Raw genomic sequence first — 51013 nt, forward strand, 5'->3', positions numbered from 1 at the left:
GTGCTCTGCCGGCTCACCGCGGCGACGAAGAGCGCCGGTGCGATCCAGCAGGCGAGCGCCAGCAGGCGGATCCGCCACTGCGAGACCCGCTGGTCGGCGCGGTGCAGGAGCTGGAGACCGTACGCGCGGAGGCCGAGTCGGTGCTCGCGGGCATCGAGGGCGCGCCGCCGATCCGGATCGGCACGATGATCGAGGTGCCGCGGGCCGCGCTCACCGCCGGGCAGATCGCCGAGGCGGCCGAGTTCTTCTCCTTCGGCACCAACGACCTGACCCAGATGACCTGGGGATTCTCCCGCGACGACGTCGAGGGTGCGTTCTTCGGCCGCTACCTCGGCCTGGGCATCTTCGCGACGTCACCGTTCGAGACGATCGACGCGGACGGGGTGGGCGAGCTGGTCCGCATCGCCGTCGAGCGCGGCCGGGCCGCCCGGCCCGGCCTGACCGTCGGCGTCTGCGGCGAGCACGGCGGCGACCCGGCCTCGGTGCGCTTCTTCCACGACGCCGGGCTCGACTACGTGTCCTGCTCCCCGTTCCGGGTGCCGATCGCCCGCCTCGAGGCCGGCCGCGCCGCGACCGCCGCCACATCCACCTCCGACAGCCGATAGGAGACCGGCCATGACCACGACGCTCGACGACCGGCGCGACCTCATCCCGGTGCGCGCCGGGGAACGCGAGATCGGGGCATACGCGGTGGGACCGGAGAAGACGGTCTTCGTCCCGGCGGTGGACGTGACCACCCTCGTGCTCGCGTCGATGGTGACCGCCGCCGTGACGGCGACGGCCGTTGCGATCGGCATCGCCGCACGACGCCAGCCCGCCGTCGGTAGGGTGACCATGGGGCCTGGCGGCTGGCTGAGCGTGAAGCGGAGCTCCCCGCCGGCGTTACGGGCGGTCACCACGACCGACCGGCCGTGGTGGGCGCGCGTGTTGCGTGCCCACCGGCTGGTCGTCCAGCACTGAGAACAGCGCCGGCGTGGCGCGTGGCCGCGCGGCAGTCCCGCGCGAGGCGGACCTTCGGCCCTATCTGCGGTCGCCTCCCGAGACGAGTCTCGATGCTGAGGAAAACGCCAAGGAGGAACATCATGCGTGCAGCCGTGGTCACCGGTTTCGACAAGCCGCTGGAGATCAAAGAGTTGCCCATACCCGAGCCGGGCGCGGGTCAGATCCGGGTGCGGATCGAGGCCAGCGGTCTGTGCCACACCGACATCCACGCAGCCCGCGGCGACTGGCCGGTCAAGCCGCAGCCGCCGTTCATTCCCGGTCACGAGGGCGTCGGCATCGTCGAGAAGCTCGGCCCGGGCGCCACCGGGCACAGCGTCGGCGACCGGGTCGCGATCCCGTGGCTCGGATACGCCTGCGGCACCTGTGAATACTGCGTCACCGGCTGGGAGACGCTCTGCGAGGCCCAGCTCAACACCGGCTACGCCATCGACGGTGGCCACGCCGAGTTCGCCGTGGCGGACGCCCGCTACGTGGTCCGGGTGCCTGACGGCATCGACCCCGCCGAGGCCGCCCCGCTGACCTGTGCGGGTGTGACCACGTACAAGGCGGTCAAGGTCGGCGGCGTGACGCCGGGCGACCGGGTCGCGATCTTCGGCATCGGCGGGCTGGGGCACCTCGCCCAGCAATACGCTCAGATCTTCGGCGGCGAGACGATCGCGGTCGACGTGACCGAGGAGAAGCTGGCCCTGGCCAAGCGGCTCGGCGCGGCGCATGTCGTCAATGCGGCCACCACGGACCCGGTCGCGGCCATCGAGGCACTCGGCGGCGCCGACGTCGCGGTGGTGCTCGCCGCAGACCCGCGCGTCATCGAGCAGGCGCACGCCTCGTTGCGGCGCGGCGGCCGGCTCATCCTGGTGTCACTGCCCAAGGACAACTCGATGGCGCTGCCGATCTTCCAGACCGTCCTCAAGGGCATCAGCGTGATCGGTTCGATCGTGGGTACCCGGGCCGACCTCGCCGAGGTGTTCCGGCTGCACTGCGCCGGACGTACCAAGGTCCTCTACGAGCCGCGCTCTCTCGACGAGATCAACACCTCGATCGAGGATGTGCTCGCCAGCCGGGTCCCGGCCCGCCTGGTGCTGATTCCCTGACGGTCTTCTTTCTGGGCCGACGACGTCTTGTCGCGCCCGCACCGTAGGTCCCGGAAGGCCCAGCCTTGCGGGACCTACGGCTCTGATCGGACCGGTGCGCGGCGACGAGGATTGAGAACGACGAAGGAGGGTCCATGACCGGGGAACGCAAGGACGCCTGGCGAGGCTTCACGGGTACGACGTGGCAGCAGGCCATCGACGTCGGCGCCTTCATCCACGACAACGTCGAGCCCTACCTCGGCGGCGCCGGGTTTCTGACCGGGCCGACCGACCGCACCACGCGGATCTGGCAGCAACTGACCCGGATGTTTCCGGAGGAGCGCCGGCGCGGGATCTACGACGTGGACGCGCACACGCCCTCGTCGATCACCTCGCACGCGCCCGGCTACATCGACCGCGACCACGAGCTGATCGTCGGGCTGCAGACCAGCGCGCCGCTGCGCCGCGCGATCATGCCCGCCGGCGGCCTGCGGATGGTCCAGGCCGGGCTGGCCGCGTACGGCTACAGCCTCGACCCGACGGTTCGGACGATCTTCAGCCAGTACCGCAAGACCCACAACGACGGGGTGTTCGACGCGTACCCGGCGGACGTGAAGGCCGCCCGGCGCTCGCACATCATCACCGGGCTGCCGGACGCGTACGGCCGCGGGCGGATCATCGGCGACTATCGCCGGGTCGCGCTCTACGGCGTGGACCGGCTCATCGCCGAGCGCCGCGACCGCAAGGCCAGCCTGGACGCCGAGCTGTCGTCCGAGGCCGTCATCCGCGATCGGGAGGAACTCGCCGAGCAGATCCGCGCCCTCGAGGACCTCCGGTTCATGGCCGACCGCTACGGCTACGACATCTCCTCGCCGGCGAGCACCGCGCGCGAGGCGATCCAGTGGCTCTACTTCGCCTACCTCGGCGCGACCAAGGAGCAGAACGGCGCGGCCATGTCGCTCGGCCGCACGTCCTCCTTCGTCGACGTCTACCTGCGGCGCGACCTCGCCGAGGGCACCCTCACCGAGCAGCAGGCCCAGGAGCTGATCGACGACTTCGTCATCAAGCTGCGGATCATCCGGTTCCTGCGCACCCCCGAGTACGACCAGTTGTTCTCCGGCGACCCGACCTGGGTCACCGAGTCGATCGGCGGGATCGGCGCGGACGGACGGCCGCTCGTCACCCGGACCAGCTTCCGGTACCTGCAGACCCTCTACAACCTCGGCCCGGCCCCCGAGCCGAACCTGACCGTGCTCTGGTCCCCGCGGCTGCCCGAGGGCTTCAAGCGGTTCTGCGCCCAGGTCTCGATGGACACCAGCGCCATCCAGTACGAGAACGACGACCTGATCCGGCCCGCGTACAGCGACGACACCGCGATCGCCTGCTGCGTCTCGGCCATGCGGGTCGGCAAGGACATGCAGTTCTTCGGCGCCCGCGCCAACCTGGCCAAGGCCCTGCTGTACGCGATCAACGGCGGCCGCGACGAGCTGACCGGCGAGCAGGTGGCACCGGCCACCGCGCCGGTCGCCGACGACGTGCTGGACTACGACACGGTGTTCGCCGCCTTCGACCGCACCCTGGACTGGCTGGCCGAGACCTACGTCGACGCGCTCAACGTCATCCACTACATGCACGACCGGTACGCCTACGAGCGGCTCGAGATGGCCCTGCACGACTACCCGGTGCACCGCTTCCTCGCCACCGGCGTCGCCGGCCTGTCCGTCGCCGCCGACAGCCTCGCGGCCATCAGGTACGCCCAGGTGAAGGTGCTGCGCGACGCCGAAGGGCTGGCGGTCGACTACACCGTCGACGGCGACTTCCCCGCCTTCGGCAACAACGACGACCGCGCCGACGCCATCGCCGTCGACCTCGTCGAACGGTTCATGGCCAAGATCCGCCGGCAGCCGTCCTACCGGAACGCCGAGCCGAGCCTGTCCGTGCTGACCATCACCTCGAACGTGGTGTACGGCAGGAACACCGGCAACACCCCGGACGGCCGGCGGGCCGGCGAGCCGTTCGCGCCGGGCGCCAACCCGATGAACGGCCGGGACCGGCACGGCCTGGTCGCCGCGGCCCTGTCGGTGGCGAAGCTGCCGTACCGCTGCGCCCGCGACGGCATCTCGCTGACCACCACCGTCACGCCCGACGGGCTCGGGCACTCGCGCGACGAGCGGATCGGCAACCTGGTCGGCGTGCTCGACGGCTACACCGACGCCGGCGGCTTCCACCTCAACGTCAACGTCCTCGACCGGGCGACCCTCGAGGACGCCATGGCCCACCCCGAGAAGTACCCCCAGCTGACCATCCGGGTCTCCGGCTACGCGGTCAACTTCGTCAACCTCACCGCCGAGCAGCAGCGCGACGTCGTCTCGCGGACCTTCCACGGTGCGCTGTGACCACCGGACGCCTGCACTCGTTCGACATCTCCACGGGTGTCGACGGGCCGGGGACGCGCTTCGTGGCGTTCCTGGCCGGCTGCCCGCTGCGCTGCCAGTACTGCCACAGCCCGGACACCTGGTACCGCCGCAGCGGACGGCCCACCACCGTCGACGACCTGATGACCGAGATCCGCCGCTACGAACGGTTCATCAAGGTCGCCGGCGGCGGGGTCACGCTCAGCGGCGGCGAACCCCTGCAACAGCCGGACTTCGTCCGTGAGGTGTTCGCCCGGTGCAGGCAACTGAAGCTGCACACCGCGCTGGACACCAGCGGCTTCCTCGGCGACAGGGCCGACGACGAACTCCTCGACGCGACCGACCTGGTGCTGCTGGACATCAAGTCCGGCGACCCCGCCACCTACCGGCAGGTCACCAGGACGGGGAGGCTGGCACCGACGGTGCGCTTCGCCCGCCGGCTCGCCGAGCGGGGCACGCCGATGTGGATCCGATTCGTCCTCGTCCCCGGCCTGACCGACGACCCGGCGAACGTGGCCGCGGTCGCCGGCATCGTGGCGGAGCTGCCGAGCGTGCAGCGCGTCGAGGTGCTGCCGTTCCACCGCCTCGGCGCCGCGAAGTACGCCGCGATGGGCCTGACGTTCCCGCTCGCCGACACGGCAGCGCCCGGCCCAGGCCTGCTGGACCGGGTCCGCGGTCAGTTCCGCGACCGCGGGCTCGTCGTCTGCTGATTCGCCTCAGCGCGGGTGTTCTCCGAGCAGGCGGGTGGCCAGGACCGCGGCCTGGGTGCGCCGTTCCAGGCCGAGCTTGGCGAGCAGGCTGGAGACGTAGTTCTTGACCGTCTTCTCCGCTAGGAACATCCGGGCCGCGATCTCGCGGTTGGTCAGCCCCTCGGCGACGTACTCGAGGATCTTGCGTTCCTGGTCGGTCAGGCCGGCCAGCTCGCGGGGCTGCTCCACGCCGTTGCGGATGCGTTCCAGCACCCGCTGGGTGACCGCCGGGTCGAGCAGCGACTGTCCGCCCGCGACCCGGCGGACCGCGTCGACCAGGTCGGTGCCGCGGATCTGCTTGAGCACGTAGCCCGAGGCGCCCGCCATGATGGCGGCGAAGAGCGCCTCGTCGTCCTCGTACGAGGTCAGGATCAGGCCCTTGATCGACGAGTCGACGGCGCGCACGTCCCGGCAGACGTCGATGCCGTTGCCGTCCGGAAGCCGGGCGTCGAGGACGGCCACGTCGGGGCGCAGGGCGGGAATCCGGCGGGTCGCCTCCTGCGCCGAGCCGGACTCACCGACGATCTCGATGTCCCCGGCTGCCTGCAACAGGTCGATGAGGCCACGGCGGACGACTTCGTGGTCGTCGAGAAGAAAGACTCGGATCATGCCCTCTTCCTACCTCCCGGCAGGACCACGACCAAGGGCCGAAGGTCCCGCGCTCAGGAATTTGTCAGGATCGGTGGCTGAGCACGCCTCAAGTGGCACAAAAGTCCAAGATCAGAAAATGAAGATCACGCCCGGCTGGCGTTCCGGCCATGCCGACCGCGGTCTAGCCTGACATGATGGCCGAGCCCCCGCTGGACGACACCCGCCCTGAGCCGCCCTCGCTGGGGCTCAGTCCGCTGTCCCGGGTCCGGCTCGACGAGCTGCTGCAGGAGATGCTCGACCGGGTCGGCGAGGTGATGACCAGCCGGGAACGGCTGCGCGCCCTGCTCGACGCGGTCGTCGGCATCGGCACCGATCTCGACCTGCGCAGCACCCTGCAGCGCATCACCGAGGCCGCCTGCACCCTGGCCGGCGCCCGCTACGGCGCGCTCGGCGTCATCGGCGCCGACCGCACCGAGCTGTCCGACTTCATCACCCACGGCATCGACCCCGCCACCCACGCCAGGATCGGCGACCTGCCGCACGGCCAGGGCGTCCTCGGCCTGCTGATCACCGACCCGCGGCCGGTCCGGCTTCCGGACATCCGCAAGCACCCCCGCTCGTACGGCTTCCCGCCGAACCATCCGCCGATGCACAGCTTCCTCGGCGTCCCGGTGCGCACCCGGGACCAGATCTTCGGCAACCTCTACCTCGCCGAGAAGCAGGGCGCCGCCGAGTTCAGCGACGACGACGAGGAGATCGTGGTCGCCCTCGCCGCCGCGGCCGGCGTCGCCATCGACAACGCGCGGCTGTTCGCCCTCGCCCAGCGTCGGGAACGCTGGCTCGCCGCCGCCGCCGAGATCACCACGGTCCTGCTCGGAGAGGTCAAAAGGACCGAGGCCCTGCGGCTGATCGCCCGGCGAGCCCGCGAGGTGTCGGGCGCCGACCTGGTGATGGTGCTGCTCTACGACGAGGAGAACTCCCGCTACACGATCGAGGTCGCCGACGGCGCGGACCCCGCCTGCGACACCCTGGTCGGAAAACTGATCACGGTGGAGAGCGCCGCCGCCACGTTCGGACAGGAGAAGTTCCGCACCGTGGAGAACCTGCGGGCCGCCGCCGACTGGCCGGGCCCGGTGCCGGACGGCCCGGCCCTCGCGGCCCCGCTCGCCGGATCGGACACCCTGCACGGCGTCCTGATCGTGACGCAGCCCGGCGCGCAGGCCGCGAGCGAGGATGACGCCGTGCTGCTCCCCACGTTCGCCGGACAGGCCGCCCTGGCGCTGGAACGGGCCCGCGCCCAGGAGGAACGCGAACAACTCGTGCTGCTCGAGGACCGCGAACGGATCGCCCGGGACCTGCACGACGTGGTCATCCAGCGGCTCTTCGCCACCGGCATGCAACTGCAGGGCGCCGTGCGGCACGCGGTCAAGCCAGAGGCGATCAAGCGGATCAACACCGCCGTCGACGACCTGGACGCCACCATCCGCGACATCCGGCAGTCCATCTTCGAGCTTCGCTCCCCGGCGGGCACGTCACTGCGCACCGAGCTTCGCGAGACGATCGCAGCCGCGACCGAGACCCTCGGCTTCCGGCCGACGCTGGACACCTCCGGGCCTGTCGACAGCGCCGTCCCCGACGACATCGTCCCCGAGCTGCTGGCCGTGCTGCGCGAGGCCCTGTCGAACGTGGCCCGGCACGCGCGGGCCACCGGCGCCCGGGTCTCCGTGCGGGCCGCGGACGGCGACGTCGTGCTGTGTGTCGAGGACGACGGCGTGGGCATCGACCTGAACCGGGTACGCGGCGGCGTCGCCAACATGGGCGAACGGGCACACGACCTGGGCGGCGCCTTCGAGATCGGCAGGAATTCCGACGGGTCCGGCACCGCCCTGACCTGGCGGGTCCCACTGGCGCAATGACCCCTGCAAGACGGGCCTTTCGACCCTGAACGCACGGGGCGCCGAACGGCACTCTGATGGGACACGGGAAACCGGAGGTCCCATCATGATCGCGCTCGAGCAGCCGGCTCGCGCCTCGCTGCACGCACCGCCTGTCTTCAACACCCAGCCGTGGATCTGGCAGATCACGGGCGACACGATGGCTTTCCGCCGGCTGCCCCTGCTCGGTTGTGGCACCGGGCCGCATCATGCACGCCCGTCACCCGTCGCCGTGATTCAACTCGATCAGATGGAGGGAGCACCGCTATGACCGCGTACGGCAGGGAGGATCTGCTCCGGGCAGCCTCCGCCGGCATCCGCGCGCCTTCGCTGCACAACACGCAGCCGTGGCTCTTCCGGCTGCGCGACGGCGGGATCGAGATCCTCGCCGATCCGGCCCGGCGCCTGACGGCCGCCGATCGGGCCGGCTGGGCGGTGCGGATCTCCTGCGGCGCCGCGACCTACAACGCACGTCTCGCCCTGGCCGCCGCGGGAACCCCCGCCGAGGTCGCGCTGCGGCCCGACCGGCAGGAACCCGACCTCATCGCGCGGCTCACCCCTGGAATCACCCGATTTCCCACATACACCGAGGACGAACTGTTCCGGGCGATCCCGCACCGGTACAGCAACCGGGCGCCGTTCTGGCCGAACCCGGTGCCGGCCGAGGATCGGGTCCGGCTGCTCGAGGCGGCCCGGCTCGAGGGCGCCTGGCTGGAGCTGCTGGTCGGGATGACCGCGCTCAGCGGGTTCGCCGAGATCGCGCAGAGCGCCGACCGGGTGCTCCGGCGCGACGTCGGCTACCAGTCCGAGCTGATCGGCTGGACACACGCGGACGCCGCGCCGGACGGCGTACCGGTGACCGCCGGAGCACCCGCCGCGGAATCCCACGACCTGCTACCGCAGCGCTCGTTCTCCGACCGCCGCCGCGCGCCGGGCCACGACTACGAGCCCGAGCCGCTGGTCGGCATCCTCGGCGCCGCCGGCGACACCCAGGTCGACCAGATCGTGGCCGGGCAGGCGCTGCAGAAGGTGCTGCTGACCGCGACCGCCGCGGGCCTCGCCACCTCGATGATCTCCCAGCCGATCGAGGTGCCGACCGCCCGCGACCAACTGCGCCGCTCACTGCGCCAGACGGGAATTCCGCAGATGGCCCTGCGCATCGGGTACGGGAGCCCGGGCCACCCGAGCCGGCGCCGCGCACTCAGCGAGGTCCTGCCCGACGAGCGGTGATCGCCGGTCCGGCGGACAGGGTCATCCGGCCCTGTCCGGCCGGCCCGGACGGCGAGCAGCGTTGAGGGCGGAGCCCGAGGGAAGAGCCGACGCACCGGAGGAGTCGTCATGAAGGCGCTTGTCGTTTACGAGTCGATGTTCGGCAACACCGAGGCCGTCGCCCGGGCCGTGGCCGACGGGCTCAGGGAGACCTTCGAGGTAAACCTCTCCGACGTCCGCGACATGCTCCCGGCCACCGACGTCGACCTGCTCGTGGTGGGTTCCCCGACGCACGCCTTCGGGCTCAGCCGTCCCGCGACGCGCGCGGACGCCATCCGCCAGGGCGCCGTCCGCGACGGTGCCGTGGACGTCGGCCTGCGGGAGTACCTCGGCTGCTCGCCGGTGCTCGACGGAATCGGCGCGGCCGCGTTCGACACCAGGATCAACAAATCGTTCGTGCCGGGCTCCGCGGCGCGCAAGGCGCGTCGCGAACTGCGCCGGCTCGGATGCCGGATGGTATGGCCCGCGCAGAGCTTCCACGTCACCGCGACCGCCGGCCCGCTCGTCGAGGGCGAGCTGAGCCGCGCCCGGATATGGGCCTCGAACCTGTCGTCCGCCGTGCTGTCCGAACGCCACCAGGTCTGACATCCGGCGAACCGCCGCGTCCGGCCGGAGGCCCCGCGGGCCGGCGCCACCGATCCCGGCGAAACGGGACCTTCGGCCCGTGTCCGGACGCAGGCCGCGCCAGAGGATGGACGCGAGACTCACGGGAAGGAAGAGACGATGATGTACTACGGACACGGCATGGGAACCGGTTGGCTGCTGATGATCCTCGCGATCGTCCTGCCCGTCCTGGCGATCGCCGCCGGGCTGATCGCCGTGCCGCTCTGGCGCGGCCCGGCCCAGCCGCCGGCCGCCGGGCGGGCACCCGAGGCCGAACTGCTGCTCGGTGACCGATTCGCCCGCGGCGAGATCGACGCCGAGGAGTACGAGCAGCGCCTGCGCACCCTGCGCGCCACCCGCGGCTGACCCACCGGACACACCGATCACGATCTTGCCCCACCAACGGGACCATCGGCCCTGCCGGCGGTGACGCCGCGGTCAGACCCTGGACATGGACAACCGGGGGAAGGCGGATCGTGGACATCACCGAGGTTGGCACGACACTCGGTCTCAGCACGGCTCAGGCGAACGCGCGGCTGGCCGCCGACGGTCCCAACGTCGTCGCCGGGGCACCGCCGCGACGCCTGACCGGCCGGATCGGGCGCCAGCTCGCCGATCCCCTGGTCGCGCTGCTGCTGGCTGCGCCGCAGACCCCGCTCACCCCAGGAGTCCGTACTCGGCGACGGCCTGCTCGGCAGCGTCCTGATCGGCGGCCTGTGCGTCGCCGGAGTCGTGCTGGCCGCCGGGGTGACCGCCCGCCATTACGACCGGCCGTGGCAGTCGGTAATGTTCATCGTCCTCGGGCTCGCCCAGCTCGGCGTCGCCCTCGCCGTACGCGCCAAGGCCGCACCCGGAACCGCCCGCAACACCGCCCTGCTCGGTGCCGTCGCCCTGTCCGCGATCCTGCAGGTCGCCGGCGTCCTGCTCGCCCCGCTGCAACTGCTGCTCGGCACCCAGCCGCTCACCGCGGCCGAACTCCTGGCCTGCACCGTCGTCGCCGCGATGCCCGGCCTCGGACTGGCGATCGTCCAGCACCGGGCTGAAAAATTCGGGACCTTCGGCCCGCCTCTGAGTGACCTGCCGCGCTGCCCGGAAGGCATCGACACGCCTGACGATTGAGGGAGACCGTGAGGGGAGCAACAATGAGCACCCGGGCAATCGTCGTTGGCACCGACGGCACCACATCGAGCAAGGCAGCCGTCGACTGGGCAGCCCGCGAGGCACAGCGCCGCAGGCTGCCGCTGCACATCGTGCACGCGTTCGACTGGGATTGGCACGACCCCCGGTACGACATCGGCAACGAGTACGTCGACATCAACCGGAAGCTCGCCGAAGCGGTCGTGGCCGCCGCGATCGATCAAGCCTGGAAGACCGCCCCCGCCGCCGACGTCGACGGCGACACCCTCATCGGCCACGCCGCCCCACGGCTGCTGGACATGGCCCGGCACACGGAGCTCCTGGTGCTGGGCAGTCGCGGACGCGGCGGCTTCGGCAGCCTCCTGCTCGGCTCGGTGAGCCAGCGGGTGGCCACGCACGCCACCTGCCCGGTCGTCGTCGTACGCGGCCGCGGCGACGTCGACGAGGGGCCGGTGGCCGCCGGAGTCGACGACTCGTCCAGCGCCGACGTCGTGCTCGCCGCCGCGTTCGAGGCGGCCGCGGGCCGGGGCTGCGCACTCACCGTGGTCCACGCCTGCCTCCCGGTCATTCCGCTGTGGCTGGCCGACGTCAGCGCCGCCGACATCGACACGCGGGCGCAGGACATCGCCGAACGCACGGAGCTGGACCGGCAGCTGGCGCCGTGGCGCGACAAGTACCCCCAGGTGCCGGTCGAGATCGTGCTCACCCATGAAAGCCCGGCCTCCGCACTGGTCCAACAGTCCACCCGCGCCCAACTGGTGATCGTGGGCAGCCGCGGACACGGGGTGGTGGCGGGCAGCCTGCTCGGATCGACCGGACTGCAACTGCTGCACCACGCCGACTGCCCCGTCCACATCGTCCGGCGGGAATCCGAGACGGGAGAGCAGCGATGACCACCACCGGCCAGGCCATCCCCGAGGTCGACGAGGTGGACGCGCTCACCTCGGACGGCGGGATCGTCACGATCCGGCCGGTCCGCCCGGACGACTGGGCGGCGCTCGCCGCGCTGTACGGCGAGGCCTCCCCGGACAGCCTGCGCCTGCGCTTCTTCGGCAGGCCCAGCGCCGGCACCCTCGCGGCGGAGGTGGACCGGCTCTGCCGGCCCGAGACCGACCGGAACCTGGCCGTACTCGCGGTCGAGGGCGACCGCCTGGTCGGCGTCGTGTCGTGCGAGCAGCTGATCGACGAGGGCGACGACGCGGAGTTCGCCGCCTTCGTCGCCGAGACGGCCCGGGGCCGCGGAATCGGCACTCTGCTGCTGGAACATCTCGCCATGCGCGCCCATCGGCACGGCATCGCGGAACTGGTCGGCGAGGTGCTCCCCGACAACATCGGCATGCTCCGGGTCGCTCGCAACCTGACCGTGAACGGCAGGGCACACCTCAACAGCGGCATCGTCGACGTCGAGCTCGGCACCGGCCCGGACGAGGCCGGCGAACCGATCATCGACGCCCGGGACCGGCGGGCGGAGCGGGCCTCGCTGCGGGCCCTGCTCTCCCCCGACTCCGTCGCCGTGGTCGGCGCCGGGCACCGGCCCGGCGGCGTCGGCCGCGAAACGCTGCGGGCCCTGCGGGACTTCGGCTTCACCGGCACCCGGTACGCGGTCAACCGCTCGGGCGCCGCGATGGACGGCGTCGCCGGATACTCCTCGGTCAAGGACCTGCCGGGTCCGGTGGATCTGCTCGTCATCGCCGTGCCTGCCGACCAGGTCGCCGGTGTACTCGCCGAGGGCGCCCAGGTGGGCGTGCACGCCGCGGTCGTGCTCAGCGCCGGCTTCGGTGAGGCCGGACCGGATGGGCGGCGCCGCCAGCACGAGCTGCTCCGGATGGCCCGTTCCCATGGCATCCGGCTGGTCGGCCCGAACTGCCTCGGCCTGATCAACACCGATCCCCGGATCCGGCTCGACGCGAGCTTCGCGACATCGGTGCCCACCGCCGGCGGGCTCGCCATCGCCTCACAGTCCGGGGCGGTAGGCATCGCGCTGCTCGACGAGGCCGTCCGCGCCGGGATCGGCGTCTCCACCTTCGTCTCGCTGGGCAACAAGGCCGACGTCAGCGGCAACGACCTCATCGCCTACTGGTACGAGGACCCGGCGACCACCGCGGTCGCGCTCTACCTCGAGTCGTTCGGCAACCCGCGCAAGTTCGCCCGTACCGTTCGGGCCCTGTCGCGTCGCAAGCCGGTGCTTGCCCTCAAGAGCGGCCGGTCGGACGCGGGCCGGCGGGCCGGCGCCTCGCACACCGCCGCCGCCGCGGCCCCGTCCGCCACCGTGGACACACTCTTCGAGCAGGCCGGCGTCATCCGGCCGAAAGACCTCGGCGAAATGCTGGACGCCGTCCGCATCCTCACCGACCAGCCCCGGCCCACCGGATTCCGGCTCGCCGTCGTCGGCAACGCAGGAGGGCTCAACGTGCTCGCCGCCGACGCGGCGGAGGCCTGCGGCCTGAGCGTGCCCGCACTGAGCCCGATCGCCCGGCACCGCCTGGACCTCGCGGCCCCGGGATCGGCCAGCGCCGACAACCCGGTCGACCTGGGAGCGGGCGCCTCACCCGCCGCCTTCGCGGCAGCGGCCGCCGCCGTCGCGGACAGCGGCGAGGCAGACATGCTGCTGCTGATCGTCATCGGCACCCGGGCCAACGCACCCGAGGAGATCCTGGCCGGCCTCGCCGGCGTCGTCGACGATCACCCCGCCCTCCCGGTCGCGGTCGTCGTCATCGGGTCCGCCGACGCCCCCGAACGCCTCGGCCGGCGCGGGGTACCCGTCTACGACCTGCCGGAGCGCGCGGTGCGGGCACTCGGCCACGCGGCCGCGTACGCGAACTGGCGGCGTGAGCCGCTCGGCCGCCGCCCGGATCTCGCCGGCATCGACACCGCCAAGGCCCGCGCCGCCGCGGCCGGCGCGCAGGCGGCGGGGGACGGCTGGCTGACCTACGACCACACGGCGACGATCCTCGGCGCCTACGGCATCGCCATCCTGCCCGCCACGGCGGCGACCACCGAGGACGCCGCGGTCGCCGCCGCGAACCGGCTCGGCTACCCGGTCGTGCTCAAATCGGCCGACCCCGACCTCGTGCACAAGACCGACGTCGGCGGGGTGCGCACCGGCCTGACCGGACCGGAGGACGTCCGGGCCGCGTTCGGGACGGTCGCCGCGGCGGGCCGTCCCGGCACCGGGGTGCTCGTGCAGAAGCAGATCGCCAAGCCGGTCGAGCTCGTCGCCGGGGTCGTACACGACCCGCTCTTCGGCTCCGTAGTCCTGCTCGGCCTGGGCGGCGTGCAGACCGACCTGCTCGGCGACCGCGCCCTGCGCCTGGTCCCGATGACCGACCTCGACGCCGGGCGGATGTGGCGCGGGCTGCGCGCCGCGCCGCTGCTCACCGGCTACCGCGGAGCGCCTCCGGTCGACACCGACGCTCTCGAGAACCTGCTGCTACGGCTGGGCCGGCTCGCCGAGGATCTACCCGAGATCGCCGAACTCGACCTCAATCCGGTCCTCGTCGGGCCGGACGGGGTCATCGCCGTCGACGCGAAACTTCGGCTCGCGCCGGTCGGCACGGAGCCGGACCCGACGCTGCGCCGCCTGAGCGCGGCACGCTAAGGAGCACCTCATGACCACCAAGAAGATCGTCGTCGGGTACGACCGCTCCGCCGGAGCCAAGGACGCCGCGACCTGGGCCCTCGACGAGGCGACCCGCACCGGCGCACCGGTCGAGTTCCTCTTCGCCTACGAATGGCCGGTCCGGGCACCCGCGACCTCCGTGATCCCGCCCCCGGACGACGAGACGGACCGCGCCGTCGAGGACGGGCTGAAGGAGGCCGTCGCCTCCGCGCAGCGCACCCACCCCACCGTCCGCACCGCGATCTCCATCGTCCGTGACAGCCCGGCGGTGCCCCTGATCGAACGGTCCCGCGAGGCCGGGCTCATCGTGCTCGGCAGCCACGGCCACAGCGCCGTCTCCGGCCTGCTCGGCTCGGTCAGCGTCGCCGTCAGCGCTCACGCCAGGTGCCCCGTGATCGTCGCACGCGGCCGCTTCCCCGCGACCGCGCCGATCGTCGTCGGCGTCGACGACTCGGCGTCGGCTCACGCCGCGCTCGCCTTCGCCGTCGAACAGGCGGCCACCCGCGGCGTCCCACTGCGGGTCATCCGCGCCTGGACGCCCGTGACCAGCCCGTGGGGCGTCACGCCGGGGGCCGTCGCCTTCGATCCCGAGTACGACCGCGGGCAGTTCGACGAGCTGGTCGCCGGCTGGCGGGCGAAGTATCCGCAGGCCGAGATCACCGCCCAGGTCGCGCTGGAGCATCCGGCCGCAGCGCTTACGGCGGCGAGCGCCGGCGCCCAGCTGCTGGTGGTCGGCACCCGCGGCCGCGGCGCCCTGCGCGGCATGCTGCTCGGCTCGGTGGGCCAGCACCTGCTGCGGCACTCCGCCTGCACGGTTGCCGTCGTCCACGACACCACGACCTGACCGTCCGGGCCGACAGCAACGACGGCCCTTCCCATGCACTCACTCCGCGGGGCGGCCGGCGGCCGCAACGGCGGCTGAGCGTCGGCGAGATCACGGCACCTCGACCTCGCTGACTGCCACCGCAGGCTCGGCGATCTCGACCGCGCCCGCCAACATCTGCATCACACCCGGGCCGGTATCGGCGCACTCGCCGACGACGAGTACGGACAGCTGATCGGCAGCGGCCTGACCACGCCGACGCAGCGACTGACCACCCCGTAACCGCCGCGGCGGGAGCCGGCCCGCCCCAGGCGCGAAGCTCGGACGAAGACAAGCCCGTGGCGGGTCGAAGGACCCTACTGTCCGGGCGCCAACGGGTTGATCATGTGGGTATGCCGATGAAACAGGTCGGCTACGGATCCTGAGGAGGCGTCATGACGCTCATCGAACCGGTCATCAGCCCACAGGTGCACACCCACGGGAAGGTGCCTCCAGAGGCGAAGGCCTACGCGGTCGAGAAGCTGGAAGCGGCGTTGCACCACGCACCGGCGCCGGTGATTCACCTGTCGCTGACCCTGAACGCCGACGCTCCCGGCGACCGGGTCGACGCGCACGTCGACGTCAACGGGGCCACCCTGCACGTCCATGCCTTCGGCGCGACTCAGCAGGAGGCGGCGGATCTGATGGAGGAGCGCCTGCGTTCGCGCCTGCGCCGGATCCGCCGCCACCCCGGTGGTTCCCGTGCCTCGCTGGGTCGCATGGCCAGGTAGCCGGTCAGTTGAGGGCCGCGGTCGGAGTCGCTCCGGCCGCGGCCCTTCTCGTACGTTCTCATCGATCCCTCGGGCTGAGAAAGCCCGGCCGGGAGACCGGCCGGGTGATCCTGTCTCCGTATTCAGATGAGCCAGCGGTGCTTCTGGACGAACGGGAGCTTGGCCCACCAGCGGCCGAGTCCCCAGGTGTGTCCGGCGTAGGTCAGGGCGACCGTGACCGCGCTGGCGGCGTAGATGAAGTGGTAGCCGGTGATCGGGTCGGTGGAGCCGCTCGGCTTGCCGGCGCTGGTGTGCTGGGCGAGCGGGTATTCGGCTAGCCACCTCAGGGCCATCATCGCGGTGGCGGCGCCGGCCGAGATCCGCAGGCGACCGCGGGCGGTAGTCTCGGCGCGATGCAACCGCGGACCGTGCTCGCCGTGCTCGCCGAGTTGGCCCCGGCCGCCGCCGAGCGCATCCTGGACGTCACCCGGGGCTCGCAGCCGATGGTGTGGCTGGAGATCGCGGAGAAGGCGCCGCGGGTGAAGACGGTCGAGCGTCTCGCCGCCCTCGACGCGTTGCACCGCGAGGAGCGCATCCTCCACCGGGGCTGGGGCTTCCTGGCCGGCCACGCCGAGATCGAGGGCAGGCCTCGCAAGATCCGGTTGCCGTTGCTCAGCCAGCCGGTGCGCCTGGAGCGCTCACTGCTCGGCTACCGGGTCGTCCCGGCCGGCGACGTCGAGGTGACCCCGCTGGTCGCCGACCGTGAGCTGGCCGCCGCGTTCGAGGCCGCGCCCGGCCTGGCCACACCGGGCTGGCTGGAGGCGACCGGCAGCGGCGCGTGGCTGAGATCGGTCGCGGACGCGACCGGCTTCACCGCCGGCGAGACGATCGGCCCGCAGCGGCGGATCCCGCCGGAGGGCCTGGTCCTGGTCGCGGCTCCGGCTCTTTTCGTGGTCCGGGACGTGTTCGGCGGCGGCCTCGCCGACAGTCTGCGCAGCTGGGCCGGGCGTGACCTCTCGGCGACCGCGCTCGCCGCGGTCTACGGCGATTCCGGCACCGGCGAGTCCAGCAACGGCGGGTCCGGCCTTGCGACCGGAACCGACCACGAACCGGTCCTGTCGCCGCTGCCGCTGACCGGGCCGCAGCGACGAGTGGTGATCCGGGCCCGATCAGAACCGGTCACGGTGGTCTCCGGGCCGCCGGGCAGCGGCAAGAGCCACACGGTGGTCGCGGCCGCGTTGGAGGTGGTCGACCGGGGCGGGTCGGTGCTGGTGGCGACCCAGTCCCCGCACGCCGCCGAGGTCCTCGCCGGCCTGCTGGCCCGCTACCCGGGCTCACCACCGGTCCTCTTCGGCGACGCGGGCGGCCGGGCCGGGCTGGAGGCCGAGCTCGCGGCGGGCGCGGACCAGGGGGTCGAGGCGAGCATCATCCGTTCCGGTCAGGCGCGGGTCAGGGCCGCGCATGCGGCGGTACGCATGAGAAGTTCCGAAATCGTGTCCGCGCTGGACATCGAGCGGGCCGCCGCCACGCTCCCCGATCACCAGCCGCGCCTGCCCGAACTCGCCGCCGACGTGCCCGGCGCCTTCACCGAGGCTCTCGACCGGATCCGGGCGCTGCTGGCCGTCGAGCCGGGTGCCGGGTGGTGGTCCCGGCGCCGCGCCCGTTCGGCCCGGCGCAAGGCGTTCCGGCTGCTCGGCGCGCCCGGGTCCGTACCGGAGGGGATCGTCTCCGAAGCACTCGCCGCGGCCGCCGCGCAGCGTGCCGCCGCCCACCTCGCCGCCACCGGCGGCACCGACCTGACCACCCGCTGGGCCGCCCTGCACGACGCCGAGCGGGAGCTGCGCGACGTGGTCGGCCAGGCGATGCGCGACCGCGGGCGCAGCGCGGAGCGCTGGAGCCGCGACGCGCGCCGCGCGGCCGGCGCCCTGGCCGCGGCGTTGCGGGCCGGCCGTAACCGCCGCCGTGAGCTGCTCGCCCGGATGGAGGCCGCCCCGCTGGTCCGCGCGCTGCCGCTGTGGATCGGCACGGTCGCCGACGTGGAGGATCTGCTGCCGCCCGAGCCCGGCCTCTTCGATCTGGTGGTGATCGACGAGGCGTCGCACGTGGACCAGATCCGGGCCGCGCCGGTGCTGGCCCGCGCCCGCCGCGCGCTGATCGTCGGCGATCCCCGGCAGCTGCGGTTCGTCTCGTTCGTCAGCGACGTCGACGTGACCCAGGTGCTCGAGGCGCACGACTGCGACGAGCGTCTGGACGTCCGCCGGGTCAGCACCTACGACCTGGCCACCGCGGCTGCCCCGGTCATCTGGCTGGCCGAGCACCACCGCAGCGCCCCGCATCTGATCGACTTCCCGGCCCGGCGCTTCTACGCCGGCCGGGTCTCGGTGATGACCCGCACCCCGCTCGCCGACGCGACCGACGCCATCGACGTGCTCCACGTCCCGGACGCGACAGTGGTCAAGGGCGTCAACGAGGCCGAGGTGGCGGCCGCCCTGGCCACCGTGGAGCGGCTGGCGGCGGCCGGTCACCGGAGCATCGGGGTGATCAGCCCATTCCGCGCCCAGGCCGACGCCCTGGAGGCGGCCCTGCTCAAGGCGTTGCCCGTGGAGCGCATCGAGGAGCTGCGGCTGCGGGTCGGCACGGTGCACGCGTTCCAGGGCAGCGAGGCGGACGCGGTGGTGGTCTCCCTCGCCCTGCTCGACGGGGACGCACCGAGCCGTCGCCGCTTCGTCACCGACCCGCCCCTGTTCAACGTCATGGTCACCCGGGCCCGCCGCAAGCTGGTCGTGCTGACGTCCCTGACCGGCCCGCCCGGCCTCCTCGGCGACTATCTGCGGCACGCCGAAGGGCCGCGCGAGGCCGGCCCCGGCGCCGAGCCGTCTGGCTGGGCGGCGGACCTGGCCGCCGAGCTGAAGCGGCTCGACGTCGAGGTGCGACCGGGATATTCGGTCGGCCCGTGGACCATCGACCTCTGCGTGGGAGACGCCGGCGTCCTCTGCGCCGTGCACCCGGACGGGCCCGGCACCCACCTGGAACGCCAGGGCGCGCTGCACCGGGCGGGCTGGCACCTGATCGACGCCTTCCCGAGCCGCTGGCACGGTGACGTCCGCCGCGCCGCACTGGAGATCGCGGTCCTGGCCGCAGGGCGGCGTGGTGCCGGAACCGGACAGCCCGGTTGAACCGCGACCCCGAGCCGGATCGTCGTTGACAAAAATCTTCGCCCGCACGGGGATCGCCCGATGGGGCGCCTCGCAGCCGCGTGCTCCGCGACGGAACCCGCCCGCGGCCACCGCCGCGCAGGAGACGCGTACGCGGTCCAGGGTCCGTGGGGTGGTCATGAGCGCGCACTGCGGCGGTCACGACGCCGGCTGCGCCGCCTCCGGCCCCGGGTGGATGGCCGGTTCGATGTGGGCCTGAGGGCCGGGGAAGATGAGGGTGGTCCTGCCGTCGTCGAGCCACCGGACCTCGTACGGCGGCGACCCGTCGGGGTGGTGCAGTGCGGTGATGACGGCGGTCCGGCGCCCGTTGCCGAGGTGGGTCCCCTCGAGGACGAGCCGGTCACCGATGTGTGCGTTCATGGTGAACCTCCCGCGGGTGATCTGAGTCGGGTACCGGGTGGCGGCGCCCACCGGTGGCCCCGCATCGTGTCGGCCGGTGCCCGTCTTTACGACGGTGGGTCTGATGGCCCGAAGGCCACTTCGTTGTCTTCCGGCCGCTGCGGTGCTCAGGGGCATTCGGTGGGCGTCAAGGCAAGCCTGGCCTCGATCACGGGGAGCCGACAGGGCCATTGGTCCCTGATCACTCGTGCCACCACGTCCGCCTCCCGGAGCGAGCTGCCTCCTTTCGGTTGGGTCCGGGGAGTACGGTGAGCGACAGGTGTGCCGGGAAGTCTGGTCGGCGGTCAATGACCCATGCCGACCGAAGAGGAATTCCATGCCTGCTCCCGCTTTGCGCACCGTCGAGCTGACCAAACGCTACGGACGTCTCACCGCCGTCGATCGCCTGAACCTGGACGTACAGCCGGGTGAGGTCTTCGGGTTCCTCGGCCCCAACGGCGCCGGTAAGTCCACCACCATCCGGTTGCTGCTGGGGCTGGCCCGCCCGTCCGCGGGCCGGGCCGAGGTGTTCGGCGTCGACGCCGCCGACGTCGCCCGGGCCCACCTGTCGCTGGCCTACGTACCGGCCGAGGTGTCGTTGTGGCCGCAGCTGACCGGCGCGGAGATCCTGCACCTGCAGGCGCGGACCGGTCCCGGCACCGACCTGGCGTACCGCGACGAACTCGTCGCACGGTTCGCGCTCGATCTGTCGAAGCCGGCCCGTACCTATTCGACCGGCAACCGGCAGAAGGTCGCGCTGATCGCCGCGTTCGCGACCCGGGCGCCGCTGCTGGTGCTGGACGAGCCGACCAGCGGCCTGGACCCGCTGATGGAACGCGAGTTCCGCGCCGCCGTGCGCCAGGCCCGGGACCGGGGCCAGGCGGTGTTCCTCAGCTCGCACCAGCTCGCCGAGGTCGAGGCGGTCTGCGACCGGGTCGCGATCCTGCGCGCGGGACGCCTCGCCGAGGTCGCCACCCTCGGCCGGCTACGGAATCTGCACCGCTCGGAGGTGACGATCTCCTACACCGGTACGCCACCACAGCTGTCCACGATCCCCGGCGTCGACGCGGTCGAGGCCACCGGCGACGGGCGACTGCGGTTCACGCTGCACGGCTCGCCCGGCGCGGCCCTGCAGGCACTCGCCGGCGCCGACCTCACCGCCCTGACCGTACGTGAACCGAGCCTGGAAGAGGTCTTCCTCGATTACTACGGTACGGACGCCCGGTGAGCGCCGGGATCCTTTCCCCGACCGCCGCTGCCCGGCCGGCCGCCGCGCCCGCTCCGGGCCGGGCGGTCACCGGCCTCGCGGTGCGGCAGGTGCGTCGCGGCGGCCTCATCGTCGTCGTCTTGGCGGCCGGGATGACCGCGCTCGTCACGGCCACCTACGCCCAGGTCATGGCCGACCCGGCCGCGGCCGGCAGCCTGGCGGCCCTCGCAGGGAACCCGGCTATCCGCATCCTGTTCGGCGCACCCGCCGGCCTCGACACCGCGGGCGGGTTCACGGTCTGGCGGGTCGGCACCTTCGTCGCGGTGCTGTCGGCCGCCTGGTCGATCCTGACGACGACCCGCATCACCCGCGGCGAGGAGGACGCCGGCCGCTGGGACATCCTGCTGTCCGGCCGGGTCACCGTCCGCGAGCTGCTGATCCGCCACCTGGCCGCCGTCGGAAGCGTTCCGGTCGCCGCCGGATCCGCCATCACCGGCGTACTGCTGGTCGCCGGCACCGCACCGGCCGGCGCGCTGACGCACGGCGCCGGCACCGCCCTGCTCGGGGTGTTCTTCGTGGCGGTGGCGGCGCTCACCGCGCAGATCTTCCCGGCCCGGTCGGCGGCCACCGGCACCGCGGTCGCCGTGCTCGGCGCCGGCCTGCTGGCCCGCATGATCGGCGACGGCGTCACCTGGCTGCGATGGCTGCACTGGCTGTCGCCATTCGGGCTGCTCACCCGCTCCGGTCCGTACGTCACGAACAACTGGCCGCCGCTGCTGATCCTGCTCGCCGCGGCGACGGTCGTCGCCGTGCTCGCGCTGGCCGCGGCCGGACGGCGTGAGGTGCGCGGCGGGCTGGTCGCGTCCGGATCCGGGCGCCACCCCCGGCTGCGGATGCTCGGCAGCCTCGAGGCGTTCGCGGTGCGCCGGGCGCTGCGGCCGTTCACCGGCTGGGCGCTGGGCATCGTCGCCTACTACCTGCTGATCGGCACGACCGCGGTCTCCATCACCGGCTTCCTGAAGGACAACCCGGCCCTGGCGGGCCAGGCGGCCGCGGCCGGATTCGGCGGACTCGGCAGCATCGCCGGCTTCACCTCGACGCTGTTCGCGATCCTCGCCATCCCCGCCGGTGGTTTCACCGCGGTGCGGATGGTCGCGTTCGTGACCGCGGAGACCGACCGGCGGCTGACCCTGCTCGCCGCCCAGCCGGTCACCCGCATCCGGCTGATCGGCGCGGAGATCGCCGCGACCGCGACCACCGCCGCCGCCCTGGTCACGATGGCCGGGCTGGCGACGTGGGCGGGCATCCTCGCGGTCGGCGGTGACCTCGACCTGATCGCGGCGCTGCGCGGAGTGTGGAATCCGCTGCCGATCGTCGCGCTCAGCCTGGGCGCGGCGGTGTTCGCGATCGGATGGGTGCCCCGCTGGACCGGCGTCATCGGCGCGCTGCCCGCCACCGGCGGCTTCCTGCTGCTGGTCCTGGCCGAAAGCGTCGGCGCACCCGGCTGGGTCCGCGACGCCTCACCCTTCGCGCATCTCGCGCCGGTGCCGCTGACCAATGTGAACTGGGCCGGCTCCGCGGTCATGCTGACCGTATCCGTTCTGCTGGCCGTCGCCGGTGCGGCCGGCTACCGACGACGAGACCTGCGGTCCTGACCGGCTGACAGGTCGGTCTCGGCGGGTATCGGACCGGGACCGGGCACCACCGTGGTGACCGCGCGGCCCCGCTCAGGCGACTTCGCGGCCCCGGTGGTACTCGCGGATCGCCCGCTGGTGCGGCGACCAAGGCCTACTGGCCTGATGGTCCGGCGCCGGTGCCGGCGGGTAGGGTGGGCGGCGGTGTGCCGGGAAGTCTGGTCGGCGGTTCCGTTGCCGACCCCTTCCGGAGGATCCGCTTGCCTACCCGATCGAACAGGCGTTGGCTCTTCGGCCGGGGTAGCTGGGCCGAGACCAGCCGCATCACCGATGTCCTGCGCACGGAGACCGTTGGCGGCCTGCTGCTTCTCGGCGCGGCGGTGGTGGCGCTGGGGTGGGCGAACTCGCCGTGGCGTGAGGCTTACGCCACGCTCGGCGACCTGCGGTTCGGGCCCGCAGCCCTGCACCTCGATCTGAGTCTGGCGACCTGGGCGTCCGACGGCCTGCTGGCGGTCTTCTTCTTCGTCGCCGGCCTCGAGCTGAAACGCGAGTTCGTCGCCGGTGACCTGCGCGATCCGCGGCGGGCGTCGTTGCCTGTCGCCGCGGCGGTCGGCGGCATGGCGGTCCCCGCACTGATCTTCGTCGCGGTGAACGCGACCGCGGACGCCGCCGTGCTGCGCGGCTGGGCGGTGCCCACCGCCACCGACATCGCCTTCGCGCTCGCCGTCCTCGGGGTGATAAGCACCCACCTGCCGTCGGCGCTGCGCACGTTCCTGCTCACTCTCGCGGTGGTCGACGACCTGCTGGCCATCGCGATCATCGCCGTTTTCTACACGTCGTCGTTGCATCTGCTGCCGCTCGGCCTCGCCCTGATCCCGATCGCGGTGTTCGGGATGCTGGTGCAGCGCCGCGTCCGATCGGTGTGGGTGCTGCTGCCACTGGCCGTCGCGGCGTGGGTACTGATGCACGTATCGGGGGTGCACGCCACGGTTGCCGGGGTTCTGCTCGCGTTCACCGTGCCGGTGGTCCGCCGTGCGCCGGGGCCGGGCCCCGGCTTGGCGGAACGGTTCGAGCACGTATGGCGGCCGCTGTCGGCCGGGCTCGCGGTACCGGTGTTCGCATTCTTCGCCGCCGGGGTCACCATCAGCGGTGGGCTCGGCGCGAGCCTCACCGACTCGATCACCGTCGGCGTCATGCTGGGGCTGGTGATCGGCAAGACGATCGGCATCACCGGGTCGACGTGGCTCGTGCAGCGTTTCACCCGTGCCCGGCTGGCGGAGGGGATCAGCTGGTGGGACGTGTTCGGTCTGGCGCTGCTCGCCGGGGTCGGGTTCACCGTATCGCTGCTGGTCGGTGAGCTCGCCTTCGGCGACGGAACCCCACGCGACTCGTCCGCGAAGATCGGAATCCTGCTCGGCTCGGTGACGGCGGCTCTGCTCGCCACCGTGGTGCTGCGGGTGCGTAACCGGCACTACCGCCGGATCTGCGCCGACGAGGCCGTCGACGCCGACGCCGACGGAGTACCGGACGTCTTCGAGCCGGGCCGATGACGGCCGGTTCCGCGGCGCGCGCCGCTGGGGTTCACCGGGCGATCCCGATCTGCATGCGTGGTGCCTCCTCGGCTCAGCCCTCGATCAAGCCTAGTTGACGGCGACCGAGGTCAGGGGCGGCGTCGCGCGCGCCGGCCCCTGAGGTGGTCAGGGTTGGACCAGCACCTCGGACAGCCGGCGGCGTGGCGTGGCCACGACCTGTCGGCCGTACCCGATCCGGATGATCATTTGCGCCCACCGGCCCTCGGCGGCGGCGCTGAGCAGCCTGCGGATCGCCGGCACCTCGATCGGCTGGCTGATCGGGGTGGTGGCGAGGTTCTGCCAGGTCGCGGTGAGCAGGACCCGCTGCAGGGCCTGCCCGGCGGTCACCCACTGCGTCCGGCCGTCGCCCTCCGTCGCCAGGACCAGGAGGGTCGGGTACGGCTCAAAGGCACCGGTCGCGGCGTGCGGCGGAAGCAGCCCGAAGTCGCGGACGGGCACCGTCTCCAGCGCGTCCCACGGGCCCACCGCCGACCGGGGCACCCCGTCGCGCCTGCGTGGGACCGTCCACCGCGACCGTTCGGCCCGGTAGCCGGCCCGGGTCTGCAGCCGCCGGTTTGCGACCTGCGACAGCCGCACGATCGCGTCGCGGGCCGTGGGACCGGCGACGGCGAGCACGGCACCCTCCCGCCGGGCGGCGTCACGCAGATGCGAGAGCGCGACCCCCGGCACGGCGGTCTGCGCGAACGGCCACCGGTTGGTGTGCCGGTGCGCGACGGCGGCGGCGAGTGCCTCGACCGCCGGTGTCGCCGCGGCGGGCGGGCCCACGGCGACCCGAGCCACCAGGCCCGCATCCTCGGCGTCCGGGAACAGCGCGAACACCGGCCGGAAGCCCTTGCGCCGGATCGCGAGGCGCAGGGTGAACAGCGCGGCGCCGACGCTGATCAGGAGCTCGCGACCGGCCGGGTCGAGCACGTCGAGACGGCGGCCGGAATCGGTGTACACGTCGACGCCGTCACCGGTGATCCGGAAGCGCCAGGGCTGGCTGTTGTGCAGCGACGGCGCCGCGGTCGCCGTCCGCACGCAGTCCGTCAGGACGGCCCTGGACAGCGCGGGCAGCGCCGCACGCCCGCCGGGGGCGTCGGTACGCGTAATGCTCATTGCGACCTCCTTCGGAAGCTGGCCCGGGCCGGTCAGGCGGCCACGTCCAGGTAGATACGGCCGGGCAGTTCACCGACGCGGTAGCCGACGACGTCGTCGAGTCCGAGGGCGATCGACACACGGCCCTCGAAGTCGCCGGTGATCGCGTACCCCTTGAGCGTCGGTAGCCCGGTGCGGTGGATTCCGGAGACGGTGGTGCTGCCGTCGGCGCGGTGGGCCTGAGGGCCCTCGATGTCGAAGACGATCCGGTCGTAGCCGTCCGCCCGATGACCGGCGTACCGGATGCCGGTCAAGACCGGCACCGGCGGAACGGCCGGATGGTGCGTCACCGTGACCGGTCCCGAGTTCCAGGCGGGACGGGTGACCGGGGCCGCGGCTCCGCCGCTGCCCGGAACCGGACGGGTCGGTGCGGCGGTGGCCGCCGGGGCCGGGCCGGGGGCGGGGCCCGCTGCGGACGTCGAGGGGACGGGCGAACCGCCGCCTCCGCATCCGGCCAGGACGACCAGCGCCGTCACGGTGGCGATCATCCGGGGGAAATTCGTTTCCATTGCCGCCTCCGATGAGCAGAACACCCGTGTCTCCGCCTTACGCTGCCCCGGACGTACGTCCGCGGACAGAGGCGGTGGTCCCGCCTGCCGGGGCCGTCGGTACCGGCGGGCCGTGCGGCGAATCTTCAGGACCAACGGCTCTGCCCGCCGCGGCGGGCGCGCGGGAGACTTGCGGTGACGTCCCCCCGGTCCGGCTCCTGAGGAGGGCGAGCGATGACCACCCAGCCTGTGATGACGAACGGCAACGACGATGTGTTCGCGGCGGTCCTGGAGCTGCTGCGGGACAGCGGGCTCGCGCCGGCATCGGTGCGGAACCTGGCCGAGGCCGTCGTGGTGGACGGTGCCGTGTCCGGCCGGCCGGGCTCGGTGGTCGTCGCGGCCGTCGACGACGACGGCAACGACGGCCGGATCCTCCGGTACGCCGCCCGCGAGGCCGCCCGCAGGTCCGTGCCGCTGCGCGTCGTGCATGTGTGGAGTCCGCGCGCGACGGCGCGCGAGGGCATGCGGCTGTGCCGCCACGACCGGATGTCCGACGCGGACCGCCTGTTGTCCGACGTTCTCTACGACGATCTTCCGGCCGCCGAGGCGGACGCCGCCGAGCGGGAGATCCGTTCCGACGTCGATGCGGTCCGCTCTCTGATCGGCCTCAGCGCGGGCGTCTCGCTGCTCGTGATCGCGGCCCGCAGGGGCGACAGCGCGACCGGTGTGGCGATCGGCTCCACGGTGCGCGGCCTGGCCGGCCGGACCGGCTGCCCGCTCGCCGTTCTGCCGCCGGCGGGCCCCGACGAGTGGCCGCCGACCCCTTCCACGTGGTGAACAACGCGCCCGGCCGGACCAACGTCCCGGCCTCTCGGGTACGCCAGCCCTACCGCGGGGCACCGGCCAGGGCCTGAATGAAGGTGCGCGGATGTGTTCGTTCACGGAGAGGAGCAGCCATGAGCGCCACCTATCTCATCGTCGTCGGGGTCGACGGCTCAGAGGGAGGCCGCCGGGCCCTGGACTGGGCGGCCCGTGAGGCGGCCGATCGGGGCGGAGCGGTCCAGGCCGTCATCGCGTGGTCGTGGGACGGCATCGAGTACGGCCCCATCGCCACCACCAACCCCCAGGAAGAGGCGAAGCGCGCCGCCGACGTCCTCGATCGGGAGATCCAGGCCCTGGTGAGCCGCCGCGGTTCCCAGCTGCCGGTCGCGGGTGAGGTGATCGAGGGCGGGCCGGCCGACGTGCTCGCGGCCGCGGGGCGCTCCGCCGATCTGTTGGTGCTGGGCAGCCACGGCCACGGCCCGGTCCGGCACACCGTGCTCGGATCTGTCAGCGAGGCATGCATTCGCAAGGCCACCTGCCCCGTGGTGGTCGTCCCCGTGCCCGTCGAGCGGACGCAGTCCGAAACCGAGCCGGCGCTGCTCCAGTGAGGTGCACGCGGGAGGGGCCACCTGCGCGCAGGTGGCCCCTCCCTCAGCTCCGATTCGCCACGACACGGAACACGGGGTAGCGCGCCGCGATCCGCGCGAAGTCCGCCGGCGGGGCGTCCAGGTCGAGCGGGATGTGCGGCCTGGCTCCCGGAGCCAGCCGCAGGTAACGACGCAGGATCGGTGCGCGCCGCTCGGCCGGGACGTCCTCCAGGCGTACGCGCTCGCTGCCGCGGTGGCGCAGCACCGCCTCGCCGCCGGCCGCGTGTACGTTGCGCACCCAGCCGACGTCCTCCCCCAGCATGGAGACCAGGTAACGCTCCCCGGCGACGTCGGCCACCACCAGGGGCAGCGTGATCTGCCTGCCGCTGGTGCGGCCGCGGACCTGCAGCGTCACCGCCCGGCGCGGGGCCAGCAGGCCGTGCGAGAACTGCGCCGCCGACACCGCGTTCAGCCACCGCGCCAGGCGGTTGGGCCGTCCCCCGCGGTACATCCAGCGTGCCATCCGGGACGAGACCAAGGGCATCACACACCTCCTCGTGGGACTTCGCGGCGGTCGACCTGACCCCTGCAGCCGATCCCGCTTCCGGTGCGGCGCTCGTCCTCGTGCTCGCTGATGTTGATGTCGACCGTCCAGGTCCGTACGTGTGCCATGACGGCACCTCCCCCAGGTTCTCGGTCTGTTCCTCTTCATCACACCGCGCCGGCGCGGCGCACCCCAGTGCCATTGGTCCCGGGTAGTCGCGCCCGGCTACCTGCTCGACCGGTCCTCGCTGATCCGGCGGCGCCAGCGGTACAGCTCGTCCACGCCCCAGACGAGCACCGGGAACGGCAGGAGGAACGCCAGGTGTGCCGGGCTCAGCGCGGCGGTGCCGAACACCGCCTGCAGCGGCGGCAGGTAGATCACCGCGGCGGCGAAGACGAGCTCGAACGCGATGCCGCCGAGGAGCAGCCGGTTGGAGAACACACCGATCGAGCGCAGCGAGGCCCGGTCGGTGCGCGCGGCGAACGCCGTGCCGATCTGGCAGGCGACGATGCCGGCGAAGGTCATCGTGGTCGCCACCCGGTACGCGTCGTGCAGGGCGCTGCCCGGCCCGGTCGCGGCCCCCGGCTGCCAGCCGGCCCGCCACAGCGACCAGAAGAACCCGGCCATGACCAGCGCCGCCGACACGACACCCAGCAGTCCCCAGGCGCGCAGCAGCAGGTGGCGGTCGATGACACCGGCCTTCGGCGACCGCGGCGGCCGGTGCATCAGGCCCGGTTCCGCCGGTTCGCGTCCCAGCGCCAGCGCGGGCAGCGTCTCCGTGCCCAGGTCGATGGCGAGAATCTGCAGCACGGTCAGCGGCAGCGGGATCGCACCGCCGGAGAGCGCGAAGATCAGGAACGGCACGACCTCCGGTACGGCGTGAGCGAAGATGTAGAGCATGAACTTGCGGACGTTGTCGTACACGCGCCGGCCGGCGTGAACGGCGCTGACGATGGTGGCGAAGTTGTCATCGGTGAGCACCATCGTGGCGGCCTCGCGGGCGACGTCCGTACCGGAGCCGCCCATCGCGATGCCGATGTCGGCGTGGCGCAGCGCGGGCGCGTCGTTGACCCCGTCGCCGGTCATGGCCACGATCCGGCCCGTCGCGCGCAGCGCCTCGCAGATGCGCAGTTTGCCCTCGGGTGTCGAGCGGGCGAAGACGATCTCCTCGTCGCCGTCGAGCAGCCGGTCGAGTTCGGCCTCGCTCATCGCCTCCAGCTCCGCGCCCGTGACGACCTGCCGGCCCTCGCCGATGCCCGCCTGGCGGGCGATCTCGGCCGCCGTCGGCCCGTAGTCGCCGCTGATCACGTGGATCCGGATCCCGGCCCGGTGCGCGTTCTCCACGGCTCCGGCGACGCCCGGCCGCAGCGGATCCGCCAATGCCAGCAGGCCCAGCAGCGTCAGGTCGGCCTCGGCCTCCTCCCGCAGTACCGCGTGGCCGACAGGGGCGACGCCAGACCCGACGGCGAGCACCCGCAGGCCGGCCGCGGCGAAGCGGTCGACGGCGGCCTGCAGCGCCACCCGCACGTCGGCGGACAGCGTCACGATGCGCCCGTCCGGGCCGACGACCCGGGTGCACAGCGGCACCATGGATTCCACCGCACCCTTGGTGTGCACGCGGGCGCCGTCGATGGTGGACATGCGCTTGAGCCTGCTGTCGAAGGCGTACAGGGTGGTGCGTTCCGCGTCCCGCTCGACGGCGTGCACCGGCGCTGACACCTGTGCGGCGAAGCGCAGCAGAGCCAGCTCCATCGGGTCGCCGGTGTCATGCGGTGCCCCGTCGCCGGCCGCTCGCGCCGTGGTGCACAGCGCGGCAGCGGAGGCCAGGTCTTTGACCCGCCGGTCGTCGTATGAGATCGCGTCAAGGTCGGAGCCGTACAGCCACACCCTGGTCACACTCATCCGGTTCTCCGTGAGGGTGCCCGTCTTGTCCGTGCAGATGACCGCCGTCGAGCCGAGCGTCTCCACCGCCGACAGCCGCTTCACAACCGCGCCGCCCCGGGCCAGTTCCCGGACTCCGGCGGCCAGCGCCAGGGTGACGGTCGGCAGCAGTCCCTCCGGCACGTTGGCGACGATCAGGCCGATCGAGAAGCTGATGGCCGCGGCCCAGCCCATCCCGGCGATCACGCCGATCGGCAGGAACGCGGCCCCGGCGCTGACCGCCACGATCGCGATGATCCAGGTCGCCCGGCGCACCTGACGCTCGAGCGGGCTCGGCTCCACCCGGCCCCGCTGCGAGAGCGCGGCGATCCGCCCGATCTCGGTGTGCATGCCGGTGCGGGTCACCACCGCCCGCCCTTGCCCGGCGGTGCACGCCGTCCCGCTGAACACCATCTCGCGGGCCTCCAGCAGCGGACCTGCCACCACCTCGGCGTCCGCCGTCCGCGTCGCCGGCAACGACTCGCCGTTGAGCGCCGACAAGTCCACCGACAGCGATCCGTCCACCAGCCGGGCGTCGGCGCAGACCCGGTCGCCCTCCGCGACCTCCATGACGTCGCCCGGCACCAGGTCACGGGCCGGCACCTCGCACAGCACGCCGTCGCGGAGCACCCGGGCGGAGTCCGGCAGATACGCCGCCAGCGCCTCGACGGCTCGTTCCGCCTGCATCTCCTGCACGAAGGCGAACCCGGCGTTGAGCAGGATCACCGCCACCACGGCCACCGCCAACGCCGGCGCGCCGCCGAACCACGCCAGCAGCGCAGCCACCATCAGCAGCAGCGCGAGCGGCTGGGTGAACTGCGCAAGGACTTGCCGCGGCCACCGGCGCCCGCCGTGGCGGGACAGCTCGTTCGGGCCGTACACCGTGAGCCGCCGCGTGGCCTCCCTGGTGCCGAGGCCCGCGGCGCTGGTGCGCAGATCCCGGAACAGCTCCACGGGGGGAAGCCGCTCGTCGACCGGGGCAGGTGCCGTATCCGTGTGCGCCATGATGCCAGCCTTCGACGTGCCGCCGATGCGAGACAGGGCCGATCGGCCCGACCGCCGCGGTCCTACGGCAGGGTGCACCGCGCTCAGGCGACGCCGTACACGATCCCGGCGCCCAGCACGTTGTTGTCGTCGTAGTCGAACTCCAGCTTGTCGACGACGCTCACCACGCCGGCGACCTGGCGGCTCAGCCGGGTCACGATCTCCACCGTCGACCGGCGGTCGACGCGGCCGGTGAGGGTCACGAGGCCGTCCTGCACGGTGACCTCGACGGCCGTGTCGGCGGCGGCGTAGACGCGCAGGACGCCCTCCTCGACGTCGTGGCGGATGTCGTCATCGGGGCGCAGGTGCACCTTGAGCAGGTCGCCACGCGTGACGATCCCCACCAGGCGGCCCAGGTCGTCGACGACCGGCAGGCGCTTGACGCCTTCGTGATCCATCAGCCGTGCCGCGGCGGCGATCGGCGTGCCTTCCACGGCGGTCACGGCCGGCGAACTCATGAGATCCGCGGCGGTCCGGGCGGTGGCCTTGATCCGCTCACCACGCCGGCGACGGCCGTCGAACAGCCGCGGCTGCTCCTCACCCGCGTATTCGATCTTGCGTAGCAGGTCGGCCTCCGAGACCACCCCGGTCACCCGTTGAAAGCCGTCGACGACCGGTACGGCGCTGAGCCGGTGCCGAATGAGCAGGTCCACGATCGCGCGGTAGGGCGCGTCCTCGGCGACGGTGATGACCGCCTTGCTCATGACGTCGTCCACATGCCAGTTCCTCATCACAGAACCTCCTTGTCCCTGCCTCGAACGCTAGGTTCCCGGCCGGGCGCGGATCAGTGCCGACGGTCCTGAATCGACGGGTCATGCGGCCGGGCGCACGGCCGCGCACTCGGATGAGGAGCAGTCGGGCGCCGTCGAGCCTCTCTAGCGTGTCTGTGCGGTGACGACGCGGCCGGGGCGCCTGCCGCCCCGCGTGGCGGGCCACCCGGCCGGCACGAGCAGGACGGGGCATCCGGCCGGCCGGGCCGGCGCCGATCCCAGCGAGTCGTAGAGCAGTTCGACGAACCGCCCGCTGCGCCCCATGCCGGCGACCAGCAACCGGCCGCGCCGGGAAGCGCGCTCCAGCGTGTACGCGATGTCCAGGTCGTGCACCAACAGCCGCTCGACCTCGACGTCCGGGTACCCGCAGGACCGTCCGGCGAGGGCCTCGGCCAGGCGGCGGTCCGCGTCCCGGCGGGCCGCGGCCTGACCACCGCCGGCGGTGCGCGTGCCGCCACCGGGCTGGTTCCACAGGTGTACGGCGACCAAACGGTCACCGGTCAGCGCCGCCTCCTCGAAACCCAGCTCCGCGGTGGCCGTCGGCGGCTCGCGGGCGGACAGGGCCAGGACGACCGGGCCCCGCTCCGGTACGGTCCCCCGCTGCACCAGCAACGGGCACGAACCGTGGTGTGCGAGGTACGCCGTCGTGGAACCCCAGCTCGTACGGGTGGGCGACGCATCGCGGTGACCGACCACGACGAGCCGCGCCCGTTCGGAGCAGGCGGTCAGCACCTGCGAGGCGCCGCCGTTCACCAGTTCCGTGGAGACCGTCAGCCCTGGTGCCCGGTGTTCGGCCCGGCGCGCCGCCAGTTCGATCAGATGACGCCCGTCGGCCTCCGTGGGCAGCGCCTCCCGGGTGCGGAACGTCCCCGAATAGTGTCCGGGCCAGGCGTGGACGATCACCAGCGGCGCACCGTGCCGCGATGCCTGGTCGGCGGCGAGGTCGACGGTCGCGGGATGCGAGCGCGACCCGTCGACACCGACCACCACGGGCGGATTCCGCTTCGACCACACGATGCTGGACATACCTGGACGGTAGGCGGCTTCCGAGCACTCGCGGCACGGCCGGTGGACCGTTGCGCCCGGGTCCTTCGGCCGCCCGGCCGAAGGACCAGGCTCGATGTGACCTTCGGCCCTGACCCGGACCGCCCGGCAACCGGCACCGTGAAGGAGAAGGCAGGAGGCCCATCATGACCGCTCCCCACGTTCGGCCCGCCCGATCCCCAGCGACCGAAGCGCTCGAGGCCTCGGCCCGCATGTCCCTGTTCGCACCGTCGGTGTTCAACACCCAGCCGTGGCGCTGGCGGCTCAGCGGCGAGAGCCTCGAACTGCGCGCCGACCGCGGCCGGGCACTGACGGTCACCGACCCCGAGGGCCGACTGCTGCTGCTCAGCTGCGGCGCCGCCCTGCACCACGTCCGGGTGGCACTGGCCGCCGCCGGCTGGGCGGCACGCGTCGTCCGGCTGCCCGACAGCGCCGACCCGGACCTGCTGGCCCGGATCACGGTCACCGGCCCCACGGACGTGGACCCGCGCGCCGAACGCCTCACCGCCGCCATCCCGCGGCGGCGCACCGACCGCCGCGCGTACGGTGGACGCGGCGTCTCCGAAGAGACGCTGACCGGGCTGCGCCGGGCGGTCGAGGCCGAGGGGGCGTACCTGCACGTCATCCGGCGCGACCAGATGCCGATGCTCGCCACCTCCACCGCACGTGCGGCGGACGCCGAGCTGAACGACCCGGCGTACCGGGAAGAACTGCTGCGGTGGACGCACCGTCCGCAGGGCAGCGGCGACGGCGTTCCGGCCTCGACCGCGGTACGGCAGAGCCCGCGCCGGGTACCGGTCCGCGACTACGCACCGGACGGCACACCGGGCTTGACCGCCGGTGACGGCTTCGACCTCGGCGCCGAGTACGTCGTGCTGTTCGGGTCCGCCGACCAGCCCGGCGACCTGCTGTGCGGCGGCGAGGCCCTGTCGGCGCTGCTGCTCGACGCCACCGCGGACGGCCTGGCCACCGCGCCGCTGAGCGACGCCATCGAGGTCGAATGGCCGCGCCGGCTGCTGCGCGGCCTGCTGGCCGACGTCGGCGAACCGTACCTGGTGGTGCGGCTGGGCCACGCCGAGCCGGACGAGGACCTGCCGCCCGCTCCCCGGCGCCGCGCCGAAGACGTGATCGAGATCGACAACGAGTAAGCGGCGGCCGCCGCTGCCGCGAAGGAGGCAAGTGCCATGAGCACGCAGCCCTACGACGCCGGCACCCTGCGGCTCGCCGCCGGCGCGGCGATACACGCACCCTCGCTGCTCAACAGCCAGCCCTGGCTGCTGCGCCTGCGCGACGGCGGCATCGAGCTGCTCAGCGACCCGGCCCGGCGGCTCGCCGTCGCCGACCGCACCGGCTGGGCGACCCGGATCGCCTGCGGGGCGGCCACCTACAACGCCCGCCTGGCGCTGGCCGCCAACGGCACCCCTGCCGATGTGAGGCTGCGGCCGTACCCGGCACAGCCGGAGGCCGTCGCGCGACTGACGCCCGCCCTGCCACGGCCGCCGACCTACCCGGAGCTCGACCTGTTCGCGGCGGTGCCCCGGCGCCACAGCAACCGGCGCCCCTTCTGGCCCGACCCGGTGCCCGCCGACGTCCGGACCCGGCTGATCGAGGCCGCCCGTGACGAGGGCGCCTGGCTCGACCTCCTCGTCGGCATCGCTGCCCTGAGCGGCTTCGCCCAGATCGCCCGGAGCGCCGACCAGACGCTGCGGCGCGATCCGGCGTACCAGGCCGAATTCGCCGCCTGGATACACACCGAGGCGGCCGGCGACGGGGTGCCGGTCACGGCCGGCGGCCCCGCCGCCGAGCACCAGGACCTGCTGCCGCAGCGACCGTTCGCCGGTCGGCGACGGGCGGCCGGCCGGGACTTCGAACCCGAGCCGCTCGTCGGTGTCCTCGGGTCGACCGGTGACGGACCCGTCGATCAGATCAACGCCGGGCAGGCGCTGCAACGCGTCCTGCTCACGGTCACCGACGCCGGCCTAGCCGGCTCGATGATGTCCCAGCCCATCGAGGTGCCCACCGCCCGCGAGCAGCTGCGCCACTCGCTGCACCGCTCGGGCATCCCGCAGATGGCCCTGCGGATCGGGTACGGCAGCCCCGGCCATCCCACGCCCCGCCGCGACGTCGACGACGTCATCGTGCGCTGACCGGGCTGAGGGACCCGACCGGGCCTCCCGCTGCGCCGTCGTGGGCCCTCCGGGGCCGTTCAGGGACGCTGGTCCTGCGCCCGGCCGGCCGCGGCCAGCGCCTCCAGCTCGCGCATCAGCCGCTCGGTGCGCTCGGCGCCGAACGCGGCGGCCACCTCGGCGTGATGCTCGGCGGCCCGGCGGTCCAGCCGGGCGACGAGGTCGCGGCCGAGGTCGGAGAGGTAGACGGCGACCCGCCGGCGGTCGGCCGTGTCCTGGCGGCGGTAGATCACGGCGTTGTCGACCAGGCGGTCGACGGCCTTGGTGAGGGTGGGGTGCGGCATCAGCACGGCCTCGGCCAGGTCGGTCATCGAGTGACCGCGCCCGTCGGACAGCGCCCGCAGGATGCGCCACTGCTCCACGCTGACGCCCTCGGCGGCCAGCCCGGCCGCGAGCTGCCGGCTGATCTGGCGTTCGACCTCGCTGAGCAGGTACGACAGGTGTGCGCGCAGTCCGGTCGCGGCCAACTCCGATACCCCCTTTTTCGTACGCCTGACAGCGAAGATACTCGGCGCATGCCCGACGACGTCGTTCTCGTCACCGATCCGCTGGAGGCCCGGCTGCTCGCTCCCGAGCCGGGCGGGGCCGTGCGGATCGGCATCGTGGTGCCGGCGTCCGGGACCCTCGGGCTGCTGGCGCCGTCGGCGCTGAACTGCGCCGTGCTCGCCGCCGCCGAGCTGAACGCCGCCGGCGGCATCCTCGGCCGGCCGGTGGAGCTGACGCTTGTCGACGGCGGGCGGGCGCCGGCCGAGGTGGCGGCGGAGGTGGCCGGGCTGGTCCGGGCGAACGCCCTGGCCGCCGTGGTGGGCACGCACGCGAGCGACGTCCGGGTGGCGCTGATGCGCGTGCTGGGCGGGCGGGTCCCGTACGTCTTCACCCCGCCGTACGAGGGCGGCGTGCGTACCCCCGGCGTGTTTCTGCTGGGCGAGACGCCGCAGCGGCAGCTGGGGCCGGCGCTGGACCGGCTGCTGGCCGCGCGGGCCCGGCGGTGGTTCCTGCTGGGCAACGACTACGTGTGGCCGCGCCGGGTGCACGAGGTGGCCGGCCGGCGGCTGATCCGGGCCGGCGCCCGGGTGGTGGGTGAGCGGTACGTGCCGCGCGGCGGCGCGGACGCGGCGGCGCTGGTCGCCGACGTGATCGCCGCCCGGGTCGACGCGGTGCTGCTCACCCTGGTCGGCAGCGACCTGGTGGCGTTCAACCGGGTGTTCGCCCGCTCGCCGGCGGCCGGGCGGGTGGCCCGGGTGTGCGCGGCGCTGGAGGAGAACGGCCTGCTGGGCGCGGGCGGCGACGGCACCGGCGAGCTCTACGCGACGATGGGCTACTTCGCCGCGCTGTCGACCGACGCGGCGCTGGCCTTCGCGCAGCGGTACGCGGGGCGGTTCGGCATGGACGCCCCGGTGCTCAACGGCTACGGCGAGGGCACGTACGACGGGGTGCGGTTGCTGGCCGCGCTGGCCGGGCGGGCCGGCTGCCTGGCCGCGCCGGCCCTCGACGCCGTCGCCGAAGGTACCGCGGTGTCCGGCGGCCGCGGCCGGTTCGTGCTGCGTGATCGGCATGCCGTGCAGCCGGTGTACCTCGCCCGCGCCGACGGCTTCGATTTCCAGGTCATCGACGCCGATTAAATCCTTCCGATGGAAACCTTTTCTGTTTCAAGCTTTTGGTTTAGCGTCGCCCCTCAAGCACAGAAGGAGGGCCACGCATGGCTCAGCCGCCGGACGGACCGTCCACCCCCGACCTCGAGCAGTACGGCTACCGCCAGGAGCTCAGCCGCTCGCTCACCTTCACCGACCTGCTGATCTACGGGCTCATCTTCATGGTGCCGATCGCGCCGTTCGGCATCTTCGGCAGCGTGTACTCCGGCTCCGGCGGCATGGTCGCGCTGGCGTACGTGATCGGCATGGTCGCGATGGTGTTCACCGCCCTCTCGTACGCCCAGATGGTCAAGGCCTTCCCGATGGCCGGCTCGGTGTACAGCTACGCCGGCCGCGGCATCGCGCCGCCGGTCGGCTTCCTCGCCGGCTGGGTGATCCTGCTCGACTACGTGCTGGTGCCGGGCCTGCTCTACCTGGTCGCCAGCGTGGCCATGCACTCGCTCGTGCCCGGCGTGCCGGTCTGGCTGTGGCTGGTCGCCTTCGTCCTGCTCAACACGGTGGTCAACTACTTCGGCATCCAGATGACCGCGCGGGTCAACAAGATCATGCTGATCGCCGAGCTGATCGTGCTGGCGATCTTCCTGGCGATCGGCATCGGCGCGCTGGCCTCCGGCAAGGGCGCGGGCTTCTCGTTCAGCCCGCTGTTCAACGCCGACACCTTCTCCTGGTCGGTGGTGTTCGGCGCGGTGTCCATCGCGGTGCTGTCGTTCCTGGGCTTCGACGGCATCTCGATGCTGGCCGAGGAGAGCCGGGAGGACGCCCGGCAGATCGGCCGGGCCATGGTCGGCGCGCTGCTGCTCGCCGGCGTCCTGTTCATCGTGCAGACCTGGGTGGCGGCGCTGCTCGTACCAGATGCGCCCGGGCTGCTGGCCAACGGCGACCCGGAGGGCACCTCGTTCTACGACGCCGCCCGCGTCGCGGGCGGCGGCTGGCTGGCCAACCTGACCGCGCTGGCCACCGCGATCGCCTGGGGCTTCGCCAACTCGCTGGTGGCGCAGGCCGCGACCAGCCGGCTGCTCTACGCGATGGCCCGCGACCGGCAGATGCCGCGGTTCCTGGCCCGGATCAACGAGCGGCACAAGGTGCCGGCCAACGCCACCCTGCTGGTCGCCGCCGTCTCCCTGGTGCTGGGCCTCTACATGGCGAGCCGCGACGACGGCATCTCGCTGCTGTCCACCCTGGTGAACTTCGGCGCGATGACCGCTTTCCTGGCGCTGCACGTCGCCGTGGTGGTCCACTATGTGGTGCGGCAGGGCAGCCGGGACTGGCTGCGGCACCTGATCGGGCCGGTGATCGGCTTCCTGATCCTGCTCTACGTGGTGATCAACGCGGACATCGCCGCGCAGACGCTCGGCTTCATCTGGCTGGGCATCGGGGTGATCATCCTGATCACCTTCTACCTCACCGGCCGGCGCCCCGTGCTGGCCGGCCTCGCCGAAGGGAGCAAGCCGTGACCGAGGTGGTCAACTACCGCCCCACCGCGGACGAGCTGTCATACACCTTCGGCGGCCGCGAGCCGGTGCGCCGGGTCAAGCCCGGCACGATCCTGGAGCTGTACACCGAGGACTGCTTCGGCGGCCGGGTCCGTACCGTCGAGGACCTGCCGTCCCAGGTGTGCGAGTTCCCCTACCTCAACCCGGTCACCGGCCCGTTCCACATCGAGGGCGCGGAGCCGGGCGACACCCTCGCGGTGCACTTCGCCGAGATCACGCCGGCCCGCGACTGGGCGGTCTCCTCGACGTTCCCGCACTTCGGGGCGCTGACCGCCACGCACACCACGGCGATGCTGCACCCGCCGCTGGACGAGGTGGTCTGGCGCTACGACGTCGACGTCCGCGCGGGCCTGGTGCGCTACCACGCCCGGCGCGGCGACTTCAGCATGGAGCTGCCACTGGACCCCATGCACGGTACGGCCGGAGTGGCGCCCGCCGCGTTCGAGAGCCGGATGACCATCGTCCCGGACGCGCACGGCGGCAACATGGACACCCCGGAGCTGCGCGCCGGGGTGACCGCGTACTTCGGGGTGAACGTGCCGGGCGCGCTGTTCGCCCTCGGCGACGGCCACTGCCGCCAGGGCGAGGGCGAGGTCTGCGGCACCGCCGTCGAGTCCGCGATGAACACCGTGCTCATCGTCGATGTGATCAAGGGCGCGGCCACACCGACCCCGCGCTTCGAGACCGACGAGGCGCTGATGTCGGCCGGTTCGGCCCGGCCGCTGGAGGACGCGTACCGGATGAGCCAGCACGACCTGGTGACCTGGGCGGCGGACCTGGCCGGGCTGGACGTTCTCGACGCGTACCAGCTGATCAGCCAGGCGGGCGAGGCGCCGGTCGGCAACGTCTGCGACCCCAACTACACGATGCTGGCCAAGGTCGCCAAGCGCTACCTGGGCGCGGGTCAGGCGTACGAGGGCGTGCACGGCCGCCTGCGCACCGTGGCGGGTGACTACCTCTCGTCCCGGTAGCCGTCAGGAACCACGGCCGGGAAACCCTGCTTCCCGGCCGTGGTGCTGATCCCGCCGTCGCGGTGGACCTCGTCGCGATCCCTGTGGCCGATGCGGCCGATGAGCCGGGAGGGGCCGCAGGTGGCTTCACCCGCCCGCCGGTGAGCGGCCTTCCGCTACCCGACCTACGGCAAACGCTGATCAGCATTCCGGCCGAGTGGTCGATGGTGTACTTGGAACGGTAGGCCGATGCGGTTGGGGGACGTCCATGCCGGTGGAGCTGTACGCACTCGTACCGCTGATCGGCGCGGGGATCGCCGCCGTGGTGGGCGTGCTGTCCTGGCGCCGCCGCTCGACCACCCGGGCCGCCACGGGGCTGGCGCTGCTCATGGCGGGCGTGGCGTGGTGGTCCGCGCTGGTTGCCGCGGGGATCCTGATCGGTGGCAGCCCGGGTGCACGGCTCTACGGTTTGGCGATCTTCCCGGGCGCGGGCCTGGCGGTGTTCGGCGCGTTTCTGCTGTGCCGCGCGTCGGCCGACCCGGGTTTCCGCCTGTCCCGCCGGATGGTTCTGCTGCTGAGCGTGGAGCCGGTCCTGGCGAGCTTGGCCGCCGCGACGAACGACTGGCACTGGCGGTTCATGGCCGAGGTCGGAATCTCCCCCGTGTCCGGGCTGCCCGCGGTCGTCTATGGGCCGGGGTTCTGGATACACACCCTGTATTGCTACGGGCTGATCTGGTGGGGGCTCGTGGTGGTGTGGCGCGCCCGGCGCGGGTCCGCCGGCCTGCTCCGCGGTCAGCTCACCACGGTGCTGATCGGCGCCGGCCTGCCCACCGTGTTCAACGTGCTGACGGTGCTGAAGGTCTTCGGCCCGCAGGTCCCGAACTACATGTCGACTGCCTTTCTGATCTCGGGCCTGATCTTCTGGTGGGCGCTGTTCCGGCAGGGCCTGATGCGCCTGGTCCCGGTGGCCCGGGCCGTGGTGGTCGAACGGATCAGCGACGCGGTCGTGATCGTCGACGATCAGCACCGCATCCTCGACCTCAACCCGGCCGCCTGCGCCCTGGCCCGGCAGCTGATGCCGGACCTGCCGGCCGGCATCGTCGGCATGCGACTGCCCGACGTCCTGGAGCTGGCGGCCGCCGTCCATCACCCGGCCGGTCCCGCGCGGGGCCCGGTCGGTGAGCACTACCTGGCCGCGGTGTCGGCCGGCCGGATCGAGCCCCGATTCCGGGTCGGCGGCCGCGACGTCGATTTCGACATCCGGTTCAGCTCGCTGACCGACCAGGCCGGTGTCGTCACCGGCCACGCGATCGTGGCACGTGACGTGACCGAGCTCAACGACAGCAAACGGGAACTCGCCCGGGCCAACGCCACCCTGGCCCACCAGGTCGACACGCTGGAACGGGTGCGCGCCGCCCTGGCCGAGCAGGAGGTCTACCTCACCGACGTCCTCGACTCGCTGCAGGTCGCGGTCACCACCTGCGACACCACCGGCAGGATCGTGCATCGCAACCGGACCTCCCGGCAGTGGAGCCCGCACACCGCGGACGCCGGCTACATCGTCGACGTGGTCCGCCGCGACGCCCTGATCCGCGCCGACGGCTCGACCGCCTCCGAGGGCCCCCTGCGCGAGGTGATGCAAGGCGCCACCATCGAACGCGAGCTGATCATGACGCCCCCGGGCGGCCCGAGCCGCGAGGTGCTGTTCTTCAGCCGGCCCCTGCGCGACATCTCCGGCGCGATCGTCGGCGCGGTCTGCAGCAGCTACGACGTGACCGAGCTCAACGAGGGCAAACGCGGGCTGGCCCGGGCGAACGGCGAACTGGCCCGGGCGAACCGGGAGCAGGCCGCACAGCTCGAAACGCTCGAACAGCTCCGCGCCCACCTGGCCGAGCAGGTGATCAGGGACCCGCTGACCGCGTTGCACAACCGCCGCCACCTGGTCGCGATGATGGAGCTTGAGGTGGCCATGGCCGCCGCCGCGCAGCGGCGTGCGGAGACCGGCACGGGCCCGGACCCGGCCGCCGGCACCGACCAGCTGTCCGTGGTCCTGCTGGACATCGATCACTTCAAGTCGGTGAACGACACCCACGGGCACGCCGTCGGCGACGAGCTGCTGATCGCCACCGCACGCGAGCTCATGGCCGCGGCCCGCGCCGGCGACACCGTGGCCCGCTACGGCGGCGAGGAGTTCGTCGTGCTGCTGCCGGGCGCCACCATGGAGCAGGCCAAGGAGCGGGCGGAGCAATGGCGGGCCCGCTGCGCGGCCGTCTCCGTACCGTCGGCGAACGGGCCGGTCCGCGCCACCTTCAGCGCGGGCGTCGCCGGATTCCCCGACTGCGGCACGACCCCCGAAGAGCTGCTGCGGGCCGCCGACGAGGCGCTCTACGCCGCCAAGGCCGCCGGCCGCGACCGCATCCTGCTGGCCAGGAAGCTCGTCTCGTCCGGGACGACACCTTCGTGATGGCCATCAGTCCGCACACCGCCGCACCCACGACGCCGGGCGCACCGCCATCGGGTGGAGATCAGCGGCGGCCGGGCAGCGGAACCTTCGCCCAATCGGTGTCCGACGCCAGGTAGAAGCTCGGGTACGCCGGCTGGTTGTAGACCGTCTGCTGGCGAGCCACCTCGACCCGGTACTGCGGGTCGTGCATCAGGGTGTACAGCTTGTGGCCGGTCACCTCGGTGCTCAGGTAGATCCGGATCGCCGAGCTGTCGGTCGTGCGTACCAGCAGTTCCTCCCGCCAGTCGCCGAAGATGTCGGCGATCAGGCCGGCGTTGCCCTTGGTGCCGTTGTTGGCGCGGGTGCCCTCGGCGGTCAGCAGCCGGCCGCGCTTCCAGTCGTCGATGGTCGGGGTGACGTCGAGCGCGCCGTTGAGGATCTGCGTGGTCAGGTCGCCCGACCAGCGGACGCTCTGGTTGGTGCCGGGGATCGTGTCGCCGATGACCTGACCCTTCACCGTGTACAGGCCGAGCGAGCCGGTGCCGCCGGGCAGGCTCGCCCAGGACTCGATGCCGCGCTGCTCGGGCAGCACGTCACCGATCATGGCCCGGCCGGTGTCCCGGCCCGAGTACCTGCCGAACAGGACCTGGCCGGTGCGGGCGTCGCGCATGGCCATGCCGTACGGGGCGAACGTGGCGTTCTCGTGGCACGTGAAGATCTCCAGACCCGGGCGGTCCGGGTCGATGTCGGTGACGTGCATGGCGTCGCCGTGCCCGAGCCGGACGTTCTGGCCGGGTGCCGCGCTGCCTTCGGGCAGCACGTCGAACGACGAGTACAGCACGTCGCCGTTGTCGTCGAGGGTGGCGCTGCCGTAGATGATCTCCTGTTTGCCGTCGGCGTCCACGTCCGCGACGCTCAGCGAGTGGTCGCCCTGGGTGGTGATCGTGCTCCACTTGGCGCTGGTGCCGTCGCGACCGTGCGGGCCGTCGTTGAAGGGGTTGGTCATCGGCGTCCAGCCGCTGTCCACGAACCGGTTCTCGACCAGCCGACGACCGTTCCAGCGGTACGCGACCAGCGTGGTGCGGGTGTAGTAGCCGCGGGCGAAGATCACCGACGGGTTCCGGCCGTCGAGGTAGGCGACGCCGGACAGGAAGCGGTCCACCCGGTTGCCCGGTTCGATGCGGGCCATCGCGTAGTCGCCCCACATGAGGCCGTCGTCGTGGCGTCCCGGCCGGTAGTGGATGGTCTGCAGCTCGCGGTCGGACAGGCCCTCGAAGACGGTGAGGTACTCGGGGCCGTCGACGATGAAGCCCTGGAAGGCGCGCAGCGTGTTGCGGCTGCTGCGGGACGGCGCGTACACGTCCATGAAGTAGTCGGCGAGCGCCCTCGCGGACGTCTCGCTGAGCGGGTACGCGTATTTCGGTGCGATGCCGAACGCCTGCTCGAGGGTGGCGGGCCAGTGCCCGGCGACCACCTCGGGGTGCCTGTCCCAGCCGCGGAACATGTCCACGACGTGCCGGTAGTAGCCGGCGGCGCTGAGCCGGTAGTCGTCGGTGTTGCGGTAGCCGGCCCGGACGTCGTCCTCCGGCATGGTGATGTACTTCTCGGACAGCACGGCGCCGTCCCCGCCGTACCTGATGATCTTGGTGCCGGGTGCGGTCTTGATCATCATCTCGGCGCGGCCGTCGCCGTCGAAGTCGTAGACCGGGAACTGCGCGTAGTGCGCGCCGGCCCGGACGTTCACCCCCAGGTCGATGCGGTACAGCAGGGTCCCGTCGATCCGGTACGTGTCGACGAACACGTTGCCGGTGTAGCCGACCTGGGAGACGTCCTTGGAATTGGACGGGTCCCACTTGACGATGTACTCGTACTGACCGTCGCCGTCCACGTCGCCGACGCTCAGGTCGTTGGCCGAGTACGTGTACGCCTCGCCGACCGGGGTGACGCCGTCCGCGGGCTTGCGCAGCGGCAGGTCGTACCGGCCGCCGCCGGTCCACGGCGTGACCGGCCTGCCGCGCGGCCCCTCGCGTCCCGTGCCGACGGCGGCGACCTGGTATTTCGAGGTCGCGGTGCCGGCGGCGTCGAGGAAGTTGGTGCTGTCGGTGACCGTCGCGATCCTCCGGCCGTCCCGGTAGAGGTTGAAGTTCGAACCGGTGAGTTTGTATCGATGCCGGTCTCTGGGTCAACGGTTTCAGGCGAGTGGGATGGAGCCGGCATCGTCACGGTTAACCTGCAAGCATGACCGGACCCGAGCTCGGCCACCTCGACGAACTGGCCCCCGGCGTACACGGCTGGATGCAGCCCGACGGCTCCTGGTGGATCAACAACGCCGGCGCGGTGATCGACGACGGCGGCGTGTTCCTGATCGACACCTGCGCCACCGCACGGCGCACCGAACGGTTCCTGGCCGCGGTGGCCGAGGCCGGCGGCGCCGACATACGCATGGCGGTCAACACCCACCAACACGGCGATCACACGTACGGGAACAGCCTCCTGCCGTCCGCAACCGTGCTGATCGGGCACCGGCTCATGCGCGACGGCCTGCGCGACGATCCCGTGATCGACGGATGCCCGCCGTTCTGGTCCCCGGTCCCCGACTGGGGGCCGGTCCGGCGGCGGCTGCCCGACATCGCCGTCAACGGCTCGCTCACCGTCCACCACGGCGACCGCCGGATCGAGTTGCTGCACCCGGGCGGCCCGGCGCACACCACCGGCGACCTGGCCGCCTGGCTGCCGCAGGACGGCGTGCTCTTCGCCGGCGACCTGGTGTTCTCCGGCCTGACCCCGCTGGTCTTCATGGGATCGGTCACCGGCGCCCTGGCGGCGGTCGACTGGCTCGCCGACCTCGAACCGGCAGTCGTCGTGCCGGGCCACGGCCCGGCGCTGACCGGCACCGACATCGCCCGGGCATTCGACGAGCACCGCCGCTACTACCGGTGGATTCTCGCCCTGTCCGATGAGGGCATCACCCACGGCCGCACGCCCCTGGAGGCGGTCGGCACAGCCGACCTGGGCGAGTTCGGCGACTGGGCCGACCCCGAGCGGGTGGTGCTCAACCTGCACCGGGCCTACGCCGAGCGCACCGGATCCGAGTTCGACGTGATGGCCGCCCTCAAGGACGCCGTCACGTGGCTCGGTCACCCCATGCACACCTACGTCTGACCAGCGCCTGCCTGCGCGTCGTCAGCGAGCGGCCACAGCGCGCTCCAGGCTGCGACCGGAAGCGTCGCGGGCCCGCACGACGGCGTGGCAATACCCGGCCGTAGCCCCACCGACCCGGTCACGCTCGACTAAGGTCGATGTCGGCCGATATCGACTCGTCCAGCTTTGCTTGCGTACTTTTTGTAGCGTGCCGGAGGTCGACCGATGCAGAGGGGGGTGGTCCCGGACGATGAGCGGATTCGAGGTCCAGATCGGTCAGCTGCGGCATGCGGCCAGGGCTGCCGGATCCGCCGCGGACCAGGCCGGCGCGGTGCACCCCGGCACCGGCCTGGAAGCGGTGGCGACAGCATTGCCGGGTGGGGTCGCGGCATCGAGCGCGCCCATTCTGGCGTCGGCGTTCAACAAGCGCGGGACGGGATGGGCCGACGAGATCGACCGATGGAGCACCTCGGTCACCTCGGCCGCGAAGGCGTACTCCGACAGCGATGACTCCGCGAAGAGCGCCTTCGGGAAATGACTGTCAGTTACGACGACGTCCGCAGATGGGACGCCAAGGCGGTCGACAAGGCGGCCACCGGCCTGCGCGGGCAGCGGGACAAACTCACCGGCCTGCAGGACGAGCTCGACGAGGCCCGGAAATTGCCCGACTGGCACGGTGCCGCGGGCGAGAGCGCGCGCAGTTCGCTGGGAAATACGCGAAACAACGCCGAGATCCTGGTCGCGGAGCTGGCCGCCGTCGAACGGGCCCTGCAGAACGCGGCGGACGACGTCTACACCCTCAGGAGCCGGGTCGCCAACAACGACTCCCTCGCCGACACCTACCAGTTCCGCATCGCCGCCGACGGCGCGATCGTGGACAACAAGCCCGCCGACCCGCCGCCGAGGTCGCGGTTCGAGGCCGAGGACCGCGCCGAGACCCAGCGGCACCGCGAAACCATCCGGCAGCAGCTGGCGCAGGAAACCACGGCGATCCTCACCACCGCGAACAACATCGACACCACCCTCGCCCGGGTGATGCGGCTCGCGCAGGACCGCAGGATCAGCGACCACGACGCGACCACCCTGGCCGACGCCGGCAAGGGCGGGGACCTCGACGCCCAGGTGATCGACATGGAGCAGGCGCTGCGCGACGCCGGGCTGCTGACCGGGGCGCCCGCCGCCGGCCATTACCGGCAATGGCTGGAGAATGCCGTGCGCCGGGGCGTGCCCGTCGACACGATCAAGAAGATCGCCGTCGATCACCACATCACGCCCGAGGATTTCAACGTCCTCGACGCAATGGAAGAGATCCGCGAGGACGAGGACGGCAACGGGATCTTCAAGTCGTACTTCCTGATGCCGAGCGACATCAGCGGCGACGACGCCGCCAAGGCGGTGCGGATGACCTACATCCTGAACGCCGGCACCGACTACGGCACCGAGGGCGAAACGACCGACTTCGCACCGGCCCCGTACGGGTCCGAGGAACTGCGGCGAATCACCGACCGGCAACGGGAGAACTCCTGGAGCTACGACGAAGACGTGGGATTCGTGCACGGCAACGGCGGGCGGCTGGTGACCACCCCGAACGGCATGATGATGGGCCTGGGCGGGAACCTCGTCCAGGATCAGTTCAGCAAGCAGGGCGGAACGACCTGGGGCGACACGTTCATGCTGAACATCGACGACCCGAAGGACGCGGCGCAACAACTGCGGGACGTGGTGACGTCGGGCCACGCATGGTACGAAGGCGATGACGGCCCCTACCAGGGTGCTCTCGACACGGACCGGCTGCTGCACCACGAGGAGCGCCACTCCCAGCAATGGGCACGCGAAGGCTACACAAAATTCCTCGCCTCCTACGCGTGGGAAAAGATCACCGGCGGCAACGAGACCGAGGAAGACGCGGGCCTTTCCGATGGCGGATATCACTAGAGTGCTGCGCGTCGCCTGCGTCGCCGTGATCCTGGCGACGATGACCGCGGCGTGCGACACCAAGGCGCCGTACGCGCCGTCACTGCCGGCGGCGGCCGGGTTCCGCGTCGACGCCGGCGTCCTGAAACTATGGACGGGCACCCCGTGCTCCGGCGTCACGGGCCTGACGTTGATCTTCGACACCGGCACCCCGGAGAGCACGAAGCAGGTGTGGACCGCGCCGCGGCCGGGAGTGCTGGTGGAGCGGATGGACCTGCTGGCCACCGCCGGGAAATCCATCCCGGACACCGGCGGACCCCTGCAGGTCAAGCAACCGCTGCCCGCGAACTACGACTGGACCAGGGCAGAGTCGATCAACTTCTCCGTCGACGGCCCGAAAGCGTTCGGCGCCAGAGTCGACGTCGCCCAGGTGCTGCGCGAGTCGCCCCAACACCCGTCCGGAAGCTACCTGTTCGGCGAGACCGGCTGGATGGACGAGTCGGACGTTCGACGCGAGAACCAGAAGTCGTTCCTGACCGTCTGCACCCCTGACCCGAACTGATCGCGGTACACGCGGAGCCGAACATGGACACACCAGACAGCGCCCTACGGACGGTGCTGCGGCGCCTCGTGCTCGGCGCGGCCGCCTGCACCGCCACCGCGATCGTGCTGCTCGTCGGCGAGGCGGCGCTCAGCGCAGCCGGACTGACCTCCGATCCGCACGGCTACGCGGTGTTCGCCGGAATACTGTTCGCGGCGATCCTGACCCCGGTCGCGCTCGCGCTGTGGCTGCTCTACCGATCAATGCGACGACGCGGCAACTGACGGACGATCTGCGCGGAGACCTGCCGGTTCGATCCTGACGGTCAGCGGAACGCGGCGATGTTGCGCTGGACCCAGTCGGCGAAGGTAGCGGGCGCCCGGCCGAGGACAAGCTCGACGTCCGGACTGATCCGCCGCTCGGCGGGGGTGGGTTCGCCGAGGGCGTCGAGGGTGGTCTCCACAATGGGCCCGGGCATGAAGTGCAGCATCTGTGCGCGAGCCTCGTCGCGGCTATGCTCGACGAACCGGATCGGCTCGCCCAGCGCGCCGGCGATGGCCTCGGCGCGTTGCCGGGGTGTGGTGCGGGCCGGCCCGGTCGGCTCGTAGACCCGTCCGGCATGGCCGTCCCGGTGCAGGGCCGCGGCGGCGACCTCGGCGATGTCGGCCGGGTCGACGGTCGGCAGGCCGACGTCCCCGAACGGCGCGGCGACCGTCCGCCGGACACGGACCGTCTCCACCCAGGCGTACGCGTTGGAGTTGAAGGCACCGGGCCGCAGGATCGTCCATGCCAGGCCCGATTGCCGGACGGCGTCCTCGATGGCCCGCATCGTGCCGCCATGGGACGCCGACCGCGGTCGAGTGGCGACTCCGATGGAGGACAGCAACACGATGCGGCCGACTCCGCCGGCCTTGGCGACGTCGACGATGTCCCGTGGATTGAGCAATTGAGCCGAGGCCCCGCCGTCGTGAAGGAAAAGCGCGTCCGCACCGTCGAGAATGGGCCGGAGGCTCTCCGGATCGGTCAGGTCGGCCCGCCGGTGACGCGGGCCCTCCGGCGCGGCCGGGTCCGCGGACCCCCGGGCCACCGCCGTGACATGTTCACCGGCTGCGGCGAGTGCCTGCACGAGGGGCCGGCCGACGTTGCCGGTCGCTCCCGTAACTACGATCATAAGTAACTCCGAGGTCATCTCAGTCGTGTTCGTCGATGCCCGAAACGGGCGAGAACTCGCGGGCCGAAGACGGCCTTTCGCAGCGACTCGATGACGCTAACATCGTCGATTCAGTAGTTACCTAAAGGAAAGTAGCTATCCGGGTCGGCCTGAAGGAATGGTAGGAACACGGTGACGGTGGTGCCGGGCTCGGGGTGCGCGCATCGGCCGGCGGGGGGCTCGCCGACGCCGTGGTGGGTGCCGTTGCTGCAGATCCTGAGCTCGCCGCGGTGGGCGGTGACGATGGCGTCGACGACCGCGAGGCCGAGGCCGGTGCCCGGCCTGCTGCGGGAGTCGTCCGCCCGAGTGAACCGCGCGGTGGCCCGCGCGAGGAAGGCCGGGTCCATGCCGGGTCCTTCGTCGTGCACCCGGACGTAGACGGCGGCGCCGGCCCGTCCCGTGACGACGGTGATGGGTGGCCGCCCGTGGCGGGCGGCGTTGTCGAGCAGGTTGGTCAGCACCTGTCGGAGCCGGGCGGCATCGCCGCGGGCCACCGCGGGCTCGTGGTGCTCGGCGCGGGTGTGCGGGTAGCGGGCGGCGGCCTCGTCGGCCAGCGCGGCGAGGTCGGCGGTGTCGTCCGGCGCGGGCGGGGGCTGGACGCCGACGGTGAGCAGCGTGTCGGCGAGCTCGCGCAGGCGGTCGGCGTCGGCGGCCACGTTGCGCAGGGTCTCCTCGAGCTCGGCGGTGCTGCGCGGACGGCGAAGCGCGAGCTCGATCTCCGTGCTGATCAGGGTCACCGGGGTACGCAGCTCATGGCTGGCGTCGTGGACGAACTGGCGTTCCCGGTCCAGGGCGCTCTCCAGCGCGGCGAGCATCTGGTTCAGGGTGCGGCCGAGGCGGGTGATCTCGTCGTCGGCGCGTTCGGGCACGGCCAGGCGCAGCCCGGTCGCGCCGCCGGCGATGCGGGCGGCCTCGGTGCGGTAACGCTCGACCGGGGCGAGCGCGGCCCGGGTGAGCCGGTACCCGACGCAGGAGGCGACGGCCAGGGCGGCGAGGTTGGCCAGGGCGAGCTGGCCGATGAGCTCGCGCAGGGCCTCGTCGCGCTGGTCGCGGCGCACGGCGACCAGCGCCACGACCGGGCGGCCGGGGGCGGCGGTGTGCAACGGGACGGCGTACAGGCGCAGGGTTCTGGCCCGGATGGGGAACAGCGGTCCGCGGTCGGCGCGGACGGTGCCCGTACGGGCGGTGGTGAACTGGCCGTCGCCCAGCAGGGAGCCGCCCGTGAGGCCGGAGCTGGCCGCGACGACCCGGTTCGCGGCATCGAGGAGCTGGTATCCGGTGCCGGTGGTGACGGCGGGCGGGCCGCCCCGCGCGAGCGACGTGGTGAGCTGGCCGGCCTGGGCCGCGAGGTCCTCGTTGAGGCGCAGGTCCAGGGCGTAGCGCACGCGCAGGTAGACGAAGGCGCCCGCCCCGGCGAGGACGATCAGCATGGCGGTGGCGAAGCCGGCGATCAGCCGGAACCGCAGCGGCAGCCGGCCCAGCCCGTGCGGGCGGCGGGGGTTGGTCACGGGTCAGCCGCCGTCGGGTTCGAGGCGGTAGCCGGCGCCGCGCAGGGTGGTGATGGCGCGCCGGGCGAAGGGCTTGTCGACCTTGGCGCGCAGGCTGGCGATGTAGACGTCGATGACGTTGGAGCGCAGGTCGGTCTCGCCGTCCCAGACCTCGTCGAGGATCTGGTAGCGGGTGACGCACTGCCCGGCGCGGGACATCAGCAGGGCGAGGACGTCGAACTCCCGGGCGGACAGCTCGATCTCGGTGCCGCCGCGGGACACCCGCCGGGCCGCCGGGTCCAGGCGCAGGTCCCCGGTCTGCAGCGCGGTGCCGGCCCGATCGGCGGCGCGCCGGTGCAGTGCCCGCAGCCGGGCGAGCAGTTCGTCGAAGGAGAACGGCTTCGGCAGGTAGTCGTCCGCTCCGGCGTCCAGGCCGTCGATCCGGTCCGGTACCGCGGCGCGCGCGGTCAGCATGATCACCGGTATCCGCACGCCCCGGTCGCGCAGGGTGCGGCAGACCGTCAGCCCGTCGAGGCCGGGCAGCATGCCGTCCAGCACGACCGCGTCGTAGTCGCCGCCGGTCGCGGCCAGCAGCCCCTCGCCGCCGGTGTGCCGCACGTCGGCGGTATGGCCGGCCTCGCGCAGCCCCCGCGCGAGCAGGCCGGCCAGGCGCGGCTCGTCCTCGACCACCAGCACGCGCATCGGACCCCTCCCCCGCTCGCCTCGCCGCCGTGTCGCGGGTCAGTGCATCATGCCTGCCCGCCGGCTTCATGTGCCTTTCATGGTCGGCTCCTACGCTGCTGGGATGCGAGCATGAACGACATGCGACACGCCCGTCGAGCCTCACGGTTTGAGGCGCGGAGGCACCGGTGAACCAGGCGGAGGCCGCACGCCGGCGGATGTGGCCGCTGTACGCGGCGGGGTTCACGACCGCCTTCGGTGCGCACGCGATCGCCGCGAACCTCGGCGGCTTCGCGCCGGGCGCGGTCACCTCGCTGCTGGTGCTCGGCGGCCTGCTCGCCCTGTACGACGGCGCCGAGGTGCTGCTCAAGCCGGTCTTCGGCGTCCTGGCCGATCGCGTCGGCGCCCGCCCGGTGCTGCTCGGCGGCCTGGTGGCGTTCGCCCTGGCCTCCGCCGTCTACGCGGTCGCCGACAGCCCCGGCTGGCTGTGGGCCGCACGGCTCGGGCAGGGCGCCGCCGCCTCCGCGTTCTCCCCGGCGGCCTCCGCGCTGGTGGCTCGCCTCAACCCGGCGGCCACCCACGGCCGGGCGTTCGGCTCGTACGGCTTCTTCAAGTCCATCGGCTACACCCTCGGCCCGCTGCTCGGCGGCCTGCTCGCCTGGGCCGGCGGCCTGCGCCTGCTGTTCGTGGTGCTCGCCGTGCTCGGCGCGGCGGTCGCGGCCGCGGCGGCGCTCGCCATCCCCGCCGTGCCGCCGCTGCCCAAGGCCCGGCAGACGGTGCTCGACCTGGCCCGCCGCCTGACCGACCCGGCCTTCCTGACCCCCACCGCCGCGCTCGCCGCGGCCACCGCGGCGCTGTCGGTCGGCGTCGGTTTCCTGCCCGTCTCCGGCCGCGCGGCCGGGCTCGGCCCGATCGCCACGGGTGCCGCCGTGTCCGTCCTCGCCGCGTGTGCGGCGCTCGTGCAGCCGCGCGC

General features: G+C 72.6%; 48 protein-coding genes and 1 pseudogene. 34 read left to right on the forward strand and 15 right to left on the reverse strand.

Translation table 11 applies throughout. The features are described from left to right. The 5 genes from AB0F10_RS15160 to pflA all read left to right on the forward strand — a co-directional run. On the forward strand, positions 1-605 hold a 605-nt coding region (locus tag AB0F10_RS15160), incomplete at its 5' end, for a putative PEP-binding protein (RefSeq protein WP_360624055.1). A gap of 10 nt (positions 606-615) precedes the next feature. Then, entirely contained in the window at positions 616-960 is a 345-nt protein-coding gene (locus AB0F10_RS15165) for a hypothetical protein (RefSeq protein WP_360624057.1), read from the forward strand. 122 nt (positions 961-1082) lie between these two features. Beyond that, positions 1083-2093 carry a zinc-dependent alcohol dehydrogenase gene (locus tag AB0F10_RS15170; protein ID WP_360624059.1) on the forward strand — a complete coding sequence of 337 codons (1011 nt, stop codon included), beginning with the start codon at positions 1083-1085 and terminating at the stop codon, positions 2091-2093. Between the two features lie 134 nt (positions 2094-2227). Next, positions 2228-4468: a formate C-acetyltransferase gene (gene pflB, locus AB0F10_RS15175; protein WP_360624061.1), complete on the forward strand. Its 2241-nt coding sequence runs from the start codon at positions 2228-2230 to the stop codon at positions 4466-4468. Next, the gene (gene pflA, locus AB0F10_RS15180) at positions 4465-5196 is read left to right on the forward strand and encodes a pyruvate formate-lyase-activating protein (protein WP_360624063.1); all 732 of its coding nucleotides are present in this window, start codon (positions 4465-4467) and stop codon (positions 5194-5196) included. Before pflB ends, pflA begins: the two co-directional genes overlap by 4 nt. 6 nt (positions 5197-5202) lie before the next feature. Here pflA and AB0F10_RS15185 read toward each other — a convergent pair whose 3' ends face one another. Beyond that, positions 5203-5844, reverse strand: coding sequence for a response regulator transcription factor (locus AB0F10_RS15185; protein ID WP_360624065.1), 642 nt, complete (start codon positions 5842-5844; stop codon positions 5203-5205). Between the two features lie 176 nt (positions 5845-6020). On the opposite strand from AB0F10_RS15185, the gene AB0F10_RS15190 reads away from it, so the two are divergent. The 11 genes and pseudogenes from AB0F10_RS15190 (at position 6021) to AB0F10_RS15240 (ending at position 15981) form a co-directional block, all read left to right on the forward strand. Next, a complete protein-coding gene (locus AB0F10_RS15190; RefSeq protein WP_360624067.1) occupies positions 6021-7742 on the forward strand; it encodes a GAF domain-containing sensor histidine kinase in 1722 nt (573 codons plus the stop codon). An 85-nt stretch (positions 7743-7827) separates the two neighbouring features. After that, complete coding sequence (locus tag AB0F10_RS15195) at positions 7828-8031, forward strand: hypothetical protein (protein WP_360624069.1); 204 nt, start codon at positions 7828-7830, stop codon at positions 8029-8031. Continuing rightward, entirely contained in the window at positions 8028-8990 is a 963-nt protein-coding gene (locus AB0F10_RS15200) for an Acg family FMN-binding oxidoreductase (RefSeq protein WP_360624071.1), read from the forward strand. Before AB0F10_RS15195 ends, AB0F10_RS15200 begins: the two co-directional genes overlap by 4 nt. A 108-nt stretch (positions 8991-9098) precedes the next feature. Then, entirely contained in the window at positions 9099-9614 is a 516-nt protein-coding gene (locus AB0F10_RS15205; protein WP_360624073.1) for a flavodoxin domain-containing protein, read from the forward strand. A gap of 138 nt (positions 9615-9752) precedes the next feature. Further along, positions 9753-9998 (forward strand): SHOCT domain-containing protein, encoded by a 246-nt coding sequence (locus AB0F10_RS15210; RefSeq protein WP_360624075.1) that lies wholly within the window; start codon positions 9753-9755, stop codon positions 9996-9998. Positions 9999-10108: 110 nt separating this feature from the next. Continuing rightward, positions 10109-10216: pseudogene (locus tag AB0F10_RS15215) on the forward strand (cation-transporting P-type ATPase); the annotation flags it as partial. A 103-nt stretch (positions 10217-10319) separates the two neighbouring features. Further along, complete coding sequence (locus AB0F10_RS15220; RefSeq protein ID WP_360624148.1) at positions 10320-10751, forward strand: cation transporting ATPase C-terminal domain-containing protein; 432 nt, start codon at positions 10320-10322, stop codon at positions 10749-10751. Positions 10752-10774: 23 nt separating this feature from the next. Then, a complete protein-coding gene (locus AB0F10_RS15225) occupies positions 10775-11662 on the forward strand; it encodes a universal stress protein (protein WP_360624077.1) in 888 nt (295 codons plus the stop codon). Continuing rightward, the gene (locus tag AB0F10_RS15230; RefSeq protein WP_360624079.1) at positions 11659-14367 is read left to right on the forward strand and encodes a GNAT family N-acetyltransferase; all 2709 of its coding nucleotides are present in this window, start codon (positions 11659-11661) and stop codon (positions 14365-14367) included. The genes AB0F10_RS15225 and AB0F10_RS15230 overlap by 4 nt, the downstream gene beginning before the upstream one ends. Positions 14368-14377: 10 nt before the next feature. Next, the gene (locus tag AB0F10_RS15235) at positions 14378-15232 is read left to right on the forward strand and encodes a universal stress protein (RefSeq protein WP_360624081.1); all 855 of its coding nucleotides are present in this window, start codon (positions 14378-14380) and stop codon (positions 15230-15232) included. A gap of 413 nt (positions 15233-15645) precedes the next feature. Then, positions 15646-15981 carry an HPF/RaiA family ribosome-associated protein gene (locus tag AB0F10_RS15240; protein WP_360624083.1) on the forward strand — a complete coding sequence of 112 codons (336 nt, stop codon included), beginning with the start codon at positions 15646-15648 and terminating at the stop codon, positions 15979-15981. Between the two features lie 122 nt (positions 15982-16103). Here the strand turns inward: AB0F10_RS15240 and AB0F10_RS15245 are convergent, their stop codons facing one another. Beyond that, complete coding sequence (locus AB0F10_RS15245; protein WP_360624085.1) at positions 16104-16379, reverse strand: hypothetical protein; 276 nt, start codon at positions 16377-16379, stop codon at positions 16104-16106. Here AB0F10_RS15245 and AB0F10_RS15250 point away from each other — a divergent pair. Then, positions 16374-19136 (forward strand): AAA domain-containing protein, encoded by a 2763-nt coding sequence (locus AB0F10_RS15250; RefSeq protein ID WP_360624087.1) that lies wholly within the window; start codon positions 16374-16376, stop codon positions 19134-19136. The two genes, AB0F10_RS15245 and AB0F10_RS15250, sit on opposite strands and share 6 nt — an antisense overlap. A 177-nt stretch (positions 19137-19313) precedes the next feature. Here AB0F10_RS15250 and AB0F10_RS15255 read toward each other — a convergent pair whose 3' ends face one another. Then, the gene (locus AB0F10_RS15255) at positions 19314-19535 is read right to left on the reverse strand and encodes a DUF1918 domain-containing protein (RefSeq protein ID WP_360624089.1); all 222 of its coding nucleotides are present in this window, start codon (positions 19533-19535) and stop codon (positions 19314-19316) included. A gap of 355 nt (positions 19536-19890) precedes the next feature. Between AB0F10_RS15255 and AB0F10_RS15260 the strand changes: the two genes are divergently transcribed. The 3 genes from AB0F10_RS15260 to nhaA all read left to right on the forward strand — a co-directional run bounded on the left by AB0F10_RS15260 (position 19891) and on the right by nhaA (position 23944). Beyond that, complete coding sequence (locus tag AB0F10_RS15260) at positions 19891-20781, forward strand: ABC transporter ATP-binding protein (protein ID WP_360624091.1); 891 nt, start codon at positions 19891-19893, stop codon at positions 20779-20781. After that, entirely contained in the window at positions 20778-22415 is a 1638-nt protein-coding gene (locus tag AB0F10_RS15265) for a hypothetical protein (RefSeq protein WP_360624093.1), read from the forward strand. The genes AB0F10_RS15260 and AB0F10_RS15265 overlap by 4 nt, the downstream gene beginning before the upstream one ends. A gap of 239 nt (positions 22416-22654) precedes the next feature. Continuing rightward, positions 22655-23944, forward strand: coding sequence for a Na+/H+ antiporter NhaA (nhaA, locus tag AB0F10_RS15270; protein ID WP_360624095.1), 1290 nt, complete (start codon positions 22655-22657; stop codon positions 23942-23944). A gap of 147 nt (positions 23945-24091) precedes the next feature. On the opposite strand, the gene AB0F10_RS15275 is transcribed toward nhaA, so the two are convergent. Together AB0F10_RS15275 and AB0F10_RS15280 are read right to left on the reverse strand one after the other, a co-directional pair. After that, on the reverse strand, positions 24092-25084 hold the full coding sequence (locus AB0F10_RS15275; protein ID WP_360624097.1) for an Acg family FMN-binding oxidoreductase: 993 nt from the start codon (positions 25082-25084) through the stop codon (positions 24092-24094). 32 nt (positions 25085-25116) lie between these two features. After that, positions 25117-25632, reverse strand: a complete 516-nt coding sequence (locus AB0F10_RS15280) for a hypothetical protein (RefSeq protein ID WP_360624099.1) — start codon at positions 25630-25632, stop codon at positions 25117-25119. A 213-nt stretch (positions 25633-25845) separates the two neighbouring features. Between AB0F10_RS15280 and AB0F10_RS15285 the strand changes: the two genes are divergently transcribed. Then, entirely contained in the window at positions 25846-26448 is a 603-nt protein-coding gene (locus tag AB0F10_RS15285; protein ID WP_360624101.1) for a universal stress protein, read from the forward strand. A gap of 119 nt (positions 26449-26567) precedes the next feature. Beyond that, the gene (locus AB0F10_RS15290) at positions 26568-27041 is read left to right on the forward strand and encodes a universal stress protein (RefSeq protein WP_360624103.1); all 474 of its coding nucleotides are present in this window, start codon (positions 26568-26570) and stop codon (positions 27039-27041) included. Between the two features lie 43 nt (positions 27042-27084). Here the strand turns inward: AB0F10_RS15290 and AB0F10_RS15295 are convergent, their stop codons facing one another. The 5 genes from AB0F10_RS15295 to AB0F10_RS15315 form a co-directional block, all read right to left on the reverse strand. Then, on the reverse strand, positions 27085-27564 hold the full coding sequence (locus AB0F10_RS15295) for a nitroreductase family deazaflavin-dependent oxidoreductase (protein ID WP_360624105.1): 480 nt from the start codon (positions 27562-27564) through the stop codon (positions 27085-27087). After that, positions 27564-27692, reverse strand: a complete 129-nt coding sequence (locus tag AB0F10_RS15300) for a hypothetical protein (protein ID WP_360624107.1) — start codon at positions 27690-27692, stop codon at positions 27564-27566. The genes AB0F10_RS15295 and AB0F10_RS15300 overlap by 1 nt, the downstream gene beginning before the upstream one ends. 97 nt (positions 27693-27789) lie before the next feature. Continuing rightward, the gene (locus AB0F10_RS15305; protein WP_360624109.1) at positions 27790-30489 is read right to left on the reverse strand and encodes a cation-transporting P-type ATPase; all 2700 of its coding nucleotides are present in this window, start codon (positions 30487-30489) and stop codon (positions 27790-27792) included. 83 nt (positions 30490-30572) lie between these two features. Next, positions 30573-31259: a CBS domain-containing protein gene (locus AB0F10_RS15310; RefSeq protein WP_360624111.1), complete on the reverse strand. Its 687-nt coding sequence runs from the start codon at positions 31257-31259 to the stop codon at positions 30573-30575. A 144-nt stretch (positions 31260-31403) separates the two neighbouring features. Further along, positions 31404-32324 carry a universal stress protein gene (locus AB0F10_RS15315; protein ID WP_360624113.1) on the reverse strand — a complete coding sequence of 307 codons (921 nt, stop codon included), beginning with the start codon at positions 32322-32324 and terminating at the stop codon, positions 31404-31406. 164 nt (positions 32325-32488) lie between these two features. Here AB0F10_RS15315 and AB0F10_RS15320 point away from each other — a divergent pair, with 164 nt between their 5' ends. Both AB0F10_RS15320 and AB0F10_RS15325 read left to right on the forward strand, forming a co-directional pair. Next, a complete protein-coding gene (locus AB0F10_RS15320; protein WP_360624115.1) occupies positions 32489-33490 on the forward strand; it encodes an Acg family FMN-binding oxidoreductase in 1002 nt (333 codons plus the stop codon). A gap of 36 nt (positions 33491-33526) precedes the next feature. Continuing rightward, on the forward strand, positions 33527-34489 hold the full coding sequence (locus tag AB0F10_RS15325) for an Acg family FMN-binding oxidoreductase (RefSeq protein WP_360624117.1): 963 nt from the start codon (positions 33527-33529) through the stop codon (positions 34487-34489). Positions 34490-34548: 59 nt separating this feature from the next. On the opposite strand, the gene AB0F10_RS15330 is transcribed toward AB0F10_RS15325, so the two are convergent. After that, entirely contained in the window at positions 34549-34995 is a 447-nt protein-coding gene (locus AB0F10_RS15330) for a MarR family transcriptional regulator (RefSeq protein WP_360624119.1), read from the reverse strand. Between the two features lie 48 nt (positions 34996-35043). Here AB0F10_RS15330 and AB0F10_RS15335 point away from each other — a divergent pair, with 48 nt between their 5' ends. The 4 genes from AB0F10_RS15335 to AB0F10_RS15350 all read left to right on the forward strand — a co-directional run bounded on the left by AB0F10_RS15335 (position 35044) and on the right by AB0F10_RS15350 (position 41087). Next, complete coding sequence (locus AB0F10_RS15335; protein WP_360624121.1) at positions 35044-36150, forward strand: substrate-binding domain-containing protein; 1107 nt, start codon at positions 35044-35046, stop codon at positions 36148-36150. Positions 36151-36227: 77 nt separating this feature from the next. Then, positions 36228-37634, forward strand: a complete 1407-nt coding sequence (locus AB0F10_RS15340) for an APC family permease (RefSeq protein WP_360624123.1) — start codon at positions 36228-36230, stop codon at positions 37632-37634. Then, positions 37631-38644: an acetamidase/formamidase family protein gene (locus tag AB0F10_RS15345; protein ID WP_360624125.1), complete on the forward strand. Its 1014-nt coding sequence runs from the start codon at positions 37631-37633 to the stop codon at positions 38642-38644. Before AB0F10_RS15340 ends, AB0F10_RS15345 begins: the two co-directional genes overlap by 4 nt. Positions 38645-38891: 247 nt before the next feature. Continuing rightward, complete coding sequence (locus AB0F10_RS15350) at positions 38892-41087, forward strand: diguanylate cyclase (protein ID WP_360624127.1); 2196 nt, start codon at positions 38892-38894, stop codon at positions 41085-41087. A 61-nt stretch (positions 41088-41148) separates the two neighbouring features. On the opposite strand, the gene AB0F10_RS15355 is transcribed toward AB0F10_RS15350, so the two are convergent. After that, complete coding sequence (locus AB0F10_RS15355; RefSeq protein ID WP_360624149.1) at positions 41149-43182, reverse strand: rhamnogalacturonan lyase; 2034 nt, start codon at positions 43180-43182, stop codon at positions 41149-41151. A 122-nt stretch (positions 43183-43304) separates the two neighbouring features. Between AB0F10_RS15355 and AB0F10_RS15360 the strand changes: the two genes are divergently transcribed. From AB0F10_RS15360 to AB0F10_RS15380, 5 genes are all read left to right on the forward strand, one after another. Continuing rightward, a complete protein-coding gene (locus AB0F10_RS15360) occupies positions 43305-44228 on the forward strand; it encodes an MBL fold metallo-hydrolase (protein ID WP_360624130.1) in 924 nt (307 codons plus the stop codon). Between the two features lie 229 nt (positions 44229-44457). Continuing rightward, entirely contained in the window at positions 44458-44745 is a 288-nt protein-coding gene (locus AB0F10_RS15365) for a hypothetical protein (protein WP_360624132.1), read from the forward strand. Then, entirely contained in the window at positions 44742-46142 is a 1401-nt protein-coding gene (locus AB0F10_RS15370) for a hypothetical protein (RefSeq protein ID WP_360624134.1), read from the forward strand. The genes AB0F10_RS15365 and AB0F10_RS15370 overlap by 4 nt, the downstream gene beginning before the upstream one ends. Before the next feature lies 1 nt (position 46143). Next, entirely contained in the window at positions 46144-46683 is a 540-nt protein-coding gene (locus AB0F10_RS15375; protein ID WP_360624136.1) for a hypothetical protein, read from the forward strand. 23 nt (positions 46684-46706) lie between these two features. Next, the gene (locus AB0F10_RS15380; protein ID WP_360624138.1) at positions 46707-46946 is read left to right on the forward strand and encodes a hypothetical protein; all 240 of its coding nucleotides are present in this window, start codon (positions 46707-46709) and stop codon (positions 46944-46946) included. Between the two features lie 41 nt (positions 46947-46987). Here AB0F10_RS15380 and AB0F10_RS15385 read toward each other — a convergent pair whose 3' ends face one another. From AB0F10_RS15385 to AB0F10_RS15395, 3 genes are all read right to left on the reverse strand, one after another. Next, on the reverse strand, positions 46988-47833 hold the full coding sequence (locus AB0F10_RS15385) for an NAD(P)H-binding protein (protein WP_360624140.1): 846 nt from the start codon (positions 47831-47833) through the stop codon (positions 46988-46990). A gap of 110 nt (positions 47834-47943) precedes the next feature. Then, complete coding sequence (locus tag AB0F10_RS15390; RefSeq protein ID WP_360624142.1) at positions 47944-49380, reverse strand: HAMP domain-containing sensor histidine kinase; 1437 nt, start codon at positions 49378-49380, stop codon at positions 47944-47946. Positions 49381-49383: 3 nt separating this feature from the next. Beyond that, positions 49384-50061, reverse strand: coding sequence for a response regulator transcription factor (locus AB0F10_RS15395; protein WP_360624144.1), 678 nt, complete (start codon positions 50059-50061; stop codon positions 49384-49386). Positions 50062-50228: 167 nt separating this feature from the next. On the opposite strand from AB0F10_RS15395, the gene AB0F10_RS15400 reads away from it, so the two are divergent. Continuing rightward, positions 50229-51013, forward strand: a 785-nt coding sequence (locus tag AB0F10_RS15400) for an MFS transporter (protein WP_360624146.1), incomplete at its 3' end; no start/stop codon positions are given.

The sequence above is a fragment of the Actinoplanes sp. NPDC026623 genome, assembly GCF_040638275.1.
Taxonomy (GTDB): domain Bacteria; phylum Actinomycetota; class Actinomycetes; order Mycobacteriales; family Micromonosporaceae; genus Actinoplanes.

Bases quoted from the DNA above. Each gene is read 5' to 3' on its own strand.
- AB0F10_RS15165 (WP_360624057.1), top strand. From the start codon at position 616: ATGACCACGACGCTCGACGACCGGCGCGACCTCATCCCGGTGCGCGCC.
- AB0F10_RS15170 (WP_360624059.1), top strand. From the start codon at position 1,083: ATGCGTGCAGCCGTGGTCACCGGTTTCGACAAGCCGCTGGAGATCAAA.
- pflB (WP_360624061.1), top strand. From the start codon at position 2,228: ATGACCGGGGAACGCAAGGACGCCTGGCGAGGCTTCACGGGTACGACG.
- AB0F10_RS15185 (WP_360624065.1), bottom strand. From the start codon at position 5,844: ATGATCCGAGTCTTTCTTCTCGACGACCACGAAGTCGTCCGCCGTGGC.
- AB0F10_RS15190 (WP_360624067.1), top strand. From the start codon at position 6,021: ATGGCCGAGCCCCCGCTGGACGACACCCGCCCTGAGCCGCCCTCGCTG.
- AB0F10_RS15195 (WP_360624069.1), top strand. From the start codon at position 7,828: ATGATCGCGCTCGAGCAGCCGGCTCGCGCCTCGCTGCACGCACCGCCT.
- AB0F10_RS15200 (WP_360624071.1), top strand. From the start codon at position 8,028: ATGACCGCGTACGGCAGGGAGGATCTGCTCCGGGCAGCCTCCGCCGGC.
- AB0F10_RS15205 (WP_360624073.1), top strand. From the start codon at position 9,099: ATGAAGGCGCTTGTCGTTTACGAGTCGATGTTCGGCAACACCGAGGCC.
- AB0F10_RS15210 (WP_360624075.1), top strand. From the start codon at position 9,753: ATGATGTACTACGGACACGGCATGGGAACCGGTTGGCTGCTGATGATC.
- AB0F10_RS15225 (WP_360624077.1), top strand. From the start codon at position 10,775: ATGAGCACCCGGGCAATCGTCGTTGGCACCGACGGCACCACATCGAGC.
- AB0F10_RS15230 (WP_360624079.1), top strand. From the start codon at position 11,659: ATGACCACCACCGGCCAGGCCATCCCCGAGGTCGACGAGGTGGACGCG.
- AB0F10_RS15235 (WP_360624081.1), top strand. From the start codon at position 14,378: ATGACCACCAAGAAGATCGTCGTCGGGTACGACCGCTCCGCCGGAGCC.
- AB0F10_RS15240 (WP_360624083.1), top strand. From the start codon at position 15,646: ATGACGCTCATCGAACCGGTCATCAGCCCACAGGTGCACACCCACGGG.
- AB0F10_RS15250 (WP_360624087.1), top strand. From the start codon at position 16,374: ATGCAACCGCGGACCGTGCTCGCCGTGCTCGCCGAGTTGGCCCCGGCC.
- AB0F10_RS15255 (WP_360624089.1), bottom strand. From the start codon at position 19,535: ATGAACGCACACATCGGTGACCGGCTCGTCCTCGAGGGGACCCACCTC.
- AB0F10_RS15260 (WP_360624091.1), top strand. From the start codon at position 19,891: ATGCCTGCTCCCGCTTTGCGCACCGTCGAGCTGACCAAACGCTACGGA.
- AB0F10_RS15275 (WP_360624097.1), bottom strand. From the start codon at position 25,084: ATGAGCATTACGCGTACCGACGCCCCCGGCGGGCGTGCGGCGCTGCCC.
- AB0F10_RS15280 (WP_360624099.1), bottom strand. From the start codon at position 25,632: ATGGAAACGAATTTCCCCCGGATGATCGCCACCGTGACGGCGCTGGTC.
- AB0F10_RS15285 (WP_360624101.1), top strand. From the start codon at position 25,846: ATGACCACCCAGCCTGTGATGACGAACGGCAACGACGATGTGTTCGCG.
- AB0F10_RS15290 (WP_360624103.1), top strand. From the start codon at position 26,568: ATGAGCGCCACCTATCTCATCGTCGTCGGGGTCGACGGCTCAGAGGGA.
- AB0F10_RS15295 (WP_360624105.1), bottom strand. From the start codon at position 27,564: ATGCCCTTGGTCTCGTCCCGGATGGCACGCTGGATGTACCGCGGGGGA.
- AB0F10_RS15300 (WP_360624107.1), bottom strand. From the start codon at position 27,692: ATGGCACACGTACGGACCTGGACGGTCGACATCAACATCAGCGAGCAC.
- AB0F10_RS15305 (WP_360624109.1), bottom strand. From the start codon at position 30,489: ATGGCGCACACGGATACGGCACCTGCCCCGGTCGACGAGCGGCTTCCC.
- AB0F10_RS15310 (WP_360624111.1), bottom strand. From the start codon at position 31,259: ATGAGGAACTGGCATGTGGACGACGTCATGAGCAAGGCGGTCATCACC.
- AB0F10_RS15315 (WP_360624113.1), bottom strand. From the start codon at position 32,324: ATGTCCAGCATCGTGTGGTCGAAGCGGAATCCGCCCGTGGTGGTCGGT.
- AB0F10_RS15320 (WP_360624115.1), top strand. From the start codon at position 32,489: ATGACCGCTCCCCACGTTCGGCCCGCCCGATCCCCAGCGACCGAAGCG.
- AB0F10_RS15325 (WP_360624117.1), top strand. From the start codon at position 33,527: ATGAGCACGCAGCCCTACGACGCCGGCACCCTGCGGCTCGCCGCCGGC.
- AB0F10_RS15335 (WP_360624121.1), top strand. From the start codon at position 35,044: ATGCCCGACGACGTCGTTCTCGTCACCGATCCGCTGGAGGCCCGGCTG.
- AB0F10_RS15340 (WP_360624123.1), top strand. From the start codon at position 36,228: ATGGCTCAGCCGCCGGACGGACCGTCCACCCCCGACCTCGAGCAGTAC.
- AB0F10_RS15350 (WP_360624127.1), top strand. From the start codon at position 38,892: ATGCCGGTGGAGCTGTACGCACTCGTACCGCTGATCGGCGCGGGGATC.
- AB0F10_RS15360 (WP_360624130.1), top strand. From the start codon at position 43,305: ATGACCGGACCCGAGCTCGGCCACCTCGACGAACTGGCCCCCGGCGTA.
- AB0F10_RS15365 (WP_360624132.1), top strand. From the start codon at position 44,458: ATGAGCGGATTCGAGGTCCAGATCGGTCAGCTGCGGCATGCGGCCAGG.
- AB0F10_RS15370 (WP_360624134.1), top strand. From the start codon at position 44,742: ATGACTGTCAGTTACGACGACGTCCGCAGATGGGACGCCAAGGCGGTC.
- AB0F10_RS15380 (WP_360624138.1), top strand. From the start codon at position 46,707: ATGGACACACCAGACAGCGCCCTACGGACGGTGCTGCGGCGCCTCGTG.
- AB0F10_RS15385 (WP_360624140.1), bottom strand. From the start codon at position 47,833: ATGATCGTAGTTACGGGAGCGACCGGCAACGTCGGCCGGCCCCTCGTG.
- AB0F10_RS15395 (WP_360624144.1), bottom strand. From the start codon at position 50,061: ATGCGCGTGCTGGTGGTCGAGGACGAGCCGCGCCTGGCCGGCCTGCTC.